57 protein-coding genes (2 of these 57 cut by a window edge) are annotated in these 55332 nt (G+C 70.6%); 31 read left to right on the forward strand and 26 right to left on the reverse strand.

Annotation, left to right across the window (positions count from 1 at the left end; genetic code table 11):
* From ACQ0O7_RS10820 to ACQ0O7_RS10835, 4 genes are all read left to right on the forward strand, one after another.
* Positions 1-130: the final stretch of an McrC family protein gene (locus tag ACQ0O7_RS10820; RefSeq protein ID WP_430781794.1), read on the forward strand. It extends 1007 nt beyond the left edge of the window; only the last 130 of its 1137 coding nucleotides appear in the window; its start codon lies beyond the left edge, outside the window; it ends in the stop codon at positions 128-130.
* A gap of 71 nt (positions 131-201) precedes the next feature.
* Positions 202-894: a hypothetical protein gene (locus ACQ0O7_RS10825; RefSeq protein WP_430781795.1), complete on the forward strand. Its 693-nt coding sequence runs from the start codon at positions 202-204 to the stop codon at positions 892-894.
* Between the two features lie 13 nt (positions 895-907).
* The gene (locus ACQ0O7_RS10830; protein ID WP_430781796.1) at positions 908-1420 is read left to right on the forward strand and encodes a sigma-70 family RNA polymerase sigma factor; all 513 of its coding nucleotides are present in this window, start codon (positions 908-910) and stop codon (positions 1418-1420) included.
* The gene (locus tag ACQ0O7_RS10835; protein ID WP_430781797.1) at positions 1413-2132 is read left to right on the forward strand and encodes a hypothetical protein; all 720 of its coding nucleotides are present in this window, start codon (positions 1413-1415) and stop codon (positions 2130-2132) included. The genes ACQ0O7_RS10830 and ACQ0O7_RS10835 overlap by 8 nt, the downstream gene beginning before the upstream one ends.
* Before the next feature lie 38 nt (positions 2133-2170).
* Here ACQ0O7_RS10835 and ACQ0O7_RS10840 read toward each other — a convergent pair whose 3' ends face one another.
* The 6 genes from ACQ0O7_RS10840 to ACQ0O7_RS10865 form a co-directional block, all read right to left on the reverse strand.
* Positions 2171-3151, reverse strand: coding sequence for a MerR family transcriptional regulator (locus ACQ0O7_RS10840; protein ID WP_430781798.1), 981 nt, complete (start codon positions 3149-3151; stop codon positions 2171-2173).
* Positions 3152-3233: 82 nt separating this feature from the next.
* Positions 3234-3956, reverse strand: a complete 723-nt coding sequence (locus ACQ0O7_RS10845; protein ID WP_430781800.1) for an SCO2525 family SAM-dependent methyltransferase — start codon at positions 3954-3956, stop codon at positions 3234-3236.
* A complete protein-coding gene (locus ACQ0O7_RS10850) occupies positions 3874-4875 on the reverse strand; it encodes a hypothetical protein (RefSeq protein WP_430781801.1) in 1002 nt (333 codons plus the stop codon). Before ACQ0O7_RS10850 ends, ACQ0O7_RS10845 begins: the two co-directional genes overlap by 83 nt.
* 66 nt (positions 4876-4941) lie before the next feature.
* On the reverse strand, positions 4942-5268 hold the full coding sequence (locus tag ACQ0O7_RS10855; protein WP_430781802.1) for an STAS domain-containing protein: 327 nt from the start codon (positions 5266-5268) through the stop codon (positions 4942-4944).
* A 380-nt stretch (positions 5269-5648) separates the two neighbouring features.
* Positions 5649-6206, reverse strand: a complete 558-nt coding sequence (locus ACQ0O7_RS10860) for a hypothetical protein (RefSeq protein ID WP_430781804.1) — start codon at positions 6204-6206, stop codon at positions 5649-5651.
* Complete coding sequence (locus ACQ0O7_RS10865) at positions 6206-6601, reverse strand: hypothetical protein (protein WP_430781927.1); 396 nt, start codon at positions 6599-6601, stop codon at positions 6206-6208. Before ACQ0O7_RS10865 ends, ACQ0O7_RS10860 begins: the two co-directional genes overlap by 1 nt.
* 49 nt (positions 6602-6650) lie before the next feature.
* On the opposite strand from ACQ0O7_RS10865, the gene ACQ0O7_RS10870 reads away from it, so the two are divergent.
* Entirely contained in the window at positions 6651-7904 is a 1254-nt protein-coding gene (locus ACQ0O7_RS10870) for a phosphotransferase (RefSeq protein ID WP_430781806.1), read from the forward strand.
* 1124 nt (positions 7905-9028) lie between these two features.
* Here the strand turns inward: ACQ0O7_RS10870 and meaB are convergent.
* From meaB to ACQ0O7_RS10890, 4 genes are all read right to left on the reverse strand, one after another.
* Complete coding sequence (gene meaB / locus ACQ0O7_RS10875) at positions 9029-10003, reverse strand: methylmalonyl Co-A mutase-associated GTPase MeaB (protein WP_430781807.1); 975 nt, start codon at positions 10001-10003, stop codon at positions 9029-9031.
* Positions 10000-12183, reverse strand: coding sequence for a methylmalonyl-CoA mutase (gene scpA, locus ACQ0O7_RS10880; protein ID WP_430781808.1), 2184 nt, complete (start codon positions 12181-12183; stop codon positions 10000-10002). The genes meaB and scpA overlap by 4 nt, the downstream gene beginning before the upstream one ends.
* A complete protein-coding gene (locus ACQ0O7_RS10885) occupies positions 12180-13997 on the reverse strand; it encodes a methylmalonyl-CoA mutase family protein (protein WP_430781810.1) in 1818 nt (605 codons plus the stop codon). Before ACQ0O7_RS10885 ends, scpA begins: the two co-directional genes overlap by 4 nt.
* Before the next feature lie 487 nt (positions 13998-14484).
* On the reverse strand, positions 14485-14622 hold the full coding sequence (locus ACQ0O7_RS10890) for a hypothetical protein (RefSeq protein ID WP_430781811.1): 138 nt from the start codon (positions 14620-14622) through the stop codon (positions 14485-14487).
* A gap of 152 nt (positions 14623-14774) precedes the next feature.
* Here ACQ0O7_RS10890 and ACQ0O7_RS10895 point away from each other — a divergent pair, with 152 nt between their 5' ends.
* Positions 14775-16106, forward strand: coding sequence for a metallophosphoesterase (locus tag ACQ0O7_RS10895; protein ID WP_430781812.1), 1332 nt, complete (start codon positions 14775-14777; stop codon positions 16104-16106).
* 1 nt (position 16107) lies between these two features.
* On the opposite strand, the gene ACQ0O7_RS10900 is transcribed toward ACQ0O7_RS10895, so the two are convergent.
* Positions 16108-16833 (reverse strand): rod shape-determining protein, encoded by a 726-nt coding sequence (locus ACQ0O7_RS10900; protein ID WP_430781814.1) that lies wholly within the window; start codon positions 16831-16833, stop codon positions 16108-16110.
* Between the two features lie 153 nt (positions 16834-16986).
* On the opposite strand from ACQ0O7_RS10900, the gene ACQ0O7_RS10905 reads away from it, so the two are divergent.
* From ACQ0O7_RS10905 to ACQ0O7_RS10915, 3 genes are all read left to right on the forward strand, one after another.
* Entirely contained in the window at positions 16987-19569 is a 2583-nt protein-coding gene (locus ACQ0O7_RS10905; protein ID WP_430781816.1) for a putative bifunctional diguanylate cyclase/phosphodiesterase, read from the forward strand.
* Between the two features lie 83 nt (positions 19570-19652).
* Complete coding sequence (locus ACQ0O7_RS10910) at positions 19653-19970, forward strand: hypothetical protein (RefSeq protein WP_430781818.1); 318 nt, start codon at positions 19653-19655, stop codon at positions 19968-19970.
* Positions 19971-20002: 32 nt separating this feature from the next.
* A complete protein-coding gene (locus ACQ0O7_RS10915; protein ID WP_430781820.1) occupies positions 20003-20362 on the forward strand; it encodes a hypothetical protein in 360 nt (119 codons plus the stop codon).
* Here the strand turns inward: ACQ0O7_RS10915 and ACQ0O7_RS10920 are convergent.
* Positions 20314-22377 (reverse strand): HelD family protein, encoded by a 2064-nt coding sequence (locus tag ACQ0O7_RS10920; RefSeq protein WP_430781822.1) that lies wholly within the window; start codon positions 22375-22377, stop codon positions 20314-20316. The two genes, ACQ0O7_RS10915 and ACQ0O7_RS10920, sit on opposite strands and share 49 nt — an antisense overlap.
* Before the next feature lie 65 nt (positions 22378-22442).
* On the opposite strand from ACQ0O7_RS10920, the gene ACQ0O7_RS10925 reads away from it, so the two are divergent.
* The 11 genes from ACQ0O7_RS10925 (at position 22443) to ACQ0O7_RS10975 (ending at position 34823) form a co-directional block, all read left to right on the forward strand.
* Complete coding sequence (locus tag ACQ0O7_RS10925) at positions 22443-23054, forward strand: TetR family transcriptional regulator (protein ID WP_430781823.1); 612 nt, start codon at positions 22443-22445, stop codon at positions 23052-23054.
* A gap of 32 nt (positions 23055-23086) precedes the next feature.
* Positions 23087-23998: a hypothetical protein gene (locus tag ACQ0O7_RS10930; protein ID WP_430781825.1), complete on the forward strand. Its 912-nt coding sequence runs from the start codon at positions 23087-23089 to the stop codon at positions 23996-23998.
* Positions 23999-24019: 21 nt separating this feature from the next.
* Positions 24020-25000 carry a LacI family DNA-binding transcriptional regulator gene (locus ACQ0O7_RS10935; protein WP_430781826.1) on the forward strand — a complete coding sequence of 327 codons (981 nt, stop codon included), beginning with the start codon at positions 24020-24022 and terminating at the stop codon, positions 24998-25000.
* A gap of 78 nt (positions 25001-25078) precedes the next feature.
* The gene (locus ACQ0O7_RS10940) at positions 25079-26350 is read left to right on the forward strand and encodes an ABC transporter substrate-binding protein (protein ID WP_430781828.1); all 1272 of its coding nucleotides are present in this window, start codon (positions 25079-25081) and stop codon (positions 26348-26350) included.
* Positions 26347-27252 carry a carbohydrate ABC transporter permease gene (locus ACQ0O7_RS10945; protein WP_430781829.1) on the forward strand — a complete coding sequence of 302 codons (906 nt, stop codon included), beginning with the start codon at positions 26347-26349 and terminating at the stop codon, positions 27250-27252. Before ACQ0O7_RS10940 ends, ACQ0O7_RS10945 begins: the two co-directional genes overlap by 4 nt.
* A complete protein-coding gene (locus ACQ0O7_RS10950) occupies positions 27249-28088 on the forward strand; it encodes a carbohydrate ABC transporter permease (protein ID WP_430781831.1) in 840 nt (279 codons plus the stop codon). Before ACQ0O7_RS10945 ends, ACQ0O7_RS10950 begins: the two co-directional genes overlap by 4 nt.
* Positions 28085-28645 carry a hypothetical protein gene (locus tag ACQ0O7_RS10955; protein ID WP_430781832.1) on the forward strand — a complete coding sequence of 187 codons (561 nt, stop codon included), beginning with the start codon at positions 28085-28087 and terminating at the stop codon, positions 28643-28645. The genes ACQ0O7_RS10950 and ACQ0O7_RS10955 overlap by 4 nt, the downstream gene beginning before the upstream one ends.
* Before the next feature lie 43 nt (positions 28646-28688).
* Positions 28689-30152 (forward strand): FG-GAP repeat domain-containing protein, encoded by a 1464-nt coding sequence (locus ACQ0O7_RS10960; RefSeq protein WP_430781833.1) that lies wholly within the window; start codon positions 28689-28691, stop codon positions 30150-30152.
* 678 nt (positions 30153-30830) lie between these two features.
* On the forward strand, positions 30831-31541 hold the full coding sequence (locus ACQ0O7_RS10965; protein ID WP_430781834.1) for a TVP38/TMEM64 family protein: 711 nt from the start codon (positions 30831-30833) through the stop codon (positions 31539-31541).
* A complete protein-coding gene (locus ACQ0O7_RS10970) occupies positions 31501-32550 on the forward strand; it encodes a tyrosine-type recombinase/integrase (protein ID WP_430781836.1) in 1050 nt (349 codons plus the stop codon). Before ACQ0O7_RS10965 ends, ACQ0O7_RS10970 begins: the two co-directional genes overlap by 41 nt.
* Positions 32547-34823 (forward strand): tyrosine-type recombinase/integrase, encoded by a 2277-nt coding sequence (locus ACQ0O7_RS10975; protein ID WP_430781837.1) that lies wholly within the window; start codon positions 32547-32549, stop codon positions 34821-34823. The genes ACQ0O7_RS10970 and ACQ0O7_RS10975 overlap by 4 nt, the downstream gene beginning before the upstream one ends.
* Before the next feature lie 66 nt (positions 34824-34889).
* On the opposite strand, the gene ACQ0O7_RS10980 is transcribed toward ACQ0O7_RS10975, so the two are convergent.
* Complete coding sequence (locus tag ACQ0O7_RS10980) at positions 34890-35618, reverse strand: hypothetical protein (protein WP_430781838.1); 729 nt, start codon at positions 35616-35618, stop codon at positions 34890-34892.
* A gap of 153 nt (positions 35619-35771) precedes the next feature.
* Positions 35772-35960, reverse strand: a complete 189-nt coding sequence (locus ACQ0O7_RS10985) for a hypothetical protein (protein WP_430781839.1) — start codon at positions 35958-35960, stop codon at positions 35772-35774.
* Between the two features lie 185 nt (positions 35961-36145).
* Between ACQ0O7_RS10985 and ACQ0O7_RS10990 the strand changes: the two genes are divergently transcribed.
* The gene (locus tag ACQ0O7_RS10990) at positions 36146-37147 is read left to right on the forward strand and encodes a hypothetical protein (RefSeq protein ID WP_430781840.1); all 1002 of its coding nucleotides are present in this window, start codon (positions 36146-36148) and stop codon (positions 37145-37147) included.
* A gap of 20 nt (positions 37148-37167) precedes the next feature.
* Here ACQ0O7_RS10990 and ACQ0O7_RS10995 read toward each other — a convergent pair whose 3' ends face one another.
* The 3 genes from ACQ0O7_RS10995 to ACQ0O7_RS11005 form a co-directional block, all read right to left on the reverse strand.
* On the reverse strand, positions 37168-37485 hold the full coding sequence (locus ACQ0O7_RS10995; RefSeq protein WP_430781841.1) for a hypothetical protein: 318 nt from the start codon (positions 37483-37485) through the stop codon (positions 37168-37170).
* Positions 37482-38255, reverse strand: a complete 774-nt coding sequence (locus ACQ0O7_RS11000; RefSeq protein WP_430781842.1) for a class I SAM-dependent methyltransferase — start codon at positions 38253-38255, stop codon at positions 37482-37484. The genes ACQ0O7_RS10995 and ACQ0O7_RS11000 overlap by 4 nt, the downstream gene beginning before the upstream one ends.
* A gap of 120 nt (positions 38256-38375) precedes the next feature.
* The gene (locus tag ACQ0O7_RS11005) at positions 38376-38798 is read right to left on the reverse strand and encodes a MarR family winged helix-turn-helix transcriptional regulator (RefSeq protein ID WP_430781843.1); all 423 of its coding nucleotides are present in this window, start codon (positions 38796-38798) and stop codon (positions 38376-38378) included.
* 100 nt (positions 38799-38898) lie between these two features.
* Here ACQ0O7_RS11005 and ACQ0O7_RS11010 point away from each other — a divergent pair, with 100 nt between their 5' ends.
* Positions 38899-40011 carry an oxidoreductase gene (locus ACQ0O7_RS11010; protein WP_430781844.1) on the forward strand — a complete coding sequence of 371 codons (1113 nt, stop codon included), beginning with the start codon at positions 38899-38901 and terminating at the stop codon, positions 40009-40011.
* A 35-nt stretch (positions 40012-40046) separates the two neighbouring features.
* Complete coding sequence (locus ACQ0O7_RS11015; RefSeq protein ID WP_430781845.1) at positions 40047-40478, forward strand: hypothetical protein; 432 nt, start codon at positions 40047-40049, stop codon at positions 40476-40478.
* A 37-nt stretch (positions 40479-40515) separates the two neighbouring features.
* Here ACQ0O7_RS11015 and ACQ0O7_RS11020 read toward each other — a convergent pair whose 3' ends face one another.
* From ACQ0O7_RS11020 to ACQ0O7_RS11030, 3 genes are all read right to left on the reverse strand, one after another.
* Positions 40516-42501: a dynamin family protein gene (locus ACQ0O7_RS11020; protein WP_430781846.1), complete on the reverse strand. Its 1986-nt coding sequence runs from the start codon at positions 42499-42501 to the stop codon at positions 40516-40518.
* Positions 42498-44123, reverse strand: a complete 1626-nt coding sequence (locus ACQ0O7_RS11025) for a dynamin family protein (RefSeq protein ID WP_430781847.1) — start codon at positions 44121-44123, stop codon at positions 42498-42500. Before ACQ0O7_RS11025 ends, ACQ0O7_RS11020 begins: the two co-directional genes overlap by 4 nt.
* Before the next feature lie 177 nt (positions 44124-44300).
* A complete protein-coding gene (locus tag ACQ0O7_RS11030; RefSeq protein ID WP_430781848.1) occupies positions 44301-44621 on the reverse strand; it encodes a hypothetical protein in 321 nt (106 codons plus the stop codon).
* Positions 44622-44795: 174 nt separating this feature from the next.
* Here ACQ0O7_RS11030 and ACQ0O7_RS11035 point away from each other — a divergent pair, with 174 nt between their 5' ends.
* Positions 44796-45611: a hypothetical protein gene (locus ACQ0O7_RS11035; protein WP_430781849.1), complete on the forward strand. Its 816-nt coding sequence runs from the start codon at positions 44796-44798 to the stop codon at positions 45609-45611.
* Positions 45612-45640: 29 nt separating this feature from the next.
* The gene (locus tag ACQ0O7_RS11040) at positions 45641-45799 is read left to right on the forward strand and encodes a hypothetical protein (protein ID WP_430781850.1); all 159 of its coding nucleotides are present in this window, start codon (positions 45641-45643) and stop codon (positions 45797-45799) included.
* 57 nt (positions 45800-45856) lie between these two features.
* On the opposite strand, the gene ACQ0O7_RS11045 is transcribed toward ACQ0O7_RS11040, so the two are convergent.
* Entirely contained in the window at positions 45857-46333 is a 477-nt protein-coding gene (locus ACQ0O7_RS11045; protein ID WP_430781851.1) for a hypothetical protein, read from the reverse strand.
* A 254-nt stretch (positions 46334-46587) separates the two neighbouring features.
* Positions 46588-48210 (reverse strand): PQQ-binding-like beta-propeller repeat protein, encoded by a 1623-nt coding sequence (locus ACQ0O7_RS11050; protein ID WP_430781852.1) that lies wholly within the window; start codon positions 48208-48210, stop codon positions 46588-46590.
* 63 nt (positions 48211-48273) lie between these two features.
* Between ACQ0O7_RS11050 and ACQ0O7_RS11055 the strand changes: the two genes are divergently transcribed.
* Positions 48274-48489 (forward strand): hypothetical protein, encoded by a 216-nt coding sequence (locus ACQ0O7_RS11055; protein ID WP_430781853.1) that lies wholly within the window; start codon positions 48274-48276, stop codon positions 48487-48489.
* Here the strand turns inward: ACQ0O7_RS11055 and ACQ0O7_RS11060 are convergent.
* Positions 48416-49240, reverse strand: coding sequence for a hypothetical protein (locus ACQ0O7_RS11060; protein WP_430781854.1), 825 nt, complete (start codon positions 49238-49240; stop codon positions 48416-48418). The two genes, ACQ0O7_RS11055 and ACQ0O7_RS11060, sit on opposite strands and share 74 nt — an antisense overlap.
* Positions 49241-49411: 171 nt before the next feature.
* On the opposite strand from ACQ0O7_RS11060, the gene ACQ0O7_RS11065 reads away from it, so the two are divergent.
* Both ACQ0O7_RS11065 and ACQ0O7_RS11070 read left to right on the forward strand, forming a co-directional pair.
* A complete protein-coding gene (locus ACQ0O7_RS11065) occupies positions 49412-50500 on the forward strand; it encodes a helix-turn-helix domain-containing protein (protein WP_430781855.1) in 1089 nt (362 codons plus the stop codon).
* Between the two features lie 2 nt (positions 50501-50502).
* Positions 50503-51672, forward strand: coding sequence for a hypothetical protein (locus tag ACQ0O7_RS11070; RefSeq protein WP_430781856.1), 1170 nt, complete (start codon positions 50503-50505; stop codon positions 51670-51672).
* Here ACQ0O7_RS11070 and ACQ0O7_RS11075 read toward each other — a convergent pair.
* Complete coding sequence (locus tag ACQ0O7_RS11075; protein ID WP_430781858.1) at positions 51647-52198, reverse strand: GNAT family N-acetyltransferase; 552 nt, start codon at positions 52196-52198, stop codon at positions 51647-51649. The two genes, ACQ0O7_RS11070 and ACQ0O7_RS11075, sit on opposite strands and share 26 nt — an antisense overlap.
* Positions 52199-52374: 176 nt before the next feature.
* Between ACQ0O7_RS11075 and ACQ0O7_RS11080 the strand changes: the two genes are divergently transcribed.
* Positions 52375-52770 carry a hypothetical protein gene (locus tag ACQ0O7_RS11080; RefSeq protein WP_430781859.1) on the forward strand — a complete coding sequence of 132 codons (396 nt, stop codon included), beginning with the start codon at positions 52375-52377 and terminating at the stop codon, positions 52768-52770.
* On the opposite strand, the gene ACQ0O7_RS11085 is transcribed toward ACQ0O7_RS11080, so the two are convergent.
* Positions 52764-53795: an FAD-dependent oxidoreductase gene (locus ACQ0O7_RS11085; protein ID WP_430781860.1), complete on the reverse strand. Its 1032-nt coding sequence runs from the start codon at positions 53793-53795 to the stop codon at positions 52764-52766. The two genes, ACQ0O7_RS11080 and ACQ0O7_RS11085, sit on opposite strands and share 7 nt — an antisense overlap.
* A gap of 64 nt (positions 53796-53859) precedes the next feature.
* On the opposite strand from ACQ0O7_RS11085, the gene ACQ0O7_RS11090 reads away from it, so the two are divergent.
* Entirely contained in the window at positions 53860-54420 is a 561-nt protein-coding gene (locus tag ACQ0O7_RS11090; RefSeq protein WP_430781861.1) for a TetR/AcrR family transcriptional regulator, read from the forward strand.
* 9 nt (positions 54421-54429) lie between these two features.
* Positions 54430-54975, forward strand: coding sequence for a GtrA family protein (locus ACQ0O7_RS11095; protein ID WP_430781863.1), 546 nt, complete (start codon positions 54430-54432; stop codon positions 54973-54975).
* On the opposite strand, the gene ACQ0O7_RS11100 is transcribed toward ACQ0O7_RS11095, so the two are convergent.
* A protein-coding gene (locus tag ACQ0O7_RS11100; RefSeq protein ID WP_430781864.1) for a hypothetical protein crosses the window boundary here: on the reverse strand, positions 54963-55332 show its 3' portion. The gene runs 110 nt beyond the window's last position; 370 of the gene's 480 nt are visible here — the last part of the coding sequence; its start codon lies beyond the right edge, outside the window; the stop codon is at positions 54963-54965. The two genes, ACQ0O7_RS11095 and ACQ0O7_RS11100, sit on opposite strands and share 13 nt — an antisense overlap.

Below are 55332 nucleotides of genomic sequence, written 5' to 3' on the forward strand. Positions count from 1 at the left end.
CTCGCGGGCGGTGCTCGTCCACCCCGGCCGGGAGCACGTCAGCACCACCACGACGGTCGGCCCGGTGACGTTCGAGAGCGTGGCCCTGCCGATCGTCGAGGCCGTTATCTTTCCGTTACATTCAAGTTGAAATCAGGTGCCCGGGTGGGGCGTGTCCCTGTTGATCGCAAGGAACACACCCCACACAGAAGGAGCACCCCCATGCGTTCTTTCGTCTACGGCGCCGTCGCGCTGCTGAGCGCCACCGCCCTCTCCGCCTGCGCGAACGGCGCGCCCGTCGCCGGTGGTGAGGCCTCGCCGGTGGCGGCGCGGCAGCCGGCCGCCACCTCCGCGGCGCCCGCCGAGACCTCGGCCGAGGCCACCACCGAGCCCACCAGGGCGGCCGCTTCCAAGACCGCCGGGTCGAAGGGCGCCACCAAGCCCGAGCCGGAGTCCACCAAGGTCGTCAAGTCCGACCTGAGCGCGCTGAAGAGCCTCGGCATCGCCGTCGAGAAGAGCGTCCTGATCGACGTGGCCGACGACGGCGAGGACCGCTGGCTGTCGATCGGCAAGAACGGTGTCGTCGACTTCACCGGCACCAAGCGCACCGACAACACGATGATGTTCCTGGCCGCGGCCCCGGTGGCGGGCAAGAACCGGGTGGTGATCAAGCCGCCGTTCTACAACGAGGACCTGGGTGGCGGCTACTGCGTCGCGGACACCAAGGGCGCTCCGCTGAAGCTGGAGGAGTGCGAGAACGACCGGCGGCAGCAGGTGTTCGAGCTGGTTCCCGCCGGGGACTCGGGACAATTCGAACTTCACGGGATGTACGGTGTGATCCGGGTCGACAACGGCAAGATCACCACGAACGGTGCGGGCCGCGTCGGACTGCAGACCATCGTCTACGCCCAGTGATTCGGAGCCACACTTGCGGGACGCCGAGGACTTCGACACCTTCTACGCGATGTCCTCGCGTCGCGTCCTCGCCCAGGTCGCCATGATGGTGGACAGCCGGGCCGAGGCCGAGGACGCGGTGGCCGAGGCGTACCTGCGGGCGTGGAACCGATGGCAGAAGATCAGTCAGTACGAGAACCCGGAGGCCTGGGTACGCCAGGTCGCCTACCGCCAGGCGGTGAGCACCTGGCGCAAGGCCGTCAACCGGATCCAGGCACACTGGCGCGACACCACCGACCAGCGCGTCGAGGCCCTCAACCCGGACCATGTCGCGATCGTCGCGGCACTGCGTGAGATCCCCGCCGACCAGCGACGGGTGATCGTCCTGCACCACATCGCCGGTCTGAGCGTGGCCGAGATCCATCAGGAGACCGGCGTCCCGGCCGGTACGGTCACCACCTGGCTGGCCCGGGGCCGCCGGGCACTGGCCGCCCACCTCACCGACAGCGACACCCTCGAAACGGGCCGGGAGCACCGCGATGTCTGACGATCGCATCCAGCAGGGCCTGGACTCGTACGCCGAGCACCTCCAGCGGACCACCGGCCTGGCGCCGTCCGCGGAGATCCGCCGCCGCGGCGACCGACGGCGGCGCAACCGGGCCACCGGAGCCGCCTTCGCCGCCGTCCTGATCGCCGCGGTCGGCGTCGGCACGGTGCTGACCCGCCAGCCCGGCACCGGCCGCCCGATCCAGCCGGCTGCGACACCCAGCCCCTCGGTGTCGCAGCCGTCGATCAGCCCGAGCCGGACCAGCTCGGTCGCCTCCGACGTGAGCCGGCTCCGGGCACGCGGCCTCGACCTGGAGACCGGAGTGCTGATCTTCGCGCCGGACGCCGCCCTGGACCGGTGGATGGCCGTCGGCGCTGACGACGTGGTCGACTTCACCGGCCGCACCAAGGACGCCTCCACCGAGATGTCCCTGATCCCGGCCGTGGTCGAGGAGGACGACCGGGTGATCATCGTGCCGGTGGCCAGGCCCGGCTGGTGCGTGACCGACACCCCCGGCGCCGGTCTGCCCCTGGCCCTGCGGCCGTGCCGCGACGGCCAGGCCGACCAGACCTGGGCGGTGACCGCGGCCGGGGACTCCGGGAATGTCAGCCTGACCGGCCCGGACGGCCCCCTCTACGTCGGCCCGGACGGCCTGGCCCTCGACGCCGGCAGCGGCTTCAGCAGCCTCCAGATCAAACGGTTCGACGGCTAGGTCATGTCCTCGCTCCCATACGATCCGCCACCCCGGATCTAGGGACGCAGGGCGATCGCCAGCCACTTGCCGAGATCACCCATGTCGGTGCCGGCGTAGGGGTCCGGGACGGCGCCGTTCACCGCGTTCACCAGTGCCAGGTAGCGGCCGTGGGTGGCCTCGTACCAGTCGTCGTGATCGGTGTCCTCGAATTCCGCGATCATCGCGAAGCCGTCCGCCATCCGCGCCCGCCGCTGCGGGCTGTCGACCGTCCCGATCGCTTCGTTGCTCTCCCGGGCCATGCGGTCGGCCAGCTCCCGGGCGTACGCCGAATCCGCCGGCAGCCCGGACCGGTACGCGTTCAGGATCATCTCCATCACTTCGTTCGGCCCGTGGATGTACTCCTGCACCGGCGTCGCCGTCATCCTCGCCACCGCGGACCCGGTGTAAGTGTCGCGAAGATAGGTGCGCACCTCACCGCGGAACGCGGCGTCCCGCAGCAGATCGGCCAGCTCGATCCAGGCGTCCAGCTGGGCGGTGGCCGGATCGTCGGGCAGCCGGGGCCGCATGGTGCCGAGCCGTTCGGCGAAGTCGGGCGGCAGATCGGTGCCGGCCTCCGCCCAGAAGTCGTCGACCAGCCGCTCCCGGTCCTCGTCGGACATGGTGACCAGGCGTTGCATCAGGGCGGCCCGGCGTACCGGCTGATCGTGGCGGTTGAGGGCCCGCAACACCGAGCGGCGGGCCCGCAGATCCCGGTCCTGTCTCTCGACCAGTTCCAGATGCTCGGCCAGCAGGTAGCGCAGGGTGGTCTCGCCGTCCAGCAGCCGCCGGACCTCGTCCAGGCCGGTGCCCAGGTCGCGGAGGGTGCGGATGAGTTCGAGCCGGGCGATCGCGGTCACGTCGTACATCCGGTGCCCGGCGCTGTTGAGACCGGACGCCGGGACGATGCCCTCGTCGGCGTAGAAGCGGATGGCGCTGACCGACAACCCGGTCCGGCGTGCCACGTCCCCGATCGGATGAAGATCCTGATGTGCTGTCATGCCGGCGACCATTCCTCCTCAAGCCGCTTGAGCCGCAAGGGTCGGCACCGCGTCACCGTCGGCCTCGATGAACAGCCCCCGGTCAACGCCGGAACCCGGTGGCCACCATCATCCCGTCGTATCCGTCGCGCAGCCCCTCGCTGTCCACCCGGACCACCCGGACCTCGCGCGCCACCGGCTCCAGCGCCGACTCCACGTCCGCCTCTTCGATCTTGCAGGCCGGGAACGCGGTGCCGCCCACCACGTACCCCAGGGATTCGCGCATGAACGCGGCGGCGAACGGCGCACCGGCCACCAGACAGCCGGCGAAGGCCCGCAGCGCGCCGACGAACTCGCTGTTCACCGTGGTCATCGATTCCGCGACGAAGAACATGGTGGCCAGGTCGTACCGGCCCGCCGGCAGGTCCAGGGCGTTGCCGTGCCGGACGCGGGCCCGGGCGCGCAACTCGGTCAAGGGCTGGGCGATGCCCGCGTGGTCCGGGTGACCCGCGACGATCTCCCGCCAGAAGTCCATCCACGAGTCCCGTGGTGCGGCCAGCTCCCGGTGCAGCCACGTCCGGTTGGAGCGGGACCGGTCGAGCAGGGTGACGCCCGACGCGTACGGCAGCATGGTCAGTGCCGGGTAGAGGTTGGTCCCGGTCCCGACGTCGATCGCGCGGGCCGAGCCGAGGGGCAGCCGGGCGTCCGCGAAGAACTCCTTGACGACGTCGATGATCTCCGCGTCATCCTGGCGGAGCGTCCCGTAGTTGTGGGCGAAATAGTCGTTCGAGTCGAAAGCGTCCCAGTCGACCGCGGAGTTGGTCACCATCCGGTCCGTCGGTGTCCTCTCGGGCACGTGATTCCTCCGTCGCGGTGGCGAGCGCCCAGACCTCGTCGAAGGCGGTCTGGCGTGTTTCGACCTTCGTGTCGAGCACATCGGTGTCCCTGCTCAGGGACACGCCGTTGATGACCCGGCGATTGTTCTGTGCGATCTTGAAATCGAACCCGATCTCTCGGTCGAAGATGATGAAGTCCTCGAGGATGTGCTGGTGAGAGTCGGGGATCGCGTCCAGCCGGATGGTCCGGACATCGACGCCGACATGGGTGTGCCGTTTCAGCAGCCTCGCCAGCCGTTTCTCGTCGGGCTCCTCGTCGTGCAGCACGAAGAGCCTGCGGACGTGGACCTTCCGCCTGATCGCATGCCGTTGGGCCTCCAGGTACCGGATGCCCAGATCGCTCTCCCAGAAATCGCCCTCGTCGACGAAACCCTGAAGCTGCTCGAACGAGGTCATGCTGGTGGCCGCGATGCTGGCGGTCGCGGTCTCGGTCAGCCCGAGCATCCACTCCGGGGCGTCGCCGGGGTGTTCGGCCCGGCCCAGTTTGAGGCCCTCGAACAGCTGGGAGAGCTTCTCGCCCTGGCGCCGGGCGAACCGGTTCTGCAGGCTGTTCCCGGATTCCAGGCGGGCGGCGGCCTCGACCAGGCGGGTCAGGCTGTGCCGGCCGAGGCTGCCCTCGGCGCCGGCCAGGTGGGCGGCGGCCTCGCTGATCCGGCCCACCTTCTCGTTGTTGCGGCGCAACTGGTCGGCCACCTCGATCAGGAACTGGACGACCAGGACCACCCCGCCGACGAAGACCGACAGGGTGATCTGCCAGATCTTCGGCTGCTCGGTGATGTTGGTGAGCAGGTAGGCCACCCCGCCGGCCAGCAGAGCGACCACTATCTTGATCAGGATCTGCACGCGCATCCCCCCGGAAGGCTCACGGACCTCTATCAGATCCGATGGGGTGAAGCATGTGCAATCAGTGGCGGCTCACCGGGGCAGGCCGAAAACCTCCGACAGGCCGGTGACCTGGATGGCCTTGCTCACCGGTGGGGACGGGTTGACCAGGGTGACGGTGACGCCGGCAGCGGCGGCGCTGTTGCGGACGCTGACCAGAGCGCCCAGCGCGTACGAGTCGATCAGGGTCACGTCCGCCACGTCGATCTGGAGCACCTGGTAGCGGGACGCGCGCGCGGCGGCCGCCAGGTTGTCACGGACCTCGTCGGCGTCGGCCAGGTCCAGTTCCCCGGATAGTGCGACACGCAGAGTGACGCCGTCGGTGCTGGTCTCATACGTGATCAATGCGCTTCCGGACATCCCCCGACGGTATCGGTGATCCGCCACCCCCGCCCGCCGTGGTCCCCGGCTGAGTGAGAATCCGGGCCTCCGGAGGCGTCACGAACTGCGCCACCCGCCGCTGAGATCAACCCCTTTGCCGGGGTACGCCCATCGGCCCCACGAAAATCGGGTCGCTCGATGGGGTCCGCGCTAGGCGGGCGAGACACCGGACCGCCCAGCGGCCGCCGGGCGGATGCGGTGGTCACCGACGCCCGTGCGGTGGTCACCGATGTCCGTGTGGTGGTCACCGACGCTCGTGCGGTGGTCACCGATGTCCGTGCCGCCGTCGTCCGCCGTCGGTTTTCGCGTGGTCACTTCCGGTCAGGATCGAGCCGGAAGTGACCACGCTGGCCGGTTGTTCAGAGGTCGGCCGGGGGCGTGAACACGTCACAGGCGCGGCTACGCTCAGCGAACCGGACGGTCAAGCCGCTGCACAGACGAAGCGCGGGCTTGGCTCCGCCCCGCAGGAACTCCGACTGGGCCCGGAACGCCGACTTCCCCGGCCGGCAGCGACTGCCGACGGTGCGCCAGGCGATACCGTCGGTAGGGCCGTTGTAGGCGATCTGCACCACCCCGCACCGCAGCAGCTGATCCACGGCCAAGGTGCCGTTGACGGCCACCGGCGGAACCGGCCGCCCGGGGATCCCCATCATCCGGTCATAGGTCCCGTAGGCCGATGTCTTGTTGGCGGCCAACGCGAACGTGTTACCGGCCCCGCGTGCCGGAGCAGCGGACGCGGCAGACACCGGGTGTGCGGCTGCCGTGTGCCCGAACGCCGCGCGCGTGGAGGGCGTCTGCGTGGAGGGTGTCTGCGTGGAGACCGTGTGCTCGGACACCGCCTGGGCCGACGCCGCGTGCCCGGGAGTTCCGGCGAGCGCGACCACCGCCCCGGCGAACACGGCGAACAGGGCCCGCATCAGCGGACCAGCAACGTGTAGCTGGCCACGATGCCGGTGCGGCACCGGTACGACACCCACACCCGCCGGGCGACCCCGTCGGCACCGACCTTGCGGCACTCCGCCTGCGCGTCCTTGACCTCGTTGAACGCGGCCGTGTAGACGGTCCGTTCGGAGCGGCTCGGGCTGGTGGCCCGTACATAGGTGATGCTCAGGTCGTCCCCGGCGAAACCGGACCGGACCGTGTACGACTTCCACACGCCGGCGTTCTCGCCGGCCTGGCCGATGACGGCGGCACGGCCGAAGTCGTAGGTGCCGAGCAGACTGGTGACGGGCCGGGGCTTGGCGGCCTGGGCGGGAACCGGGGCGAGCGCGGTCACGGTGGCGGCGGCGAGCAGAGCGGCTCGGAAGATCATACGCACGTGGGGGACAACCGTGACGGAGCGGATTCGGTAACGTCGTCCGGTGAGATATCGCTATGTCGGGCCGGCTGGATTGCGGGATCAGCCGCCACCGCCGGTCACCGGCCCGGACCCGGACGAGGCGTCCACCTATGTCATCGACCTCGACGGCCGTCTGCGGCTGGCCCCGCGCCGCAGCGAGCACGTCGCCCTGGCCGGCGGGCGGGACGTGCTGGCCGCCGGGGAGATCACCATCGTGGACGGCCGGGTGACCGAGGTGTCCAACCAGTCGACCGGCTACTGCCCCGACCCGGACTGCTGGCCGGCAGTCGCGCGGGCACTGGACCGGCTCGGGCTGGCCCACCCGGGCGGGTTCACCACAGCGATCGTTTTCCGCCGCTGCCCCGACTGCGGCGAGCGCAACATCGTCCGGGACGGCGACTTCATCTGCGCACTGTGTGACGCCGAGTTACCGCAGCGCTGGAATTTCGACCCGCTCGCACCGCTGTCGGACCGCCAGCGGGAACTACTGGACGCCTGGTTCCCCGGGGCCGAGGTCGTCCATGATCACAGTTGGGGGGTGGCGGCCACCACGGTGCTGGAGTTGGCGTACGACAATCGGCACTTGATCGTGAAAGCCGGCGGCGAGACCGATCATCACATCGCCCGCGAGCTGCACGCCCACCGGAACTGGCTGCGACCGTGGACCACCCGCAACCGCGCCCCGCGCCTCCTGCACGGCGACGACCAGGCGAAACTGCTGGCCACCACATATCTGCCGGGCTCGCTGGCGCTGGATCACGAGGCCGAGCCGTCGTTCTACCGGCAGGCCGGCGAGTTGCTGGCCCTGCTGCACGCCCAGACCGCGACGGTCGACGCCGATTTCGAACGCCGGGAGAACGAGAAGAACCTGCTCCTGCTGAACGGCCCACACCGGATCGACGCCGCCACGGTGCGGCGGCTGCGCGATCTGATCACCGGCTGGCCGACCCCGCCGGTGACCCTGGTGCCCACACACGGTGACTGGCAGCCCCGCAACTGGCTGATCCACGACGACACGGTGAGCATCATCGATTTCGGTCGAGCCGCGATGCGCCCGGCGTGGACGGACTTCAACCGCCTGACCGTCCAGGACTTCAGCACCCGCCCCGACCTGGAGGAGGCGTTCCTGCTCGGCTACGGCCCCGACCCCCGGGCCGCCGACGGCTCCTACCGAAGCCACGTCCGCGAGGCGATCGGCACCGCGTGCTGGGCCTTCGCCCACGGCCAGGAGGCGTTCGAGGCCCAGGGCCTCCGGATGCTGGCCGGCCTCCGGTAGAGCCGCGCCTTCCTCGGCCGCCGCCCCGCAATCACTCGTCTCCCAGCCAGACCTCGGTGGATTAACCACCGTTTCAGGTCTTCTCCTCGGCTGGCGGCCCGCTCGCGGTCGTTCCCCCCGTGCGAGCGTCCGCTTCCTGCCCCCAACCAGGGCGATCTTGGTGGGTTAACCACCGTTTTGAGCCTTCTTCTCAGCTGCTGACCCATTCGCGGTCAGTTTCTCGGGCGAGCGTCCGCCTTCCGGCTCCACCCCGGCCGAGCTTGGTGGATTTACCACCTTTTCGAGCCTTCTTCTCAGCTACTGGCCCGCTCGCGGTCAATTCCTCGGGCGAGCGTCCGCCTTCCGGCTCCACCCTGGCCGATCTTGGTGGATTTACCACCGTTTTCGGTGGTAAATCCACCAAGATCGCTGCTGAGTGAGTCGCCCGCGCGAGGGATTGACCGCAAGTGATCAGGCGGCCGGGAACCACGCTGTTCCCGGTGGCAAATCCTCCACGATCGACCGCGGGAGGGGTGTGGCCATGACCGGCGGCCCTCGTGACCGGCGCTGCGACACCGCGACCGCATCGGCCGCCATGGCTACCAGCCGTAACCGTCCACTAGCCGTTACCGGATCACCACGGCTTGCCGCACGGCTACCAGCCGTAACCGTCTACTCGCCGTGACCGGATCACCACGGCTTGCCGCACGGCTACCAGCCGTAACCGTCTACTCGCCGTGACCGGATCACCGCGGCCGGCCGCCATGGCTACCTTCCGTGACCGCGGTTACCGTCCGGGATCGGAGGTCTGCCGTAAACCTGGTTGCGGCGGTGGGTCACGGCATCCGGCTGTGTGTCGGCCGGCCAGCCTGGTCGATCCGTCACCATCGCATTCGGCCCGGCGGTCGCCGGACGGCCTGGGATGATGCCCGCGTCGCGTGGACCGGACAGGGCGTCCCGATCGTTGTGGGCCCGATTGGCGTACCCCCATCGTCGGTTGACGACCGCCTGCCTGGAGGTGGGCGCGGACCTGGAGGGGGGCGGACCTGAAGGGCGCGGACCTGGAGGGGGCGGACCTGGAGGGGCGGGGACCTGGAGGGGCGGGGACCTGGAGGGGTGCGGGCCGGCGGTGGGAGACGCCGCGGTCAGTGCTTGTCGAAGGCGGCCAGCAGCTGGTCGGCGGCCTGGGCCGGGGTGAGGGCGCCGTCCAGGATCTGCTGCCGCACCGCACGGCCGGTGTCACGGACCGCCTGATGGTTCTCGAAACGGGACAGGACCGCCTCGCGGGCCATCGCCCACATCCAGCCGACCTGCTGCCGGCGGCGCCGGGCCTCGACGTCGGTGCTGTCGCGATGGGCGGTCAGCTGGGTCCAGACGTCCTTGACGCCGGTGCCCTCGACGGCGCTGCACGTCAGGACCGGTGGGGTCCACGTCTCGTCGGCGCGGAGCAGGCGTAGCGCGCCGGACAGTTCGCGGGCGGCGGTGCGGGCCTCGGTGGTGTGCGGGCCGTCGGCCTTGTTGATGGCGATCACGTCGGCCAGTTCCAGGATGCCCTTCTTGATGCCCTGCAACTGGTCGCCGGTGCGGGCCAGGGCCAGCAGCAGGAACGAGTCGACCATGTCGGCCACCGCGGTCTCGGACTGGCCGACCCCGACCGTCTCCACGATCACCATGTCGTAGCCGGCCGCCTCCACCACGACGATCGCCTCGCGGGTGGCCTTGGCGACGCCGCCCAGCGTGCCGGCGGTCGGGGACGGGCGGACGAACGCGGCCGGGTCGGCGGCCAGCCGGGCCATCCGGGTCTTGTCGCCGAGGATGCTGCCGCGGGTGCGGGTGGACGACGGGTCGACGGCCAGGACCGCGACCCGGTGCCCGGCCGCGGTCAGTTCACTGCCGAACGCGTCGATGAACGTCGACTTGCCGACGCCGGGCACCCCGCTGATCCCGATCCGGTGCGACCGGCCGGAATCCGGGGTGAGCGCCACCACCAGCCGCTGGGCGAGTGCCTGATGGTCGGGCCGGGTGGATTCGACAAGGGTGATGGCCCGGGCCACCCAGGACGGCGTGCCGGCCCGGACGCCCTCGGCCATCACCTCGACGTCGATCACCGGCCGGGTCATGCCACCGGGTGCCCGAGCCGGCCGGACAGGGTGGTGAGCAGGTCGATCGCGGCATCGGCGAGGACCGTGCCGGGCGGGAAGACGGCGGCCGCCCCGGCCTCGCGCAGCGCCGCGTAGTCCTGTGGCGGGATCACCCCACCGGCGATGATCAGGATGTCCGGGCGGCCCTGCGCGGCCAGTTCGTCGCGCAGCGCGGGCACCAGCGTGAGGTGCCCGGCGGCCAGCGAGTTGACGCCGACGATGTGCACGTCGGCCTCGACCGCCTGGCGGGCCACCTCGGCCGGGGTGGCGAACAGCGGGCCCACGTCGACGTCGAAGCCGAGGTCGGCGAAGGCGGTGGCGATCACCTTCTGGCCGCGGTCGTGGCCGTCCTGGCCCATCTTGGCGACCAGGATGCGCGGCTGGCGGCCCTCCTCCTCGGCGAACGCGGCGGCCGCCTCCCGGGCCCGTTCGATGTTGGTCACCTTGCCCGCCTCCTGCCGGTAGACACCGGAGATGGTACGGATCCGGGCGGTGTGCCGGCCGAACACCTTCTCCAGGGCGTCGGAGATCTCACCCACCGTGGCTTTGGCCCGGGCCGCGCCGACCGCCAGGTCGAGCAGGTTGCCGTCCCCGGACGCGGCGGCACCGGTCAGCGCGTCCAGGGCGGACCGGCAGGCGGACTCGTCCCGTTCGGCCCGCAGGCGGCGCAGCTTCTCGACCTGGCCGGCCCGGACCGCCGCGTTGTCGATCTTCAGAACGTCGATCGGCTCGTCGGTGGCCGGACGGTACTTGTTGACCCCGATCACCGGCTGGCGGCCGGAGTCGATGCGGGCCTGGGTGCGGGCCGCCGCCTCTTCCACCCGTATCTTGGGGATGCCCTCGTCGATGGCGCGGGCCATCCCGCCGGCCGCCTCCACCTCGCTGATGTGCTCCCAGGCGCGGGCGGCCAGGTCACGGGTGAGTTTCTCGACGTAGGCGCTGCCACCCCACGGGTCGATCGCCCGGGTGGTGCCGGACTCCTGCTGGATCAGCAGCTGGGTGTTGCGGGCGATCCGGGCCGAGAAGTCGGTGGGCAGCGCCAGGGCCTCGTCGAGCGCGTTGGTGTGCAGCGACTGGGTGTGACCCTGGGTGGCGGCCATCGCCTCGATGCACGTACGCATCACGTTGTTGTAGACGTCCTGCGCGGTCAGCGACCAGCCGGACGTCTGGCAGTGCGCCCGCAGGCTCAGCGACCGGGGATCCTTCGGCCCGAACTCGCGCACCAGTTTGGCCCAGAGCAGCCGGCCGGCCCGCAGCTTGGCGACCTCCATGAAGAAGTTCATGCCGATCGCCCAGAAGAACGACAGCCGGGGTGCGAACGCGTCGACATCCAGCCCGGCGGCCTGCCCGGCCCGCAGATACTCCACCCCGTCGGCCAGGGTGTACGCCAACTCCAGATCGGCGGTCGCCCCCGCCTCCTGGATGTGGTACCCGGAGATGCTGATCGAGTTGAACCGGGGCATCCGCTGCGAGGTGAACGAGAAGATGTCCGAGATGATCCGCATCGACGGCGCCGGCGGGTAGATGTAGGTGTTGCGGACCATGAACTCCTTGAGGATGTCGTTCTGGATGGTGCCGGACAGCTGCTCCGGCTTCACCCCCTGCTCCTCGGCCGCGACGATGTAGAGCGCCAGGACCGGCAGCACCGCCCCGTTCATCGTCATCGACACGCTCATCCGGTCCAGGGGGATGCCGTCGAACAGCTGGCGCATGTCGTAGATCGAGTCGATCGCCACCCCGGCCATCCCCACGTCACCGGTGACCCGCGGGTGGTCGGAGTCGTAGCCACGGTGGGTGGGCAGGTCGAACGCCACCGACAGGCCCTTCTGCCCGGCGGCCAGGTTGCGGCGGTAGAAGGCGTTGGACTCCTCGGCGGTGGAGAACCCGGCGTACTGGCGGATCGTCCAGGGCTGGTTGACATACATCGTCGGGTAGGGGCCGCGGACGTACGGCGCGATCCCCGGATAGGTGCCCAGGAAGTCGATGCCGTCCAGGTCGGCGCCGGTGAACAGCGGCGGCACCGTGATGCCCTCCGGGGTCCGCCACAGCAGATCCCCGGCCGGGCTGCCGGTCTCGGCGAGCACCGCGGCCCGCCACGCCTCGTGGTCGGGCGCCGGAACGGAGCCGGTCAGCTTCGCGCTGGAGAAGTCGGGGATCACAGCGGCACTCCCAGGTCGGCCAGTGTGGTGGTGAGAACCGCGATGGCGTCACAGCCGGCGAACACGGTGCCGTCGACACCGGGATGGTCGCCCCGGCCGGCCAGCAGCACCCGGCCCGCACCGGCCGCGCGCAGCTCCGCGGCGAGTTCCTCGGCCCGGTCCGGGTACGCCTTGTCCGGCCCGCAGATGCACGCGACCGCCGGGCCGGGCTCGGTGGTGACCGCGATGCCCCCGGCGGCGAACAGGTTGGTGACGAAGGTGACGCGGGGCCCGTACGCGGCCGGGGAACCGACTGTCGCCAGCCGCACGGTGGGCCGGCTGCCGGTGGCGGCCAGGTGCGCGTCACCACGGTCCCGCAGCCGCTCGAACGCCTCCGCGTAGCGGTGCCGGGGCAGACCGCCGGACACCGGGGCGGCAGCCGGCGGGCGGACCGGCAGCTGCTCGGACAGGTTCGGGAATTCGCTGACCCCGGTGATCGGGCTGCGCCGGTGGTCGAGATCGGCGGACCGGGCCTGCCACACCCCGGCCAGCCGGTCGGCGACCAGCCCGCTGCCGAGCGCGGCGGCCAGACCCCCGGCCCGCTCGATGGTGGTGAACCACTCCCAGGCGGCCCGCGCCAACTGGTCGGTGTAACCCTCCACATACCAGCTGCCACCGGCCGGGTCGACGACCCGGGCCACATGGGCCTCCTCGACGAGCAGGATCTGGGTGTTGCGGGCCAGCCGCCGGGCCAGGCCGTCCGGGAGACCGAGACGATTGTCGTACGGCAGGACCGTCACCGCGTCCGCCCCACCGACGCCCGCCGCGAACGAGGCGATCGTGGTGCGCAGCAGGTTCACCCACGGATCGCGGGCGGTCATCATCGCCGCCGAGGTGACCGCGTGCTGGCGCTGCCCACCCCGGTCGGCGGCGCCGGACAGTTCGGCCACCCGCGCCCACAGCCGGCGGGCGGCCCGCAGCTTGGCGATGGTGGCGAACTGGTCCACCGTCGCGGCGAACCGGAACTCGATCTGATCCAGGGCCGCCCCGGTGCTCAGCCCGGCCTCGGTCAGCGCCCGCAGGTAGGCCACCCCGGCGGCGATCGCACCGCCCAGCTCCTCGACCTCGGAACCACCGGCGTCGTGATGCACCGTCGCGTCCACGGTGATCGCCCGCAACCCGGGCGCCTCGGCCACACACCGCCCGGCCAGCGCCGCCGCGTCACGCAGCGCCCCGGCCAGTCCGCTGTCATCGCCGGTGCGGGCCCGCCAGGCCAGCGGGTCGGCGCCGAGACCACCGGTGGCCTGGCCGGGCTCGATCCGGCGGGCGGCGAGCAGGTCGAACCAGGCCCGCGCGGCCGGGACGACGGCGTCGCCCGGGTCCAGGACCACCGCGGCCAGGTCCAGGTAGACGCCCTCCAGAGCGTCCGGCAGGGCGTCGACGGGCAGCGCGTCACCGCCGACGGCCAGCCACAGCGAGGTCGCCCCGTTCTCCAGGTCGCCGAGCACCGCCTCACGGACGTCGGCCGGGCCGGGCTCGGTGTAGCGCTGGCGGATGTCCCAGCCGCCGATCAGCCCACCGGCGGCCCGGGCGCCCCGGACGAACGGCTGCTGGCCGGGCAGCCCGGTCTCCGGCAGGTCCACCCGGTCCGGGTGGTGCAGCGCGGGCACCCGCAGACCACCGTGGGTGACCGCGGCGAGCAGGTCCTCCACCTGGTCCGGGGTGGTGTCGTCGGTGGCGCCGCCGGACTTGCGCAGCGCCGCCAGGGCCAGTCGCCGCCACTGGTCGTCAGTGGCGGCGGGAAAGTCCGCGCCGAGACGGAGTTCGATCGACACGCCACACCTCTCGCCGTCCTGAGTACACGTTCAGGGAGACTATCGCCCTCTGATCGCAATTCCCGCAGTAGTGCGCCGACTTAGGGGTCCGAACATCGATCTCCGGGGTAGGCGCCCGGTCAGCCCGGCGGCCCTCGGACCCCGGACCGGCCCCGCAGCGGGAGCCACGCCGGATCGCACCCGGCTGTGAACCGGGGCCGGTTCCGCCGCGCTGCCGGCCGTGAGCCTCGGCCCGCGGTGGCGGCCGATCACCGCGGATGAGCCGCCGGTGAGCGTCACGGTCAGCGGAAGGGCCTGTTGCAGGACGCTCAATCCGCCGTCCATCCTGGTGTCCCGGCCGGCCGGGAACGGGTCCAGGAGGATCCCGGGACCCGGATCGCCGGATGCGGGGTGATCAGGCGCTGGCGGTACTCGCTCGGGAGCACCCCGGGCGTGGCCGCCGCGCTGATCTCGGTGGCGTTCTCGCCTTTACCGAGGGGCCACAGGGTTATGTGACGGCGGTGATCGCCGCCGCGATCGCGCCCGCGGCGATGGTGCCCTGGTAGAGCTGGGCGCCCCAGCGCTGCCAGTTCGATGGTGGTGGTTCCGGGATTCCTGTCGCGTGTGCCGACCGGTAGTAGGTCATCGCCCGTCCTCACTGCGAAGTGCGCCGCTTTCGCAGACCGGAGGGGTGCCGGAGCGTGGGGAACACCACGCCGGACGGTTCTCAGCTTCCCGACAGAAAGCCGCTGGTAGGTTCCGTCTCACTCGGGACTTAGCTAAGGACTGCGCCTACCAATGATCGTTTTTGCCGTGCTGGCGGCTGTCGTCGTCGTGGTTCTGTTCGGCGCCCTCCACTGGTACCTGTGGCGCCGCCTGGTCGCGGCCACCACCGAGCCGGGCTCGCGGTGGCGGCGGGCCGGGACGGTCCTGTTCACGGTGGCGCCGGTGCTGGCGATCGGGTCGATGGCCGGCGAGGGGCTGCCGCTGCCGATGGCCGTGAAGAGTGTGCTGGTCTGGCCCGGCTACATGTGGATGGCCGTGTTCCTCTACCTGCTGATCGGTCTGCTGGCCGGCGAGGTGGTCCGGCCGCTGCTCATCCGCTGGCTGAGCCGCCGGGACGCGGCGGTGGCCCGGTCCGCGGAGCCGGTGGGGGCGGTGGCGTCCGGGCACACCGCCACGGAGCCGGTGCCGGCGGGCGCCGGTGGCGGGACCACCGACAAGCCGGTGGTCCCGGGCGACGAGGAAAAGACGGGCGACGGGGGAGAGACGGGGAAGCCGGAGCGGTTCACCCCGCCGGTGCTGCTGTCGCGGCGCCGGTTCGTGTCCCGGGTGGTCGGTGGGACGGCCGCCGCCGCGGCGATCGGGACCGTCGGGTTCGGCACCTGGGACGTGCTCAACGGCCCGTCGGTCAAACGGGTGACCGTGCCGTTGGCGAAACTGCCGCGCAGCGCTCACGGCTTCCGCATCGCGGTGGTCAGTGACGTGCACATCAGTGCCGTGCTGGGCCGTGGGTTCGCCCAGCGGGTCACCGACACCATCAACTCCACCCAGCCCGACCTGATCGCTGTCGTCGGTGACCTGGTCGACGGCACCGTCGAGGATCTGGCCGGTTCGGTGGAGCCGCTGCGGGGGCTGCGGTCCCGGCACGGCACGTTCTTCGTGACCGGCAACCACGAGTACTTCTCGGGGGTCGAGGAGTGGGTCGGCAAGGTGCGTGAGCTGGGGTGGCAGCCGCTGGAGAACGCCCGTACCGCAATGCCCGGTTTTGATCTCGCCGGGGTGAACGACGTCGCCGGCGAGGACTCCGGTGACGGGCCGGACTTCGTGGCCGCCCTCGGTGACCGGGATCCGGCGCGTGCCTCGGTGCTGCTGGCCCACCAGCCGATCGTCATCCATGACGCGGTCGAGCATGGGGTGGACCTGCAGCTGTCCGGGCACACGCACGGTGGGCAGATGTGGCCGGCGACGCTGATCGCGGAGCAGTCGAACCCGACGCTCGCCGGTCTGGAGCGTTACGGCGACACGCAGCTCTATGTGAGCCGTGGCGCGGGCGCCTGGGGCCCGCCGGTCCGGGTCGGCGCCCCGTCCGACATCACCGTCGTCCAGCTGGCCTCCGGCCAGGCCTGACCTATCGTCGGCGGCTGGGGTGACGCAGGGCGGACACCGCGGCGATGCGGGCGCCGTTGAGGGCGGCGGTGTGCGGCGACGCCGCACGATGAACCTGCAGGTGTACGGCATCGGACAGCGCGGTGGCCAGCCCGGGATGTGACGCCCCGTCGCCGACGAGCAGCAGCCCACGGTCGGCCGCCTCCTCGAAGTCGTCGCCGGGACATGTCTCGCGCAGGTCGCGGACGTGACCGGCGACCACGTCGCTGATCAGGTCGATGGTCGCACGGCTGTCGAGATCTCGGGTGCCGATGCCGGTGCGGCGGGCCTCGGTGACCCGCCCGTGGTCGAGGAGGGCGACCTCGGTCACCCGGGCGCCGATGTCGGCGATCAGCAAGGTGCCGGCGGTCGCCCCGGATCCGATGGCCGCGGCGCGCACGCTGTCGATGAAGACGATCCGGCGGGGCGCGAAGGCGGTGTCCAGAACCCGTCTCATCAGCGCCTCGTCGGCCTCGGTGGTCAGCACCGGGCGGCAGGCGACGAGCAGGTCGGCGGACGGCATCGTATTCGGATACCGGGAGACCAGGCGGGTCAGCACGGTGGCGCAGCCGTCGACGTCGGCGACCCGGCCACGCTGGACGGCGGTCTCACCGGTGGGGCCACTGACGACGCCGTGCCGGGCGGCCCAGACGCCGGCGGTGGTGCTGCCGAGGTCCACGGCGACGGCGAGTTCGGGGGAGGGGGTCACGAGATGGTCCTTTCCGGGACGCGGGAATAGAAAAAGGGCCGAAGCCGTGTGCTTCGCCCCATGGTGGTACCGACACCAACGATAGGTTGATCAACTGAGAGACGCCAGGCGAATACGCTCAGGCCCCGCGGCGCCTCGGACGATCATTGAGATGTGATCGAGGCTCTGCGGGGTAGCCGGGCGCTCTGTGCACTGGCGCTGACGACGCTCGCGGCGGTCGTTCTCGTGCTGTTCCAGCCGCCCGGATTCCGGCCGTCGGTGCTGGTCCTGGGCGTTCTCTCGGCGGTGCTGACCGGGTCGATCTGCCTGCGGACGGCGCGGCACACCGCACTCGGGGTGCCGTCGTGCCGCTTCTGGTGGCGCAACCTGTTCGCGATGGGCGCCATGACGCTCGCCACCCTGTGTGAGCTGCTGGACCCGTACGCGCCGGGGTCGGTGATCGGGGTCGCCGGTGTGACGCTGCGGGCCTTCGGTGCGATCTGCTTCGCCTGGGCGTTGCTGCGACTGTCCACGCATGCCGTCACCCGGGCCCGGAAGGTGGCGCTCTGGCTGGACATCACCACCCTCACTTCGGCCACCATGATCCTGCTCGGGCATTCCGTGCTCGACGATTTCGTGCGCCTCGGGACGAATCTGCCGCCGCAGACCGTGGTGCTGCTGATCACCAGCGCGGTGGGGGTGTTCCTGGTGGCCCGGCTCGCCCTCGGCGGCACCGGGCTGCTGCCGCCGAGGGCACTGGCCGGGACCGCCGTGGCCGCGATCATGGGCGGGATGGCGCCGCCGGTGGCCATGCTGTCGCTGGGCTGGGAGCCCGGCCGTCCGGGCAGCGAGCCGTTGCTGTTCGTACCGCTGATCGCGAACCTCGGACTGGCGTTCTCCGGCCGTTTCCATGTCCTCGACACCGGAAGCACCACGGCCGGCGAGACGCAGCGGACCTGGCGGCGGGTCCTGCCGTACGCCTCGGTCGTCGCCGTTGACGTGTTGCTCCTCGCCCACGTGCACAGCGGCGACAGCGGGCTGATGCTGGTGACCGTGGGCGCGGTGATCCTGACCGTGCTGGTGGTGGCCCGGCAGCTGGTGGCGGCCCGGGAGAACGAGGTGCTCCAGCAGCGGTTCCGGCTGCTGGTGCAGAATTCCACCGACATCATCTCGGTCTCCGACCCGGACGGCCGGGTGATCTACTGCAGCCCGGCGATCCAGCGGGTGCTGGGCATCCCGCCGGCCGCCGCGATCGGCACGATGGTCCCCGACTGGGCGCACCCGGACGACGCCGAGGGCCTGCGCGAATGCTGGGACGCCACCCTCGCCGGCGGTCCGGGGGCGTCCGGGACCTGCCGGATCCGGGTCCGCAACAGCGAGGGCGAGTTCCGCTGGATCGAGATCGCCACGTCGAACCTGCTGCACGAGCCGAGCGTCGGCGGCATCCTCACCAACAGCCGGGACGTCACCGAGACGACCATGGTGCAGGAGCGGCTCAGCCACGAGGCCACCCACGACGCGCTGACCGGTCTGGCCAACCGGGTGCTCTACACCCGGCGGGTGGAGGCGGCGGTGGCCGGTGGCGGGCCGTTCAGCATCGTGCTGGTCGACCTGGACGGTTTCAAAGCGGTCAACGACACCCTGGGGCACGCCGCCGGGGACGCTCTTCTGATCGCGGTGGCAGAGCGGATGACCGATAACGTACGGTCCACCGACACGGTCGCCCGGCTCGGCGGCGACGAGTTCGCCATCCTGTTCGACGGGCTGACCGGTGACGCTGTGGACCGGGTGCTGACCCGGATCGCCGAGGCCCTGCTGATCCCGGTGCCGGTGCGTGAGCATCTGATCTCGGTGCGGGCCAGTTTCGGGGTGGCCGACGCGTGCGGCGATGTGGACGAGCTGCTGCACCGGGCGGACATCGCGATGTACGCGGCGAAACTGCGTGGCGAGGGCGGGCACGTCCGCTACAGCGACGGCATGCGCATCCAGAACCGCAACGACCCGGCCGGACCGCTGCGCGCCGCCGTCGAGGAGGGTGAACTGGTGCTGTTCTACCAGCCGGTGGTGTCGCTCGCCGACGGCCGGCTGGCCGGGGTGGAGGCGCTGGTGCGCTGGCAGCATCCGGTGCGCGGGCTGCTCGGCCCGAACGAGTTCATCCCCCTCGCCGAGGAGTCCGGCCTGATCGTCCCGCTCGGCGCCTGGGTGATACGCGAGGCGGTCCGCCAGGCCGCCGAGTGGACCACCGCGCACGGTGACGCCGCGCCCGGCACGGTGGCGGTGAACGTGTCGGCGGCCCAGCTGCGCGAGGACGGCTTCGCCGAGACGGTGGCCACCGCCCTGTGGGAGTCGGGCCTGCCCGCGGCCCGGCTCTGCGCGGAGATCACCGAGAGCACCGCGATCGGCGGCGGCGCCACCGCCCAGAACCTGACCAGACTCCGCGAACTGGGCGTACGCCTGTCCCTGGACGACTTCGGCACCGGCTCGGCCACCCTGAGCGCCCTGGCCACCTGCCCGGTCGACCAGATCAAGCTGGACCGCTCGTTCGTCACCGGCCCGGACGCCATCCCGCAGGCGGTGATCCAGCTGGCGCACGCCCTCGGCATCGAGGCGGTCGCCGAGGGCATCGAGACCGAGGAGCAGGCGCGGTGGCTGGCCGGCCTCGGCTACCACCTGGGTCAGGGCTTCCTGTACGCCCGCCCGATGCCGGTCGCCGATCTGGCCGCCTGGCTCCCGGCCTTCACCGCGACGGCCTCCTGACCGACGGCCTCCTGACCGACGGCCTCCTCACCGCCCGGGGGACAACGATTGATGGGCCGGTCATACCGAAGTAGGGTTCTGGTATGACCAAGAAGGTGACTGTTTCGCTCCCCGACGACGTCGGGGCCGCGCTGGAAGGCCTGCCCGCCGGGCAGCGGTCCGCCCGGGTCGTGCTGGCACTCCGGCGCCTCGACGAGTCCGATCAGGTCCGGGCGCTGTTGCAGCAGTCCGGCTTTCCGCTGTTCCCGGTCGACCCGGTCGGTGCTCACCAGCGGGCCGGCGGGACCGCGGTCGGTGACGACGCCTATCAGGCCGCCGTCGCCCGGGTCGCCGAACTGACCGGCACCACCGCGGAGGAGCTCGCCACCCGGCTGGCCGACGGCAAGCAGGTGGCGGCATAACCACTCCGCTGTACGTCTTCGACACCGGGGCGTTGCTCGCCTACTCCGATGGGGTCGAGGGGATCGGGCAGATGGTCGCCGACACCTTCGACACCGGCTCGGAGATCGTCATCCCGGTGGTGTGCCTGCTGGAGGCGTACCGGATCCTGGACCACACCGAGCACCACCGGCTCGGGCCGTTACGTGCGAACCCGGTCATCCGGATCGCCGACGTGTTCGATGGGCCCGGCGACGCCCCACCGATCATCGGCGGTCTCGCCGTGACCGCGTCCCGGCTCGGTGCGGCTCACGCGATCTGGATGGCGATGTGCGGCCGGGCCGCTGTCGTCACCTCCCAGCCGGATCAGATCCGGTCGGTTCTGGGCGACTCCTGGCCGCTCGTCGAGGTGTGAGAGCCGGCGAGCGGGGCCGGCAGCGGGGCGCTGTGCACCACGTCCAGGCGGGAGACGGCCCGGGTGAGCACGACGTACAGGCGATGCGCTCCCCGGGGCTCGGCCGCGACGATCTCGGCCGGCTCGACCACCACCACGTGATCGAATTCCAGGCCCTTGGCGAGGCTCGCGGGCACCAGCGTCACCCGCGGACCGGTGTCGGTGACCGTGTCCGCCACCTCGATCCCGGCTCGGCGCAACGTCTCGGCGAGAGCGGCCAGCCGGTGGTGCGCGCTGATCACCGCGATCGAGCCGTCGTGTGACAGGGCCGCCCGGACGCGGGACACGGTCGCGGCCAGCGGATCGGGGGAGTGGCCGACGTGCAGTTCACCGTCACCGCGTACCGAGGTGGCGGCCGGCACCGCGAGGTCCAGGTGTGGCAGCAGCCGGTTGGCGAAGCCGAGGATGACCGCGGGAACCCGGAAGCCGGTGGTGAGCGCGACGACCGTGGCGCCGGGCCGGCCCAGGTGGCCCAGCTGGTCCGCCCAGGTGGAGGCGGCCCACGCGGTGGTCCCCTGGGCGAGGTCGCCCAGCACGGTCAGCGAGCCGTGCCGGCTGCGCCGGGCCAGCACCCGGCACTGCATCGGGGACAGGTCCTGCGCCTCGTCCACGACGATGTGCCCGTAGCCGCCGGGATGGTCGACGGCCCCGGCGATCTCGTCGAGAAGGACCAGGTCGGCGGCTGTCCAGCGGGCACTGCGGGCGGTGCGTGGCGGCCGGGCCCACCGCAGTGCCGCCTGCTCGTGGGTGGTCAGGATGCCGTCGGCGGCGTCGGCCAGCGCGGTGGCGTCGGTGAACAGGCGAGCCAGCAGCTCTTCCGGGCGAACCGGTGGCCAGCAGGCGTCGAGTACCGCGGTGAGTGGGCGGGCCCGGGCGATGCGGTCCAGCCATCCGCGGTTCGGTGATTCGCCGTGCCGTTCCCGCTGGCGCTGCAACAGGGCGACGAGGCGTGTCCGCAGTCGTTCCCGGCCTACGCCGTACGGCAGATCCTCGCCGCGGACGGTCCGCAGTTCGTGGGCCACGGTGTGGGCCGGCACCCGCAGACGCAACGAGCCGTCGGGCAGGACGATGCCCTCGGTGGGCTCGCGGATCAGGCCGGTCACGGCCCGGGTGATCACCGCGGCCATCCGGATGTCGTGTTTGACCGCGGCGGCCTCGTCGCTGTCGGCGGCCCGGGGTGGATCCCGGTCCAGGACGCCGTCCAGGGTGCGCTGCCGCACCTCGACCTCACCGAGAGCCGGCAGCACGGCCGAGATGAAGTGCAGGAACGCCGGGTTCGGGCCGACCACCAGGACGCCGGTGCGCTGGAGCCGGCGGCGGTGGGTGTACAGCAGATAGGCGGCCCGGTGCAGGCCGACGGCCGTCTTGCCGGTGCCCGGCCCGCCCTGGACGCACAGTGACCGGTCCAGATCGGCGCGCACCAGGTCGTCCTGCTCGGGCTGGATCGTCGCGATGATGTCCCGCATCGGGCCGACGCGGGGACGCTCGATCTCGCGGGCGAGCATCAGGCTCACCGTGCCCGATTCCGGGTCGTGGTCGAGCCGTTCGTCCTCGAATCCGGTCAGTTCGATCGGCGACCGGTTGCTCCAGCCGTATCGGCGGCGTGCCGACACGCCGTGCCGGTTCGTGGGGCCGGCCTGGTAGAACAGCGCGGACACGGGCGCACGCCAGTCGATGACCAGGGGCTCACCCCGCTCGTCGACGACTCTGCGCCGGCCGATGTGGTACCGCTGCCCACGGTGGGCGCCGGGCTCGTCGTCGAAGGTCAGGCGCCCGAAGTAGGGCGCTCCGCCGGGTTCCTCGGACAGTTCCTTGGCGTAGCTCTTGAGCATGGTGCCGAGGCTTTCGGCGGTGTAGCGGTCGCCGGCGACGGTCTCGCCGGTGGCGACACGCATGCGCGCGTGGTCGGCCATCCAGGCCAGAGCGTTGCGGGTACGGGTGAGGAAGGCCAGCTCCTGCGCGTACTCAGTGGTCATGAACCCAACTGTAACCGAGTCACATAATTTACCCAGTAACAAAATTGACAGGGTAAAGTCGGGCTATGGGTCTGCGGGAGCGCAAGAGACAGCACACGTTCGACGCGGTGTCCGCCCTGGCGATCGACATGTTCCTGGAGCGCGGCTTCGACGACGTCTCGGTCAACGACATCGCCGCCGCCGCCGAGATCTCCAAACCGACCCTCTTCCGCTATTTCCGGTCCAAGGAGGACCTGGCCCTGCACCGGATCGCCGACCACGCCGGGGAGCCCGCGCGGGTGGTCGCCACCCGCGACGCCGGGCTGTCCCCGTTGGACGCGCTGCACCGGCACTTCCTGGACGGTCTGGCCCGCCGCGATCCGGTGACCGGGCTCAACGACGACCCGCGGGTCCTGGCCTATCACGACCTGGTGTTCTCCACGCCGGCGCTCGCGGCGCGGGTCGAGGAGTTCCGGGTCCGTGACGAGCGGAGCCTCGCCGAGGCGCTGTCGCCCGAGGCTCCGGGCGCGCTGCCGGCCCGGCTGGCGTCCGCCCAGATCCTCGCGGTGCAGCGGGTCCTCGCCCGCGCGAACTGGCAGCGGCTGCGCGAGGGCGAGCCGGCGGCCACCCTGCATTCCGAGGCGGTCGCGGCGGCGGATCAGGCGTTCGGGCAACTGCGCGGCGGTGTCGGTTTCTGAACGAAGCGGGCTTGTATCGATACAATGCGGCGGTGTCGCTGATTCCGAGCCCGCTCTTCCGTGACCCGGTCCACGACGGCGCCGCTGATCCGGTCCTTGTCTATCACCGGGGCGAGCGTGCCTGGTGGATGGTCTACACCAACCGGCGGGCCAACGTGCCCGGCCTGCCGCACTTCAGCTGGGTGCACGGGACCGATCTCGGGGTGGCCTCGTCCACCGACGGCGGGACCACCTGGCTCTACCGTGGGGTGCTGACCGGGCTGGACACCGAGTGGGGGCGGCACACCTACTGGGCTCCGGAGATCATCGATGACGGGGAGACGTACCACATGTATGTGTCGGTGGTCCGTGGCGTGCCGGAGCGGTGGCCCGGCCACGAGCGGCACATCCGGCACTACACCAGCACCGACCTGCTGCGGTGGACGTTCCGGTCGACGCTGGAGCTGTCGTCGGCGTTCGTCATCGACGCCTGTGTGCTGGCGCGGCCTGGTGGCGGCTGGCGGATGTGGTACAAGGACGAGGCCGACGACTGTCACACCTGGGCGGCCGACAGCGACGACCTGTTCGACTGGCGGGTGCACGGGCCGGCGGTGACCGGCCGGCCGCACGAGGGGCCGAACGTGTTCGCCCTCGGTGGCACGTACTGGATGATCGTCGACGAGTGGCGGGGGCAGCGGGTGCTGCGTTCGGACGACCTGGAGTGCTGGGAGCCGCGGGGGCTGCTGCTGGACGGCGCCCCGGCCGGGCAGCACGCCGACGTGGTGGTGCGCGGTGACGACGCGCTGATCTTCTACTTCACCCATCCGGGCGGGCACGCGGGCATGGCGGGGGAGTCGTACGACGCCCGCCGCTCGTCGATCGACGTGGCCCGGCTGACGGTGGCCGGTGGCACCCTGCGCTGCGACCGTGGCGAGCCGCTGCACGGCCCGTTGCTGGCGGGCTGAGCGGTGGCGACGATCGCCGATGTGGCACGGGCCGCCGGGGTGTCCCCGATGACGGTCTCCAACGTGATCAACGGGCATCCGCATGTGCGGGAGGCCACCCGGGCGCGGGTGCTGGCCGCGATGGCCGATCTGGACTACCGGGTGAACGTGGCGGCCCGCAATCTGCGCCGGGGCCGGACCGGGGTGATCGGGCTGGCCGTGCCGGAGATCCACCGGCCGTACTTCGCCCAGTTCGCGTCGGCTGTCATCGACGCGGCACAGCGCCGTGACCTGCGGGTGAGTGTGGAGCAGACCGGTGCGACCCGGGAGAGCGAGCTGGCCGTGCTGGGGCTGTCGCGCAACCGGGAGTACGACGGGCTGATCCTGAGCACGGTCGGGATGGGGGCGGCCGACGCGGAGCGGCTGCGGGTGCCGTACCCGGTGGTGATCCTCGGTGAGCGGATCTTCAACGGTCCGGTCGGGCACGTCGCGATGCCGAACGTGGACGGGGCCCGCGCGGCGGTGCGGCATCTGGCCGACCGGGGCTGTCGCCGGATCGCGATGCTGACCGGTGCGGAGACGGCTGAGGTCAACGTGTCGCAGCTGCGCCTGACCGGCTATCGCCTGGCTCTGGAGAGCGCCGGTCTGCCGTACGACCCGGCTCTGGTGCAGCGGATGGACGCGATGTCGATGGAGGCGGCGGCCGGGCGGGTGCGGGCGATGGTCGCCGGTGGCCTGGATTTCGACGGGCTGTTCTGCCTGACCGACACGGCCGCGATCGGGGCGCTGCGCGGGCTGGCCGACGCGGGTGTGCGGGTGCCGTCGCAGGTCAAGGTGATCGGCTTCGACAATATCGACGAGGGTCGTTTTCTGGTACCGTCGCTGTCCACCGTCGATCCCGATCATGCCGCGATGGCCGAGCGGGCGGTCGCGCTGCTGTCCCGGCGCATCGACGGTGATGGTGGCCCGGAGGAGTTCGTCAGTGGCTTCTCGGTGATCGCGCGGGAGTCCACCGCGCACTGATTGTGTCGTGCGCCACTCTCATGTAACGATACAAACCCTTCGGGAAAGCGCTTGCCTTTAACCTTGGGGAGTTACGTGATGGTCAATAGACGCCAACTGCTCATCCTCGGCGCGCTGGGCGCGGCCGCACCCGCGCTGAGCGCCTGCGGTGGGGGAGACGACAGCTCCGGCACGGTGACGCTCAACTTCGCGTTCTGGGGCAACGACGACCGGGCCGGCAAGTACCAGCAGGCCGTCGACCTGTTCCAGCAGCAGAACGCCGGGATCAAGGTGCAGACCTCGTTCGCCGCGTGGGACGTCTACTGGCAGCAGCGCTCCACCGAGGCGGCCAGCTCCAGCCTGCCCGACGTGCTCCAGATGGACCTCGCCTACCTCGCCAAATACGCCCGCACCCGCCAGCTGCGCGCCCTCGACGACCAGTTCGGCGACGGCCTGAACGTCACCGGCATCGACCCGAACATCCTGCCCGCCGGCAAGTACGAGGACGGCACGTACGGCATCCCCACCGGCACCAACGCGTTCACCCTCAACTACAACGCGGCGATGCTGACGGAGCTCGGCATCGACGAGCCGAAGGCGCCGATGACCTGGGCGCAGTACCAGCAGTTCATCAAGGACGTCTCGGCCAAGGGCGCCGGCCGGCCGGAGAAGGTCTACGGCTCCGGCGACTACACCAGCGTCTTCTGGATCTACCTGCACTACCTGCGGCAGTCCGGCAAGGAGCCGTTCACCGGCAACAAGCTGAACTTCACCGAGGCCGACCTGACCGCCTGGTGGGAGTCGACCGCCGCGATGCGCCCCACCGAGCTGCTGCCGGCCAAGGTCACCACCGAGCTCAAACCGGTGTCGCCGTTCGCCAAGAGCCGTACCGCCAGCGAGTTCTCCTGGGACAACCAGATCGCCGGATACATCGGCGACTCCGGTGGCAAGGGCGAGTTCAAGCAGCTCCCGCTGCCCTCCGACTCCGGCACCAGCGGGCTGTTCTTCAAGGCCGCGATGCTGCTGTCGGTCGCCCAGAACAGCGAGCACCCCGCGCAGGCGGTCAAGCTCGTCGACTTCCTCACCAACAACCCCGAGGTCGGCAGGATCTTCGGTACGTCACGCGGCGTCCCCGTCGTCCCGGCGCAGCGCGACGCGATCCAGGCGACCGGGACGGACGCGAACGTGCTTGCGTACGAGGACAGCGTGCGGTCGTCCGTCGGAGCCTCCCAGGGCGCACTACCCGAGGGATTCGGCACCATCGAGACCGAGTTCCTGACCATCTCCGAGGAGATCAACTACGGTCGGGCCACCCCGGCCGAGGCCGCGAAACGCTGGTTCGCCAGCGCCGCCGACGCGCTGGAACAGTGACCGTGCCGGTGACCGAACGCCGGCGGCGGGAGACCACCGCCGGCTACACCTTCCTGTCGCCCTGGCTGCTCGGGCTCGTCCTGCTCACCGCCGGGCCGATGATCGCCTCGCTGTACCTGTCGTTCACCTCGTACGACCTGTTCAGCGACCCCGAGTGGATCGGCCTGGAGAACTACACCAAACTGTTCGCCGACGAGCGGTTCCGGCACTCGGTGACCGTCACCCTCGGCTACGTGCTGCTGGCCACCCCGCTCAAACTGGCCGCCGCCCTGGCCGTCGCGGTGCTGCTCAACGGCCGCCGCCGGGGCCAGGGCTTCTACCGGTCGGCGTTCTACGCCCCGTCGCTGATCGGCGCCAGCGTCTCCATCGCGATCGTCTGGAAGGCCCTGTTCAGCAGCGACGGCGCGGTCGACCGGATCGGCGAGTTCGTCGGCTGGCACTCCGGCGGCTGGGTCGGCAACCCGTCGCTGTCGATGCCGATGCTGGTGCTGCTGTCGGTGTGGCAGTTCGGCGCCCCGATGGTGATCTTCCTGGCCGGGCTGAAGCAGGTGCCCGCCGAGATCACCGAGGCGGCCCTGGTCGACGGGGCGAGCCGGGCCCGCCGGTTCTGGAGCATCACCTTGCCGATGATCTCGCCGGTGCTGTTCTTCAATCTGATCCTGGAGACGATCCACGCCTTCCAGATCTTCAATTCGGCGTACGTCATCTCCGGCGGCAACGGCTCCCCGGCCGGCTCCACCCTGTTCTACACGCTCTACCTCTACATGCGCGGCTTCGCCGACCTGCGGATGGGGTACGCGTCCGCGATGGCCTGGCTGCTCGCCCTCGCCGTGGCGGTACTGACCCTGATCATGTTCCGTACGTCGAAGTCGTGGGTCCACTACGGAGGCGACCAATCGTGAGAACCTCACGCGCCGGCAGCATCGGCTTCCACCTCGGCGCCCTGGCCGTACTGGTGATCGTCCTGTACCCCGGGGTCTGGACCATCGCCTCGTCGTTCAAGGAACGCAGCCAGATCATCGGCACCGCCAACCCGTTCCCGGACGTGCCGACGCTGGACAACTTCCGGACCGCGCTGTCCGGCATCGCCGGGATCAGCTTCTGGCAGTTCTTCGGCAACTCGCTGCTGCTCGCGGTCCTGTCGGTGCTCACCATCGTCATTTCCAGTGCGATCAGCGCGTACGCCTTCGCCCGGCTCCGCTTCCCCGGCCGCGACCTGTGGTTCGCCCTGATGATCGGCACGATGCTGGTGCCCGCGCACGTGATGCTGATCCCGCAGTACATCGTGTTCCAGAAAGCCGGCCTGGTGAACACGTTCGTGCCGCTGCTGATCGGCAAACTGCTCGCCACCGACGCGTTCTTCGTCTTCCTGATGGTCCAGTTCATCCGCAGCATGCCCCGCGAACTCGACGAGGCCGCCCAGGTCGACGGCGCCGGCCACGCCCGGATCTTCGGCTCGATCATCCTGCCGCTGCTGCGCCCGGCCATCGCCACCAGCTCGATCTTCGCGTTCATCTGGAGCTGGAACGACTTCCTCGGCCCACTGCTCTATCTGAAGAAACCGGACATGTACACGCTGCCGCTGGCTCTGCGCCTCTACATCGACCAGACCACCACCTCCGACTACGGGGCGCAGATCGCGATGGCGGTGCTGGCCCTCGTACCGGTGCTGCTGATGTTCTTCGTCTTCCAGCGGTATCTCGTCGAGGGCGTCGCCACGCAGGGGCTCAAGGGATGAACGCCCGGTTCGCGCTGTTCGGCGAAGTGCTGATCACCGGGGTGGCGGTGGCGTCGGCATCGCTCGGGCTGGTCACCGCGCTGCCCGCGGCCATCGCCGGAGCCGGGCACCTGCGCCGCCACATCGACGGGGTCGGCGGCGGGGTGGGAGCGGTGGCCGCCGACTTCCGCGCCGCCCTGCGCGGGCTGCCGGCGGCGAGCGTGGCGGTACCCGTACTCACCGGGCTGCTGACCTGGAATCTGACCGCCGGCCGCCAGGCCGGAACCGGCGCCGTCCTCGCCTGCCTGATCGTCGCCGCCCTCGGCGCCGTCGCCGTGGTGCGCCTGGCCGGCACCTGGACCCCGGACGCCCCGCCCGGCTCGATCGACGCCGTCCGGACCGCGGTACGCCACACCGTCACCGACCCGGCCGGCAGCGCCCTGCTGGCCGGTGCGCTGCTCGGCGCCGCCGTCATCGGCTGGATGCTCGCGCCGATGGCGCTAATCACACCCGGTCTGGTGCTGCTGGCCTCGCTAGGGGTCGACCGCCGCCTCTATCTTGGACGCCCGAAGGTGTGAAAGATTAGTGCGGCGATTGACCGACGATGGGGGTTCGTTGAGGATGCCGGCCGACTCCGCTCCGCGATTCGTGCTCACCGCGGCCCTCGCCGCCGGCATGATCGGCCTGCCCGCGTCACCCGCGTTCGCCGCGCCCCGGTCCGCCCCGTGCTACACCGGCGAGGTGTCGTCCGCCGACCGGGCCACCGCCCAGCAGCTCAAATCACGGATGACCGGCAAACGCCTGGGCGCCGCCGTCAACGGCAGCCACCTGTCCTGCGCCCGGGTCATCGTCGACACCGTGCAGGCCCGCGGCCTGCCCCAGCGGGCCGCGGTCATCGCGATCGCCACCGCCATCGCCGAGAGCACCCTGCACAACTACACCCAGGCCGTCGACCACGACAGTCTCGGCCTGTTCCAGCAGCGGCCCTCCCAGGGCTGGGGGCGCCCCGCCCAGCTGACCGACCCGGTGTTCGCGACCAACGCGTTCCTCAACGCCATGCTGCGCAAATACCCCGGCGACCGGTGGATGACCGGCGACATCGGGGCGATCTGCCAGAAAGTGCAGGTGTCGGCCTACCCGTTGGCCTACACGCCTGAGGTCGACGACGCGGCGCTGATCGTCAACGCGCTGTGGCCACAGCCGGCCGGCACCACCACGGCACCGCCCCCGGCCGCCGAGGAGGAGACGCCCACCGGGCCGTACCAGAAGGCGCTGCACGCCGGCGGCGCCGAGCTGGGCGCGATGCCGGGCCGGCACGAAGTCCTCACCGCCGACTGGAACGGCGACGGCAAGACCGACCTGCTCGCCGTCAAGGGCACCGGCACCGCCACCGGCAAGACCGAAGTCCACATCATGGACGGCGCGTCCAAGTTCTCCCGCCTGTCCCTGTCGGTGGCGACCGCGCTCGGACCCACCGACGAGACCTATGAGTACGCGATGGGCTCCCACGGCGACGACAAGAGACCCGACCTGTTCGTGGTGCGGAAATCCGGCACCGCCAGCGGAAAGACCGAGCTGCGGGTGCTCGACGGCACCTCCTCGTTCCGGCAGGTCGCCGCCGAGACGATCACCGGCCTGCCGGCCACCGACCAGCGGCACCGGTTCGCGGTCATCGACGGCAACCTGGTCGTGGTGCAGACCGAGGGCACCAAGTCCGGCAAGGTCGAGCTGCAGATCGTGGACAAGGCCTCCGGCTACCAGAAGGTGAGCGCGGTGATCGTCACCAAGGCGCCGGCCGGCCCCGACCGCGACATCACCGTCACCGACTGGAACGCCGACGGCAAACCCGACCTGGTCCTGCTGCACAAGTCGACCACCGCCACCGGCAAGACCGGAGTCCAGGTGCTGGACGGCGCGTCCCAGTTCCAGAAGACCCTGGCCGAGGCGGACACCGCTCCCGGCGTCTCCACCCACCTGGCCGTGGCCGTTCTGGACTGGAACGACGACAAACGCCCCGACATCATGATGCTCCAGACCACCGGAACCGCCAGCGGCCGCACCGAACTGGTGATCCTCGGCGGCTGACCCCGAGCCCGGCCGGTTCGCGATTCCCCAGGACCGGGCGCGCACGTCGCCCGGTTCGTGTGCGGGCGTCTGGCGACCCGGCCCGGTGGCGCACGCACGTCGGCTGGGGAGCCCGTGCCGGCCCATGGCGCCGTCGCGGGCACCCGATCCGCCAGCGTGTGCGCTGGTGGGATGCATGGGACCCGCGGGCTGTCGGCGTGTGCGCTGGTCGGGGTGCATTCCACACCCGTGCCGGCGTGCATCCCACACCCGCGCCGGGATCTATGCCATTCCCACGCCGGGGGCACCCCGCACCCGTGCCGGGGTGCATGCCATTCCCGCGCCGGGGGGCACCCCACACCCGCGCCGGGGTGCATGCCATATGCATGCCGGGGCGCACGCTATACCCGCGCCGGGATGTGGGCTGGCCGGGTGCATGTCGTCAGGGGCCACCGCATTCGGCCCGGCGGTCGCCGGACGGTCCGCCGGTGACGCGGACCTCGCGCGGACCGGACAGGACGACCCGATCGGTGTGGACCCTTACGGCGTACCCACAAGGGTTTGGGAAACGACGACCGCCCGGCGGCCGGCGCGGACCTGGAGAGACGCGGACCGGGGCCGGAGCGAGTCGGACCAGGCAGATCGGTTCGCGGAAGCCGCGTTGTATCTCCACGGGCCCGGCTCTGGTTCACTGTGCGGGTGTTTTCGCGCAATGCCACCGCCCGGCTGGTTCTGTTGATCGTTCTGGTGCTGGCGTGTGCCGTCACGGTTGCCGTGGCCGGGGTGCCCGAGCCGGAGCGGCTTGCCGCCGGTGTTGTCGAGCTGGGGGTGTTCGGGCCGGTCGCGGTGGTCGGTGGGACCACGCTGCTGCTCGCGGCTCTGGTGCCGCGTTCGGTGCTGGCGGCCGGTGCGGGGCTGGTGTTCGGGCCGCTGGCCGGTGGCGGATATGTGCTGGCCGGGGCGGCTCTGGCGGCCCTGCTCGCGTTCGGCGCCGGGCGGGTGCTGGGCCGGGAGTTCGTGGCCGCCCGGGGGCGGCTGGCCGGGCTGGACGCGTGGCTGGCCCGGCGCGGCGTGCTCAGTGTGGCGTTGATGCGGATTCTGCCGATCGCCCCGTTCGGCCTGGTCAGCTACGGGTTCGGGACGACCGCGATTCGGGTGCGCCACTATCTGATCGGTACCGCGATCGGCGCCGCACCGAGCACGCTGGTCTACGCCACGCTCGGGGACAGCGCGCTGAGTCCGGGCAGCCCGGGTTTCGCGCTGTCGATCGGGGCGGCGGTGCTGCTGGCGGCCGGGGGAGCGGTGGCCACCGCGATCCTGCGCCGTCCTACGCCTTATGCGGAATTGGTTTGCCCTAATTTATCCGTTTATGACGAAGATCCAGTGGGCGAACTACCCACTTCTCGCTGACCACGAGCCCGGCCGCCGCTGGCTGCAGTTCACCGCGAACATCGGCCGCGCTCCCAACACGATCGATGCCTACGGCCGGGCAGCCGAGGACCACCTGCGCTTCTGCCGTCGCGAGGGCTTCGACCCGTTGACCGCGAAGGCGGACGTAGTCGCCGGATGGATCGGTGACCTGCGAGCACGCCCGCATCCGCGCTCAGTCAAGGTGGTGCATCTCGACTCCGGCGCTGGGCTGGCCAACGCCACGATTCAGCAGCGCGTGGTCGCGGTGCGCTCGTTCTACGCGTTCATGGTCGAGGACGGCCTTCGCGAGCTCAACCCGGTGCGCCGCGGCCAGTCCGGCCGCGGCGGCCGGCGGCCCAAGCGTGGGCTGGTACGGCGGGTCGAGAAGGCGCCGTGGATCCCGCACGAGCAGGCGTGGGCGGCCATCATCGGCGCGGTTGCGCAGGAAGGCCTGCGCAATCGGCTCATGGTCGCGCTGGCCTACGACGGTGCGCTGCGCCGTGAGGAGCTGGTCGCGCTCGAGGTGGACGACTTCGACCCGGCTTACTCCCTGATCCATCTACGGGCGGAGACCACCAAGAGCAAGCGAGCACGGGAGGTCGCTTACGGCGCGGCCACCGCCCAGCTGTTCGGCGCCTATTTGCGACACCGGCGCGAGCGCTTCGGCCGGGTCGGCGGCGCGTTGCTGCGCAGCGAATCACCGCGCAATCACGGCGCCGCGCTGAGCCGCTGGAGCTGGTCGAAGATCGTGGAAGGCATCGCCGCCCGCTCCAGGGTGCCACGGCTGTCCACGCACACGTTCCGGCATCTGCGCCTGACCGACCTGGCCCGAGCCGAGTGGGCGCTCGACCAGATCGCGCAGTACGCCGGACATCGCGACCTCGATACCACGCTGAAGTACATCCACCTCAGCGGCCGAGAGCTGGCCGAGCGGTTACACCGCAGCATGAACGCGATCCACGCTCAGCGGGAAGCACTGCTGGCCTCGCTCACGGCGGTGGCCGGATGAGCGCCTTGATCGCCACCGAGTTGGTTCCGGCGCCGACCGTCGGCAACGAGCCGGACCGGTTCGACTTCGAGATCACCCCGCAGCAGTGGAGCACGCTGGCGGCGTTCGATACCCGCGACTCGTGCAAGCTCAAGCAGCACGAGCGGTTGGTGCTGCGCAACATCGTCGAGCCCATCGACGCCGTCACGGCGTCGTGGCCGGCGAACCATCAGAATGCGCCGCGGAACCTGCTGCTGCGGTTGATGAGTCGCCAGCAAACGCCGTTCTGGCGGTGGGACGAGGCGACCTGGACGACGCTGTGTTCCCACGGCGGTGAAGTCCCGGTAACCCAACGGTTCCCCATCATCGCGCTGGCGAAGCTGCTCTGCGACCAGCCCCGGCTGCACATCCGAGCCGGTGTGATCCAATTGCACCGGCTTGCCGACCTGATGTTCGGCGCCGAGCCGGTCCGGGCGGCGGTCGACGAGACGATCAGCGTGCTATCCGCCTGGGGCGCTTACCGCGACGCGCAGAGCTGGACGATCAGCAACGCCGTTCTCGACGTCATCCTCACCGTCGGCAGCGCCTCTCTGCGCGACGTCACCTACGAGCACCTCGTGAACATGACCGCCGAGTACCGGCCGGGCATGTCTCGCCGCCAGGGAATCTTCAAGCTCTCCCGGGTCCTGGCCCATCTGGGCGTCATCCCGCAGCCTCTGACCAACAACCACCACCGGCAAGGCATCCGTCCGTCAACCCTGGCCAGTGTTCCCGACGAATGGCTCGACTGGGCGCAACGCTGGCGGACGCTCGCGACGCAAGAACCCGCCACCGTCCGGGTCATGTTCTCGATCATCCTAGTCGCCGGACGGTGGGCCGCGGAGAAGCACCCGGACCGGATCTCGCCGGACCTGTGGACGCGGGACATGGCCGCCGAGTACGTCGCCGACACGATGACCGCGGTGGTCGGGCAGTGGGCCGGCCACAACACGAACAAGACGAACTTCGGTAAGAAGCTCGGCGCCTCCGGTATGGCCAACCGGCTCGACTCGCTGCGCGGCTTCTTCTGCGACCTGATCGAGTGGGAATGGATCACACCGCGGTTCGACCCGCGCCGGGTGCTGTCCTCGCCGGTGTCGGTGCGCGCCGCGCTCGGCCCCAACCCTCGCATCATCGACGACGCGGCCTGGGCCAAGCTCATGGCCGCCGGACTCACGCTCAACGTCGAGGACCTCACCGAATACGGAACGCCCTCGGCACGCGAGGCCGGCAACGGCCAGACCTACTACCCGATCGAGATGATCCGGGCACTGGTCGGGGTCTGGCTGTTCGGTGCCCTGCGCATCGACGAGATCCGCCGGCTGGAAGCCGACTGCGTCATCTGGGACACCGGCCGGGACGCCGACTCCGGCGCCGAGTTCCAGGTCTGCCTGCTACGGGTTCCGGCGAACAAGACCAGCAGAGCGTTCAATAAGCCCGTCGACCCCCTCGTCGGGCAGTTGATCGAAGCCTGGAAGCTCGTCCGGCCACCACAGCCGCTGATCCCGGACCGCAAGACCGGGCAGCCCAAGGAGCACCTGTTCTGCCACCGCGGGCTCCTGATCGGCAAGGCACACCTCAACGACTACGTCATCCCGGCGCTCTGCCGCAAAGCCGGCATTCCCGAGTCCGACTCCCGGGGCGCGCTCACCAGCCATCGCGCCCGCGCCACGATCGCCACCCAGCTGCTCAACGCCCGCGAACCACTGACCCTGGTCGACCTCCAGCAGTGGCTCGGACACAAGCACGCGGCCAGCACCAGGCACTATGCCCAGATCCTGCAACGCACCCTGGCGGCCGCTTACAAGAAGGCCGACTACTTCACCCGCAACCTGCGCACCATCCAAGTCCTGGTCGACCGCGACAGCATCACCTCCGGCGCCGCCGCGACCGGAACTCCGTGGAAGTACTACGACCTCGGCGACGGCTACTGCTCCTACGACTTCTTCGCCAAGTGCCCACACCGGCTGTCCTGCGCCCGGTGCCCCTTCTACCTGCCCAAGCAAACCAGCGCCGGGCAGGTCATCTCGGTTCGTGACGGCATCGACCGAATGCTCGAAACCGTCGACCTCACCGATGACGAGCGCGCCGCGCTCGAAGGCGACCGCGAAGCCCTCGAAGCCCTCGCCCAACGCCTCGCCGACACACCGACGCCTGCCGGACCGACACCCCGGGCCCTCGGCACGGCCGACGCCTTCATCCCGCTGACGCAGCTGCTCGACAGCCTGCCCAGCACACCGCCGCAGAAGAGATAGGACACATTTGCTGCCCACCCCTCATCAGCATTCACCATCGGTCGGCCCACCCTCCCGGCCGGAAGCTCAGTCGTCGAACTCCTCGTCTTCGTCGTCGTCCGCGACCATCAACCACTCGCCGGACAGCCGATCCCGCACCGCCTGCACCGCCTCCGGCGTCCGGCCATAGACCCACAGCCACGTCTCGCCGTCATTTCGCAGCAGCACATCGGGACCGGCGAACCAGCGGACTCCCGGCCCATCCATCCCTGCCCAGAAGGGGAAAACCGGCAGCGGCAGGCGCTCGAACGCGGCGCTCACCAGGGCATTAGTGGTGTCGTCCAACTCCCGGTTGTCGACGTCGCGCTCGTCGGCAGAGAACATCGCCTCCGACATCACCATCTCGACAAGCGCTACCGAAAGTCGATCCGAGTAGGGCACCCAGCCGTCTCCGACGTTCACCACGACCGGCGGATCGTCCTGACCGATCGACCGGGCAGGAACACCCCACGATGCGCAGCCCTGCGCCTCCACCCGAAACACCAGGACACCAGCAGGGTCAACGTCAAGACTCTGTGGCGATATCAAGCTGTCCTGAGCGGCGGTCAGGTCCCATCGGCGACCGAACAGCAGATAAGCCTCACGCAGTGCGGCCGGCAACGCGAAACCGATCCGGTCCTCGCCCACCTGCACCAGGGCCGGGTCAACACCATCGCCCTCGACGACTGGACGGCCATACGCCGCGGTCAGCGTTCGAACGAACTCCCACCCTCGGTGGCGGTCACCGGCGGTCAGTTCGTCGAGACCCTCGAGCATGTCGATCACGATACAGACGCCCACCGCACTCACCCAGAAGAGTCGTTCTTCGAGGAGCAGGCAGGCCAATTCCACCTAACTTGCCGGTTTCAGCAGCGGAGCCGCCAGCTCCCCGGGCGCGTTGATCATGCGGTCGTGGCCGGCGGTCAGCTTTTAAGCCACGTCCGCCGGATCGGTGATCCCGAACGATTCGATCGGCGGGATCCGCCACGGCTTCGCCCCGGCCGCCGCCCGGTCGATCAGGACCCGGGTGACCGGCATGACGTCGGCGATCCGGCCGGGCACCCGCTCGGCGACGGCGGAGATCACCATGCCGGCGTAGCTGTGCCCGACGAGGACCACGTCGATCAGGTCTTCGGCGCGGATGAGCGCGACGACGTCGTCGACGTGGGAGCTCAGGGTGATCGAGGGGCCGGCCGGGTGACGTTTGCCGCCGTACCCGGTGAGGCACGGATCGAGGCGGCTCGTATCGACTACGACCGAACGGCTGATGGGATTGCCTTGACCGGCCCTCCAATACTCTAGGGATGGATATGAATACGGGGGGTTACTACACGCAAGAACCTGCCCGGCCCCGGTTCGGTACGGGTGCCCGGATCGGCGTCGCCGCCGGCGCTGTGGTCCTGCTCGGCGGCTTCTGCCTGGTGCCGGCCCTGTTGAAGGACAGCGACGCGGCCACCACCAGGAGTGGGCTGGCCGCCACCACCCAGCCCACGCTGGAGAGCACGCCGACCGTACCGCCGCTGGATCCGAAGGCCGTCCAGTTCGCCCTCGACGAGGCGAACGGCAAACTGTCCGCCGGGGTCGCCGCGCTGCGCAAGGCCACCACACCGCGGGCGGTGTCCAGTGCCGCCGACGAGCTGGCCGACACGGTCCGCTCCCAGACGTCCACCCTGTCCGGCCTGACCGTGCCGCCGGAGGCCGCGTCCGCGCACAACGACCTGGTCTCCGCGCTCGCCGCGCTGGAGGACGAGCTGTCCACGGTGGCGAGTTCGGCCGACAGCCGGGACATCTGCACCGGTGGGGCGGCCAGCGCCGCGCTGAGCCGGGCCGGTGCCGCCGCCGACGTCCGGTCCGCGGCCTCCGCGCTGGGCGGCGACTACGAGTTCGGCTCGTTCCTGCCGGCGGTGACCAAGGATCAGAAGCGGCGTAAGGCCAACGGCACCTACCTGCGGCGGGTGACCGGCGGCAGCGGCCAGTTGAAGACCGACAACGGCAACCCCTCGGACACCGTGATCAAGCTGGTCAAGGTGGGTGCGAAGAAGCCGTCCGTGGTGGTCTACGTGCGGGGCAAGAAGAAGGTCACCACCGGCCGGATCAGAGACGGCAACTACCAGATCTTCATGTCGTCCGGCACCGACTGGGACGGCAAACGGTTCACCCGCGACTGCGGATTCAGCAGATTCGACTCGAACTTCAAGTTCACCACCACCTCCCGGCAGTACACGATCTGGTCGATCAGCCTGAAGGTCCGCCTCGGCGGCAACGCGCCGTCAACCGACGTCGACCCCGACGCGTTCCCCGACTGACCGGCGCCGGTGCGGCGGGGTCAGCTCCAGGTGAAGCCGGTGCGCCACTCGGAGCCGCCGGTCAGATAGGACCGGAACGCCTCGCGGACCCGCTCCAGGGTCAGCACACCGTCGGCGCGGTGGTGGTGGCCGTCCTCGCGGTACTCCAGCACCCACGGGTCGCCGGTGGCGTCCGGGGTCCAGACGTTGCCGGCCTGGAGGTAGTCGTCGGGAGCGCCGCTGAGCACGGCGAACTTGCCGAACGCGTCAGCGGCGAGCACCTCGTCGAGCCGCGCCGGGTCGATCGCCGGGATCGTGCCCAGCGCCTCGGTGGTCAGCCCCATCGGTCCGGTGATCATGGGTGGTGAGCGTACGCCAGCACGTGGGCCCAGGTCTGGGCGAACCACAGGTCGCCGTCACGCAGCAGGGGCCGCATCCCGGTCGGTTCGCCGCCGGCCAGTTCGGCGCGCAGTTCGGCGGCGATCCGGTCGGCCACCTCGTCCGGGGTGCGGGACTGGTCCAGCCAGGTGCTCAGCGGCCGGACCACCTCGAACACCTCGGCCGCCACCAACTCCGCGCCGGACGCGATCAGGACCCGCTCGATCTCCATGACGGTGCGCATGGTGCCGTGCGACGGGTCGCGCAGGCGTTCGATCCGGTCCGGGTCGCCGCGCAGGCCGGGAGTGCGCACCAGGTCGGCGACCACCACCCGGCCGCCGGGACGGCACACCCGGACCATCTCGGTCAGGATCGCGTCCGGCTCGGTCGCCTGGTGGATCGAGAACCGGGTCACCACCAGGGAGAACGAACCGTCCAGAAAGGGCATGCGGCCGGCGTCGCCCTCCTGGAAGACGACGGTGGGCAGGCCTTCCGCGTCGGCTGACGCCTTGCCGATGGCCAGCATCTCCGGGGTCATGTCCAGGGCGGTCACCTGCCGGACCCGGCCGGCGAGGGCCCGGGCGACCAGCCCGGTGCCGCATGCCACGTCCAGGCACACGTCGCCGGCGACCGGGGCGGCGAAATCGACCAGGCGGTCCAGGTGGCGGGTGAGCGCGTCGTTGAGCCGCCCGTCCTCGAACGTCTCGGCCTGCCGGGCGAACTCCCGCCTAATCAGATCGCGGTGCGTCATCGAAACCATCCTTCACGGGTCGTGGCGCGTTGTCGCATCCGTCACCGGTTCGAGGAGTGACTCCTGAGGTCAGCCTAAACGACTTCGGCATTTACCGGGTTCGATAGAAAAGCTGATTTGTCAGCCGCGCAGGACCTGAACCAGGTCGGCGAACTCGGCGTCGGCGGCGAGTTCGCCGAGGGCCTCGTGCAGGGCGGCCTCATTGGTCGGGCGGGCCGCGGTGAGGGTGCGGCGCCCGTCCGGGGTGACCTCGGTGTAGATGCCGCGCCGGTCGGTGGGGCAGATGTAGCGCGACAGCAGGCCGCGTTCCTCGAGGCGGGCGACGAGCCGGGTGGTCGCCGACTGGCTGAGCGCGACCGCGGCGGCGACCTGTTTCATCTGCATGTGGCCGCCGTCGCCGTAGTGCTGGTGGCTGAGCACTTCGAGCAGGGAGAACTCGCGGACGCTGATGCCGTGGGCGGGCTGGAGGGCGCGCTCGATGTGCGAGCTGATCCGGTCGTGCAGGACCTGTAGCGCGCACCAGCGCTGGGCCAGGGCTGTCATGGCGTACATCATAGCTGTTTGCAAAATACGGCGTCTGCAACTAACTTTGCTTGCGTTCGGCAATACAAGGCGTACGCAAGTATTTAGGAGCCGGGTCGTCATGCCTCAGCTGTTCACGCCCCTCACCCTGCCCGCGCCGCGAGGCCCGGGGCTCACCCTGCGCAACCGGGCGATCATCGCGCCGATGTGCCAGTACGTGATCGACGCCGAGGACGGGGTGCCCACCGACTGGCACCTGCAGCACCTGGGCTCGTTCGCGGCCGGCGGCTTCGGCCTGATCACCGTCGAGGCCACCGGCGTCGAGGCGCGCGGCCGGATCAGCCCGCGCGACGTCGGGCTGTACGACGACGAGCAGCAGCGCGCCCATCAGCGGGTGGTCGCCTTCCTGCACTCCCAGGGCGCGGCCGCCGCGGTGCAGCTCGCCCACGCCGGCGGCAAGGCGTCCACCCACCCCTGGCTGCCCGGCGCCTCGGCCGGCACGGTCCCGGTCACCGAGGGCGGCTGGACCACGGTCAGCGCGGTCGATGGCCCGGTGCTGCCCGGACTGGACGCCGCGAAGGGCCTGAGCGTGGCCGAGATCGCCGAGGTGGTCGCCGCGTTCGCCGACGCGGCCCGCCGGGCGGACGCCGCCGGGTACGACACCATCCAGCTGCACGCCGCGCACGGCTACCTGATGCACCAGTTCCTGTCACCGCTGACCAACACCCGCGCCGACGAGTACGGCGGCGACGAGGAGGGCCGCACCCGGCTGGTCCGCGAAGTGGCCGCCGCGGTCCGCGCGGTCTGGCCGGCGCACAAGCCGCTCGGCATCCGGATCAGCGCCACCGACTGGCTGGACGGCGCCTGGGACGTGGCCGCCTCCGCCCGGCTGATCCGCCGGCTCGCCGACGAGCACGGCGTGACCTGGGTGGACGTCTCGTCCGGCGGTCTCGGCGGTGGCGCGGCGATCCCGGTCAGCCCCGGCTACCAGGTGCCGCTGGCCGCCGACCTGGTCCGCGAGTTGGCCGGCACGCCGGTGGTGGTCAGCGCGGTCGGCCTGATCGACGACCCGGTGCAGGCGGAGACCATCCTGGCCACCGGTCAGGCACACGCGGTGTCGATCGGCCGGGCCGCACTGCGCGACCCGCACTGGGCCGCGTCCGCCGCGTCCCGTCTCGGCGTCCCGGCCACCGACCTGCCGCACGCTCCGCAGCTCTGGCGCGCGGGCTGGTGACCTGACGGTAATCAAGATCGAATACTGTTCGCACGATGAGTGACATCCTCGTCGTGGCGGCCTGGCTGGGTCCGAACAAGATGTTCAACCCGTCCCAGGGCAAGTCGTACGTGTTCGGCATCTTCACCGTCACCCCACAGCGCCTGACGTTCGCCGCGTCGGACGGCACCCTCCCCATCGACGTGGCCCGTAGCGAGGCCACCGTCGAGTGGCCGTTCTGGCTGATGGGCGGCGCCTGCCGGCTGACCACCCCGGCGACCACCGGCATCCTCTCCTTCGGACGCCCGTTCCCGAACGCGCCCCTGCCCGAGCAGGAGTCCGTGGACCGGGCGCTGGCCACCCTGGAGGGCGTGCACCAGCAGCCGATGGAGACCCTGCGAGCGGCGATCGTCATCCCCGAGGAGGAGATGACCGACGCCAAGATGGGCCGCGTGGTCGGCGCCCAGGTCAAGGCGACCCTGTCCTGACCGGTGACCGGCCGGGACGTCCTCCCGGCCGGTCCACTCAGGCGCCGGAGCCGATGATGGCGTGGGTGATCCCGCTGACGGCTTTGTCGATGTCATTGAGTGACCGTTCCCATCGGGCGAGCCGCTGCTGGACCTCGAGCAGGCCGTCCTTGTTGGTCCGGGCCTGCCCGACGGCGTCCTTGGCCTCCTTGAGCATTTCGGAGAAGCGACTCTCCAGCTCGGTGCTCATCGCGTCGGTGCGGCCGCGCAACTCGACGGCCAACTCGCGGGCATACTTCTCGGCGAGGCTGCGCGCGTCCCGGCTCAGCTCCTCGGCGAAGCTCTCCGCGGTCATGGCCCGCGCTCTGCGGCGGCCGATCTGCCGGACGATGAGCGGTATGGCGATGGCCGCGACGACCAGGGGAGCGGCGACCGTGGCCAGTGCGGCGGCCGAGGTGGTCCCGACCAGCGCAGCGGTGCCGTACGCGGCCCCGCCACCGCCCAGCATCAGCCCGCTGACCACCCCGGTGGTCGAGATCGTGGTGGAGTTCGGATCCGGCCGCAGTGCCGCGTAGGTGGTCAGGCCGGCCAGCCAACCGCGCAGGGTCTCCTCGTCCACCGTGTGCGCGCTGCCGGTCAGGGCCCGTTCCAGTTCCGCCATGTGGCCGGTGAACTGTTTGATGAGTGGCAGCAGATCCTGCTGGAGGATGTCCTCACGTTCCTCCATCAGGCCACCGATCCCGTCGGCGGCGATCGAGAACTCCTGCATCGCCTGGCTGAGCTGAACCTGCAGATGTGTGCTCAGATGCTCGGCGGTCGCGACCCGGCCCCGCAGAAGCGGCGCGCGGGGCGCCTGCTTCGCCCAGCTCGGCACCTCGGCCACCTTCTGCCGGAGGAACGCCTCGGTCCGCTGCTGGACAAGCGATTCGGTACGTTCCAGCCAGGTCAGCAGACTGGCCCCGATCCGCCCGATGGTCTTCTGGATCTCGGTGCCCCGCTCCGACTCGTTCTCGAGAGCCGTCCACAGCTCCTCGGAACTACGGCTGAGCATCTCCCGTCTGCGCCGGATCGACTCGCGGAGCAGCAGGACCTCCTGACGGATCACCTCGGCCGGCCGCTGGATCTTGATCATGGTCCGGCTCCGGTGCAGGAACTCGCGGACCGACGCCTCCAGCTCCAGCACACCGGACCCGCGAAGCTTGTCCTCGTCCGATTCCTGAGTGCGGGCCTCCAGAGCGTCCAGGGCGCTGGTGAAGAAGATCCGTGGATCACCCGTCGGTGAGTCGGCCTTGGCGATCGCCCGGCAGCGCAGTTCGACCGAGGCCCGGTCCGCGGGCCGGCGAAGCTCGTCGAACTGGTTGACCACGTAGAAGATGTCCTGATGACCGTAGGTCCGTAGCATCTTCAGGTAGTGGTCGCGGTCGTGTTGTTTGAACGCCGCTTTCGCCATGGTCACGTAGATCACCGCGTCGACCTTCGGCAGATAGCTGAGTGTCACCGACTCCCGGACCAGGTCCTCGTTCATTCCGGCGCTGTCGATGAGCTGGACGTAGTCACGCAGGATGTCGACCGGGCCCTGCACCACACCCGAGGTGTACGGGCTGTCGGTAGGGGAGTCCTCGTCCTCGAACCGGAGGGCGACCGCCTCCTGGAACTCCTCCAGCGACACGATCTCGGTGATGCCGTGCCCACGCTCAGGATCGAATCTGGTCAGCTCGGCCGACCAGCTGTCGGCCCAGCGGACCTCGGTGGTGAAAGCGGTGGTCGGGTTGGCGCGCATGGGTAGAACGTCGTGCCCGAGCAACGCGTTTATCAGGGTGCTCTTACCGCTGCTGAAATCGCCGAAGACCATGATCCGGAAAGCGCTGTCCAGCATGCTCTCCCGGGCGGCGTCGAGCCGCTGGGCCGCGGTCAGCCGGTCCGCGTCGGCCGGTTCGTCCAGTTCGGCGAGTTGGGCGATCGTCTTCACCTCGGCGTAGAGGTCGACGATCCGGGCACGGTGCGCGGCCCAGTCCTGGGTCACGAACGAGCGGTTACGTGTCATTCCGAAGCCTCTCGGTCCAGCAACTTCTCGATGTGGTCGATGTCGAACAACAGGCCTTCCCAGAGCGACCGGTCACTGTCCTCGGCCCAGGCCCGGTCCCTGGCCTCCCACCAGCTCTCCTGCCGGCGCTGTGCCGCGCCGGCAAGGCCGGTGAACAGCACACCGACCCGACGGCCGGCCGCCGCGGAGTAGACGTCGCGCCACCGTTCCAGCCCGGCCCGTACCTCGGTGGCGAGGGCCGCCCGCTGACGGTCCAGCAGATGTCTGCGCAGCGGCACCGAGATCAACCCGCCGATCAGACCGGTGAACTCGGACGCGGGCGACTTGGGTAGTTCCGCCTCCAGTCCGAGTGAAGCGAGCGCCTCACCGGTCTCGGCGATCAGTTCCGCGGTGACCTCGACGAACGTCGCCGATCGCAGAGGCCCGGGCGGGAGTGGCCGGGGAGCCATCGGCCCGAGGGACACCGGAAGGTCGAGGCGATCATCGGGCCGGGCTGACGCGGAGAACCGTACGTCGGCCTCCCCAGCCGCGTTGAACAGCGCGTCCGCGACGATCCGTTCCATGGCGGCCTCGTGCCGGTCGAGAGCGTCGGCGACGGTTTCGGCCAGCTCGTCGGCCCACAGGCTGCCTGGTTCCGCGCTGGTGCGGAGCTGTCGCAGACAGGTCCGGACGACCTCGGCACAGCATTCACGGGTCCGCCGGGTGATCACGGTGCGGAGTCTGTTCGCCTGATCGTCCAGTTCGAGCCGGAGCTCCAACCACAGCGCCTGGTTCGCCGTCCGTTCGGCGGCCAGCCGCTCCCGCATGCCACCGCGCCGGCGGGCACCGGCCGTGGCGGCGGCGATGCCACTGTCCGCGATCGCCCGCATGTCCTGGCAGGCGGTGATCAGTGCCTCCCGCCGGGCACGCCGGCGATAGCCGTCCGTGTGGTGCTCCCGGGCTATCCGGGTGAGCCGTTCCTTGAGCCGTAACCGCCGCCGCAGACTGACCGGGTCGTCCCGGTCCGGTCCCGGCGCGGGCAGCACCTCGATCGCCGGGTCCACGCGGCGGGCTACCAGTGCCGCGCGGCGCAGCACCTCGTCGTCGTCGGGTCCGTCGAGCATGGTGACCACGATCAGTGGGAGTCGTGCCCGGCCGGGCGCCGCGAGCCGGCGAAGCAACCTCTGGTCGGGCAGGGTGAGACCACCGACCCCGGGCGTCACCAGAATGGTCAGGTCGCTGGAGCGGACCGCTGTGGAGACCAGGGCCTCCCGCTCGGCGCTGCCCACCTCAGGGGCGCCGAGCCCCGGGGTGTCGACCAGTTCGATGTGTTCGCGGGACAACCACGGGCTGCCGGAGGGTACCGGCACGGCCGGGAAGACGGGATGGAACGTGTCACCGGGGTGGACGACGGTCAGCTCGGTGGTGGTCGGCACCGGGCCGACCGCCAGCAGACTCTCCCCCAGCAGTGAGTTGATCAGGGTGGACTTGCCGGCGGAGAAGTCGCCGACGAGGACCACGCGGCAGGTCTCCCGAGCCGTCCGGTCCCGAGCCGCGTGCAGCATGTCCATCACGCCGGTGAGTCCGCAGCGGCGGGCCGACTCGAGAAGATAGGCGAGTTCGGCTGATGACGTGTCGGGCAATCCCGCTCCCGGTACCTGACGGTTCGGTAAGAGTCGAGGCCCGACGGTAGCCCCGATGGAAGGCGGAACGGCACAGACCTAAGTGGCTTCCGGATCGCCCGAACGGGCGGCCGTTCCTCGGTACCCGGACGGTTTCCCGGCCGCGCGTCCACGCGGCCGGGAACCCGTCCGGCCAGGTCACCAGCCGCGTAGATGCCGGACGGTCTTGGGCTCCGGCGGGGCGCGCAGCCGGGCGGTGCCGGGGTCGGCGGACCAGTCGGTGCCGGCCGGGCGAATCACCCGTTCGAGGGTGCCGGCGGCGGCCCGTTCCAGGTCGGAGGCGAGGGCCGGTCGGGTGGACCCGGACAGCGTATTCGCGGTGGACGGCGAGGCGGTGGTCATGGTGCCGCTGCCCTCGACGACGTCACCGCCGGCACCGAGTCGGTGATCGAAGTCACAACAACATGTCTCGGTGATGATGCTCAGCTGGCTGCCAGAGTCCAGGGACCGCTCTTTCACCAGGACTTTCCTCCATCCCGCAAGATCAAAAGCGATTGCCCGGTACGGGTGGAGCACAGCCCTCGTGCCGGATTCGCCCCCGTTGGGGTGGCATCCCGAGAACAGGGCGCTGACAAGGGAAGATGTCGCACCGCGCCGGTACGATGCACCGACAGTCCGATCACTGGAGTGTCGATGTCATACCCGCCGTCCTATCCGCCACCGGGCGAACCGCTGCCGCCACCGGTCGACCCGTATGACACGCCGCAGCACACGCTTCCGCTCTACGGCGCGCCCCCGCCCGCCTACACCCCGCCGACCGTTTTCGCCCAGCCCGGATATCCGGCGCCGCCACCCCCGCCGCCGCCGCGCAACAACTCCCGCACCGTGGTGATCACCCTGCTCGCGGCGGCCATCGCGGCCGTCGTGCTGATCGGCGGTGGCGTGGTCCTCTCCCTGGTGGACACCCGCACCTCGGCCGACGACCGGCGACAGACCGGCCAGGGCGGCACCCCGGGTCCCAGCCCCAGCGCCACCCCGTCGCCGTCCGCGACCACCGACGTCTACATCCGTGAGCCGCTTCGCCTCAACGGCTACGCCAAGATCGAGGCCGAGGAGCTGGCCGGCCTCACCGCCGACCTGGAGAAGGAGCTGCGAGGCTATCCGGGCGCGGACAACGCGTTCGGCGCCGTCTACGGCGACCTGAAGAACAAGAAGCTGATCGCCGCGCTCGCCGCCGAGGTCGACATCGACGACCCGCAGGGCATGCTCGACCGGGTGTTCCAGTCGTTCAGCGGCGAGAACAAGCTCACCGGTGTCACCCCGGCCAGCACCGGCTCCCTCGGCGGCGTCGCGCAGTGCGGCGGCACCCGCATCGGCGAGGAGGACGTGGCACTCTGCGGCTGGGCCGACGAGGGCAGCGTGGGCATGTTCCTGTTCTTCTACCAGACCCCGGTCGACGTGAAAGGCGACTTCCCCGACATGCGCGCCCAGATCGAGTCCCGGCGCTGACGGCGTTTCCGCTGCCGTACCGGCGATTGATGTCCGCTGTCGTTGATGTCGAGACGGTCTCGTCGGCCTACCGGGAGATGTCGCTGGTCGCCGAGGCGCGCTCGTCGGCCTACCGGGAGACGTCGCTCGTCGGCCTGCTAGTCGGCACCATCCGCGGCTTCGGTCGTGTGATCCGGAAGGAGTACTGAAACCGCCGTCCCCCCGCCGCGTCGAGAACTGCGAGAGGACGGCTGTCTCCGGTGGGATCACCCCTCTGGCGGCAACTTGTCGATGGCCGCGGTGAGAGCCGGATCGAACCGGACCGACAGGAGCCGCTTCTCGAACGGCAGGTGCACGTCGTAAGTGGTGCCGTCGGCGTGCCGGGCGTGCACGGCGACCGGGCTGTCGATGCTGGGCTGGAACGGGAACCGGAACGCCGCCCAGCCGTTGCCGCAGACCAGCGCCGCACAGCGATGGTCGCCGATCCGGGCGCGGACCTCGGCGGGCAGCACGCCGGCGGAGTGGATGCCGTCGGCGTACGGGTCCGAATGCAACCTCCGGCGCCCCAGCCGGTCCACCCGCAGCCGCCCGTCGCCGTCGACGAACACCCAGAACCGCGGCACACCCCGGATCGGCCGCCACCCCCGCCGCACCGTCGTGACGGTCACTCGCAGTACCTGCGCGAAGTCCCGCCGCGCCGCCACCGACGGATCCCCGCCCAGCACACCGCCGATCTCGTCCATGCCGGCATCCTGCCTGACGCGGCGCCGAGACCGTGTGGCCACTTCCGGCTCGAATCGAGCCGGAAAGTGGCACACGGGTTGGCGGTGACCGTCGCGTTCGCCGGTGGTGGCGGGGCGGGCGGGTTGGCGGTGACCGTCGCATTCGCCCGGAGGCCGCCGGGCGGTCCGGTGGGCCGCCCGGCTTGCGGGGACGATGCGGGGCGGCCCGATTCGGTGGAGCCGACGGGCGTACCACCGCGGGGTTTTCGGGGTGTTCAGAGGCCGAAGGCGAGGAGGACGAAACCGTTGTCGCTCGGGTAGTACGGCCAGTAACCGGACTGTATGTAGACCATGCCGTCGGCGATCACCGCGCCGCCGCTGCCGGAGACCGCGCTTCCGGTTCCGGTCAGGCCGTTCACGCCCTGGAAGTCACGCAGGGTGTCGAACTGCCACAGCACCGCGCCGGTACGCGCCGAGTAGGCCCGGAACTTGCCGTCGTTGCTGCCCTCGAACACCACACCGGGACTGCTGCTGACCGCGGGGGCGTGCGCGGGCTGGCACACCTCGGGGAACGCGGCGGCCCCGCCGGTGGTGCACCCGTCGGCCGGGTTCGGGGTCTGCCACAGCACCGTGCCGTCGGCCGGGTTCACCGCGAACAGGGTGCCGGGGTCGGCGAAGTAGGTCGCCACGTACAGCCGCTTGCCGTCGTAGCTGCTGCCCCACTGGATGCCGGAGACCCCGCCGCTGGGCAGGGGCACCCCGAGCTGCCGCCGCCACTGGACCTTGCCGGTGCGGGCGTCGAACACGTGGTAGACGCCGCTCTTCTGGCCGACCCCGACGAGGGTACGGCCGGCGACGGTGAAGATGTTCGGGGTGGCGCCGATGTCGTAGTCGAGGTTGGTGCCGTCCTTCAGCCCCGGGCAGTAGCCCTCCGCGTCCGGCTCGTTGCACAGGCTGCGCCACGTGTCGGCCCGGGTTACCTGATTCTTCCAGCGGACCTTGCCGGTACGGGCGTCCAGCGCCAGCAGCGAGTCGAAGTCCCCGGCGCTGCCGGTGTAGTTCTGCCCGGTGCCCACGTACAGCGTGTTCGTCCGCGGGTCGATCACCGGGGAACTCCACACCCCGGCGCCGGACGGCTCCCAGCGGGCCGCACCACTCGGCCACGTGCCCACCCGGACCGGCTCGGGCACCGTCCAGTAGCGCCACACCTGCGCGCCGGTGTCGGCGTCGAGGGCGTCGATGTGCCCGCGGAACGTGCAGCACTGGTAGTCGGCGCCGCCGGTGTTCTCCCCACTGGACGCCCCGATGTAGATCTTCCCGTCGTGGTAGAGCGGCGAACTGGTGTGCATGCCGGCCGGGTGCGTCTCGGTGTCCCGGGACCATTTCAGGGCGCCGGTGCGCTGGTCGAGGGCGTAGACGTAGCCCTGGCTGTCGCCGAAGTAGACCTTGCCCCGGGCCACCGCGGGCCCGTCCTGGACCACGCCGCCCGGTGTCACCGGGAACGTCCAGCGGGTGGCGCCGCTCTTGGCGTCCAGCGCGTAGAACATGCCGTCCGGCCCGCCGAAGTAGATGACGCCGTCGACCACCGCGGGCTGGCTCTTGGCCGGGGCGTCGGTCTTCGGGTAGGCGAACGCCCACTTGAGTTTCAGCCGGCCGGCGTTGGCCGCGGTGATCCGGTGCTCGGCCGCGTTGTGCCGGGATCCGTAGGTGTCGCCCTGCCAGGTCGGCCAGTCGCCGTCGCGCCCACCGGCCGGGGCCGGCCCGGCCGCACCGGCGACGATCAGGAGCAGGACACTGATGAGTACGGTCGATCGGAACGGGATGCGGGACATCATCACTCCCCGTGTGGTGGCTTTCGGGTCACTGTAGAAGGTGACGTCCATCGATGTCTTGATCATCGGCCGGGGAGATGGGCCGTTCGGGGGTGCCGTCCGGGCCGTGGGCGAACTAGGTTTCCAGTCATGGCGGTCCGAACTCACCTGTTGCTCGCGGTCGCGGTGATCGCGCCGCTGGTGGTGGCCGCCGCGGTGCTGGCGGGCTGGCTCGCCGGGCCGGACCGGGCGCTGGCGGTGATCCTGTGGGTGGCTGTCGTCGGTGGTGTGGTCAGCGGTTCTCTGGTCGTGGTGGGTCTTCGCCGCCGGTCTGGTCAGGCTTTCCGGGCCGCCTCGCGCGGGTGAGCAGCAGCCCGATGCCGGTGCCGCCGAGAGTGGAGCCGACCGCGACGGCCAGCACCATCGTGGTGTCGCGGGCGGACATGTCCGGGAAGGCGTGCCGGACCAGAACGAAGAGCCCCACATAGAAGCCGCCGATGATCATCGCGACGATCAGTGAGACCGCGATCCGGAAGGTCCTGATCTTCTCCTGGAACCAGATCAGCTGCCGGTAGCGGTCGAGGGTGTCCCGGTCTCGGGTCGCGTAGACGATCATCTTCTCGTCGTGGTCGCGCTGGTCGGCGGGCGGTCTGTCCACCCGGATCAGGGCCGGGTCGGCGCGGTCGGCGGTCAGGGCGGCGTCGACGGCCGGCCGCAGGCGTTCGACGAGGCCGTGCGGCTGGGCCGCCGGCCATCCGGGGCACTCCAGGAACAGGACCTCACGGATCACGGCCCGCACCCGTCTTTCCCGGAACGGAGTCAGGGCGTGCCGTCCCCGGCAGTCCTCGACGATCGCCGGGATGACCTGCTCGCTGAGGTGGATGACCTGGTCGATCAGGCCGGCCCCGGCTCGGCGGGTGCCCGCGGTCAGGATCTCGTCCGGGCCGAGGAGCAGGAAGGCGCGCTGCTGTTCGGACAGCCACCGGTCGGGCAGGACGACCGCGCCCAGCATGAGACCGCGCGCGGCATCCCGGCCGGTCTTGGTGGGCAGGGCCCGAAGCCGCTGCTCGATCAGCCACCCCTTGGTCTCTTGTGGCTGTGGCGTGTCCGTGACCATCCGAGCCGTCCTCGGTGTCTCAGCGCGCTACAATCGGTCGCCGGTAGATTCAACTTGAATCAACTTGTTTCATCTTTCTTGAAGTTGACTAGAGTTGACTCGACTACAGTCGAATCTACTCTGCTCACTCGGGGTGAACAAGGCCCTACCGGGGCTCGGAAGGTGGCAGTCGTGGCTACACCCGGAGCGATCCAACTGGCCCAGCGCCTGCGCGCTCTGCGTGAACAGGCCGGGCTCAAACAGAGTGAGCTGGCGCTGATCTTCACCGAGGACGGCCGGCCGGTCAGCTCGGCCGCGGTGTCCTCCTGGGAGCGCCCCAAGGAGCCGGTGATGCTCCCGGAGAACCGGGCGGAGCCGTACGCCCGGCTGTTCACCCTGGCCGGCGCCCCACGGCGGATGGTGCCGCGGGACCGGCTCACCCCGGAGCAGGACACCCGGCGCCGGGAGATCCTCGACGGGCTGCGCGACCTGATGGATGAGGCCCGTGGTGGCCCGGCCCCGGCCGATGTGGCCCGTGCCGCGCAGTACCGGTCGTGGTTCTTCGCCGACGGCGGCCCCGTCGTGATCGTGATCCCGGACGCCGGGGAGAGCGCGGTCGGCCCGCTCGCCGCCGAGACCCATCCGAACTTCACGGCCCTGCACCGCTATGCCGATCTCGACGCGCTGTTCGAGCTGCACGGGCACATCCGGGCGGAGAACGACCCGTCGCTCCCGGTGACCTTCAAACCGGCGTCCATGGTGGTGGCCGACGATCTCTCCAGTCATCTCGTCCTGATCGGCGGCATCGGGTGGAACCCGGTCACCCGCCGCCTGCTGCGGCTGCTGGAGAGGCTGCCGGTGCGCCAGTTCGAGAGCGAGACCCTGAAATCCGGCGATCTCTTCGCGGTCGGTCACGGCGCTGAGGAGCGGGTGTTCGAGCCGGTCTGGTCGCAGACCGACGGGGAGGCGCACCGGGAGCTGGAGGAGGACGTCGGCCTGCTGGCCCGGGTGATCAATCCGTTCAACTCCAGCCGCACCCTGACCCTGTGCAACGGCATCCACAGCCGCGGTGTGCTGGGCGCGGTCCGGGCACTGACCGACGCGCAGGTGCGGGAGGCCAACGAGGCGTTCCTGGCCCGGCGGTTCCCCAAGGGGGAGTTCGGGATGCTGGTCCGGGTGCCGGTCTTCCACGGGCAGGCCCTGTCGCCGGATTTCCTGATCCCGGAGAACATCCTGTTCGCCTGGCCCGACGCCCCGGCACAGCGGCGCGAGCGCGGCTGACCATGCGGACGTCAGCTCAGCGCACCGACCACGACCGGCTCCTGCGCCGGGTCGAATGGCGCCCGGACGAGACCCCGGCCGGCGGGCCGATCGAGGCGATCATCGTGCCCGCCTCGCGCCGGGCACACCACCTGCGCGGTGTCGTCGAACTGGCCGCGGACCACCGGGCCGTCCTGGTGGTGCTCGCGTCGCAGCGCTGTGATCTGGGGGAGACCGCCGAGCTGGTGGCCCGGACACCCGGGGCCCGGGCGGTCCTCGCCGAGGTGCGCACCGCCGGCGCCGGAGGACTGCGCGGGCTGGCCACCTCTTCCGAGCGGTTCCGGATGCTGAGCGGTGACCGGATCAGTGACCTGAGCTTGAAGCGCAACACCGGGCTCCTGCTGGCGCTCCACCGCGGCTGGCACAAGATCATGTTTCTGGACGACGACATCATCCGCCTCGGCCGGGATCATCTGGCCCGGATCGCCCACCACCTGGACACCAACCGGTACGCGGGCCTGCGCTCCACCGCCTTCCCGGACAACTCGGTGGTGTGCCACGCCAACCGGGCGATCGGCCGCCCGCAGGGCATCTTCGTCAGCGGCGCGGCCCTCGGCGTCCACACCGCCGATGACGGCTCTGAGCTGCAAATATTCCCCGATATCTATAATGAGGACTGGTTCGCGCTCGCCGGCGAGGCCGGCCGTACCGGGGTGGCGCACGCCGGCGACGTCGGGCAGCTGGAGTACAACCCGTTCGAGGACCCGTCCCGGGCGGCCCGCGAGGAGTTCGGCGACCTGCTCGCCGAGGGCCTCTACGCGCTCTTCAACGACGGTGACGGGCTGTCGCGGGCCACCGAGGCCTACTGGCAGCGGTTCATCCGGGACCGCCGCGGCCTCATCCTGGGCATCATGCGGGAGCTGGAGAAGGACGAGACCTCCGAGCGGCGGCAGGCGGTGAAATCGTTGTTCGAGGCGCTCATCCGGCTCGACGGCATCACACCCGCCGACTGCACCGCCTTCCTGCGGGCCTGGCGCGAGGACCAGCGCCGGTTCACGCGGCTGGCGGAGCGGGCCCGGGCCGGCCGGTGCGACTATCCGGAGGCCTTCGCGGCTCTCGGTGTCACCCGGTGGCGCGAGGTGAGTTTCGGGTACGCGCCGGCCCTGGTCACCAGCGCGAGCGGTCGCCACTGAACCGCAGCTGCTCCTCCACCCGATCCTGGCCGTCCAGCGGCTGGGTGACCTTCGTCGGCACGAAACCCAGCGACTCGTACAGGCTGAACGCGGCGGCATTCGGCATGATCACCCAGACGTAGACGGCACCCCGGCGGGCCGGGCGCTTGCCCTCGATCAGGCGGCGGACCAGGGTGGACGCGACACCCTGCCGCCGAAACCCGGGGTCGGTCCACACCGATTCGACGTACGCGTCGACCCCGTCCATCGACAACCGGGCCAATCCGGCGGTACGGGTCCCGGCCTCGGCCACCGCCCACAGCCCGGTCCGCCACGACTCCCGCCAGCGGTCCTCGGTCCACGACGACTCGGGTGGGCGCCAGGGCAGAAAGGCGCCGGGGGAGTCCCGGAGCGCGGCCTGCCGGGCGTCCCGGGCCAGACGCCACTCGTCCGGGGCCAGCAGCCGGGCCCGAACCGGGTGGTGTCCGTCGTCATCCGGTTCCGGGTTGCCCATCCGCACACTCTCCCAGCAGTCGGCCACACTCACCATTCTCAATGTGACGGACGGGTGCCACGCCGATGTCCGGCGCCGGGTGGACCGGCGTAAACCGAGGCGGTAGAAACGGTCAACTCGCGGATGGACGACGGGGCACAAGCGATTCACTAGCCTCGATTTCTCCAGGCCCGGCGGATGTCCGGGCGTTTCATCGAGGAGGATTCGAGATGCGCGAGCGTGTGCGGGCGACGATGGTCGTCGTGATGTCAGGGGTTCTGCTGGCGGCCTTTCCGGCCGCCGCTCAGGCGGCCCAGGACAACCCGGTCAACGGCACGACCAACGGGGACATGTCGTGGACCACCTACACCCGGGTCCGGCATGACGTGGACGGCACCAGCATCATCTTCAAGCCCACTCTGCTGCCGCCCGGCGGGATGTGCATGGCGCTGCGGAACAACAACTCCGGCGCCGCGTTCGGGCACGGGCCGTGCTGGAGCGCCGGCGATTACAGTGCCAAGGCCGTAGCCTCCGGCGTCCCCGCCAACACCGAGTTCCGGGTGATGGCGCGGCAACGCGCGAGTTCGTGGGGGACCAGCCAGTGGTCCGGGATCCTGCGTTACTGAGGCGGCCCGGCCAGCATGGCCAGGCGCAGCACCCCGTCGCGCACCGGCAGGGCATGCCGGACGTGACTCATCCGGGCTGCCAGGCCGGCCACCCGGGCCAGGCGCTGGGTGGCCGGGCGGCGGCGGTGATCGTACGCGATCAGGGCCTGTGATGTTGATCTTGTCTGGCGCAGGCAGGCCGCCAGGGTGACCGCGTCGATGATCGCCTCGCAGGCGCCGCGGCCCAGGTCCGGGGTCATCGCGTGGGCGGCGTCGCCGATCAGGGCGACCTCGCCGCGCACGTAGGACGGCAGCGGGGGCGTCACATGGATGTCGTGGCGCAGGATCGACTGCTCGTCCAGGGCGTCCAGCACCGGCCGGACCGGGTCCGCCCACCCGCGGAACATCGCGCGCAGGGCGGCGGCCTCCCGGCCGGGCTGGAAGCGGCCCTCGGGGAGGGCGGCCGAGGCGAACCAGTTGGTGCGGCCGTCCTCCTGCGGGGTGACGCCGAACTTCACACCCCGGCCCCAGGTCTCCACGAACGCGCCGGCCGGCATGCCGTCGATGGTGCCGCGCCAGGCCGTGCTGCCCGAGTATCGGGCCCGGAACCGGCTGCCGAACAGCCTCTCCCGGCTGCGGCTGAACACGCCGTCGGCCACCACCACCAGGTCGGCGCCGGTGGTGGACGGATCGTCGACCGGGCTGCCGAACCGGACGTCGGCGCCGGCCGCCCGGTGCAGGACGGTGAGCAGCGCCGGGCGGGACACCAGGTGGACGCCGTCGCTGCTGACCGTGGTGATGCGGGAGCCGTCGGGGCGGCGGAACTCGCCCCGCTCCTGCGGAAGGCCGGCCGCCCGGACCTCGGTGCCGAGACCGATGTCGTCCAGGGCCTTCAGAGCGGCCGGCCACATGCCCAGGGCGGTGCCGGTGGTGGGCAGGGCGTGGTCCCGCTCGTGCACGGTCACCGCCCAGCCGTCCCGGCTCAGTGCCGCCGCCACGGCCAGTCCACCGATGCCGGCGCCGATGATCAACGCGTGTCGTTCCATGCTTCGACCGTACAACAGATGTTGTTTTTGAACTATAGGTGTTGTGGCTGGATAGAGTGATCGGGTGCCATCCCGTCAAGAAGTCCTGCTCGACGTCGCCATCGAGATCCTCGGCAGCCAGGGGGTGCGCGCGCTCACCCACCGTGCCGTCGACACCGCCGCCGCACTGCCCGCCGGATCCACCGCGAACTACTACAAAACTCGCGAATCGCTGCTCGCGGCGATCGTCGCCCGCTTCGCCGACCGGGACCGCGCCACCTGGCAGACCATCGCCTCGTTCGTCCGGCCGGCCAGCCCCGCCGAACTCGCCACGGCACTCGTCGCGTACGTCCGCCGAGCCCTCGGGCCGGAACGCACCGTGACCGTCGCCCGCTACACCCTGTTCCTGGAGGCGGCGGTCCGCCCTGAACTGCGCGAACCTCTGGCCCGCTCCGCCCAGCAGCTCCGCGAGTGGGCGACCGCATGGGTACGTGACGTCGGGTCCACCGACCCCGGCGCCGACTGTGTCGCCATCCTCGACTATCTGGACGGTCTCCTGCTGCACCAGATCACGTTTCCCGGCGTGCTGGACGATGTGGAGGCCGCCGTCGAACGCGATGTTCGAAGGCTCTGCGGTGGGGTATAGGGTCTGCCGATGCGGATTCGGAAACTGGTGCGCAAGCACCACGAAGCGGCCAAGTTCCTGGTGGTCGGTGGGATCTGCTTCGTCGCCACCACGGCCGTCAACTACGCCCTCAAACTGACCGTCCTCGGCGACAAACCGGTGACCGCCCTGGCCATCGCGACGATCGTCAGCACGGTGCTGTCCTACATCCTCAACCGGGAATGGTCCTTCCGCACCCGGGGAGGCCGCGAACAGCATCATGAGGCCGCCCTGTTCTTCTCGGTCAGCGCGGTCGGCGTCGCTCTCAACTCGGTGCCGCTCGCCATCTCCCGCTACGTCTTCCATTTGCAGGTGCCGGAGGTGAGCCGATCGGTCCAGGAGACCGCCGACTTCATCAGCGGCATCATCATCGGCACCCTGATCGCCATGGTGTTCCGGCTGTGGGCGTTCAAGACGTTCGTGTTCCCCGAGGCCGACGCCCGCGTCCGCCCACCCCGCCGCACCGGCGCCCGCGGCCCCCGCAGCACGGTGACCCGCCACGAGCCGGAGACCGAACTCAGCCGTCAGATCCCCTGATAGCCGGGATCCTCGCCGTCGGCCGGGCTCAGGCAGGCACTGGTCAGGTGGACGGCGACACGGTCCGAATCCGGGATGGGAATCAGCTTCACGACGATACCGGTGGCCGGGTCGCGTGCGGTGAGACCGGTCCCCTCGAACCCACTGCGCACCCACCATTGGCGGATTTTGTCGACCGCCCCGGGCTGGTCGAGATACCCGTTGCCGCGATAGAGCCATGGCGCCTTTCGCGGGGTGGTCATCTTCGACTGTTCGCACGGCTCCGGCCCGTCTCGGCGTAGCAGCAACTCGTTGCCGGCGGCCCGCTGCAAGCCGTCAGCGGCCGCCTCGACCTCGGCGCGCACCTCGGCCAGCGGG

The sequence above is a fragment of the Actinoplanes sp. G11-F43 genome (genome assembly GCF_050589265.1).
Classification (GTDB): Bacteria; Actinomycetota; Actinomycetes; order Mycobacteriales; family Micromonosporaceae; genus Actinoplanes.

Coding starts and splice junctions, on each gene's coding strand:
- ACQ0O7_RS11060 (WP_430781854.1), bottom strand. CDS start 49,240: ATGGTCACGGACACGCCACAGCCACAAGAGACCAAGGGGTGGCTGATC.
- ACQ0O7_RS10865 (WP_430781927.1), bottom strand. CDS start 6,601: ATGATCTTCCGAGCCGCTCTGCTCGCCGCCGCCACCGTGACCGCGCTC.
- ACQ0O7_RS11035 (WP_430781849.1), top strand. CDS start 44,796: ATGTCATACCCGCCGTCCTATCCGCCACCGGGCGAACCGCTGCCGCCA.
- ACQ0O7_RS11020 (WP_430781846.1), bottom strand. CDS start 42,501: ATGACACGTAACCGCTCGTTCGTGACCCAGGACTGGGCCGCGCACCGT.
- ACQ0O7_RS10970 (WP_430781836.1), top strand. CDS start 31,501: ATGACGAAGATCCAGTGGGCGAACTACCCACTTCTCGCTGACCACGAG.
- ACQ0O7_RS11000 (WP_430781842.1), bottom strand. CDS start 38,255: ATGACGCACCGCGATCTGATTAGGCGGGAGTTCGCCCGGCAGGCCGAG.
- ACQ0O7_RS10835 (WP_430781797.1), top strand. CDS start 1,413: ATGTCTGACGATCGCATCCAGCAGGGCCTGGACTCGTACGCCGAGCAC.
- ACQ0O7_RS11040 (WP_430781850.1), top strand. CDS start 45,641: ATGTCCGCTGTCGTTGATGTCGAGACGGTCTCGTCGGCCTACCGGGAG.
- ACQ0O7_RS10840 (WP_430781798.1), bottom strand. CDS start 3,151: ATGACAGCACATCAGGATCTTCATCCGATCGGGGACGTGGCACGCCGG.
- ACQ0O7_RS10895 (WP_430781812.1), top strand. CDS start 14,775: ATGATCGTTTTTGCCGTGCTGGCGGCTGTCGTCGTCGTGGTTCTGTTC.
- meaB (WP_430781807.1), bottom strand. CDS start 10,003: ATGACCCGGCCGGTGATCGACGTCGAGGTGATGGCCGAGGGCGTCCGG.
- ACQ0O7_RS10855 (WP_430781802.1), bottom strand. CDS start 5,268: ATGTCCGGAAGCGCATTGATCACGTATGAGACCAGCACCGACGGCGTC.
- ACQ0O7_RS11005 (WP_430781843.1), bottom strand. CDS start 38,798: ATGACAGCCCTGGCCCAGCGCTGGTGCGCGCTACAGGTCCTGCACGAC.
- ACQ0O7_RS10960 (WP_430781833.1), top strand. CDS start 28,689: ATGCCGGCCGACTCCGCTCCGCGATTCGTGCTCACCGCGGCCCTCGCC.
- ACQ0O7_RS11015 (WP_430781845.1), top strand. CDS start 40,047: ATGAGTGACATCCTCGTCGTGGCGGCCTGGCTGGGTCCGAACAAGATG.
- ACQ0O7_RS10920 (WP_430781822.1), bottom strand. CDS start 22,377: ATGACCACTGAGTACGCGCAGGAGCTGGCCTTCCTCACCCGTACCCGC.
- ACQ0O7_RS10975 (WP_430781837.1), top strand. CDS start 32,547: ATGAGCGCCTTGATCGCCACCGAGTTGGTTCCGGCGCCGACCGTCGGC.
- ACQ0O7_RS11085 (WP_430781860.1), bottom strand. CDS start 53,795: ATGGAACGACACGCGTTGATCATCGGCGCCGGCATCGGTGGACTGGCC.
- ACQ0O7_RS11055 (WP_430781853.1), top strand. CDS start 48,274: ATGGCGGTCCGAACTCACCTGTTGCTCGCGGTCGCGGTGATCGCGCCG.
- ACQ0O7_RS10995 (WP_430781841.1), bottom strand. CDS start 37,485: ATGATCACCGGACCGATGGGGCTGACCACCGAGGCGCTGGGCACGATC.
- ACQ0O7_RS10850 (WP_430781801.1), bottom strand. CDS start 4,875: ATGCGCGTGCAGATCCTGATCAAGATAGTGGTCGCTCTGCTGGCCGGC.
- ACQ0O7_RS10925 (WP_430781823.1), top strand. CDS start 22,443: ATGGGTCTGCGGGAGCGCAAGAGACAGCACACGTTCGACGCGGTGTCC.
- ACQ0O7_RS10980 (WP_430781838.1), bottom strand. CDS start 35,618: ATGCTCGAGGGTCTCGACGAACTGACCGCCGGTGACCGCCACCGAGGG.
- ACQ0O7_RS10940 (WP_430781828.1), top strand. CDS start 25,079: ATGGTCAATAGACGCCAACTGCTCATCCTCGGCGCGCTGGGCGCGGCC.
- ACQ0O7_RS11010 (WP_430781844.1), top strand. CDS start 38,899: ATGCCTCAGCTGTTCACGCCCCTCACCCTGCCCGCGCCGCGAGGCCCG.
- ACQ0O7_RS11070 (WP_430781856.1), top strand. CDS start 50,503: ATGCGGACGTCAGCTCAGCGCACCGACCACGACCGGCTCCTGCGCCGG.
- ACQ0O7_RS11045 (WP_430781851.1), bottom strand. CDS start 46,333: ATGGACGAGATCGGCGGTGTGCTGGGCGGGGATCCGTCGGTGGCGGCG.
- ACQ0O7_RS10990 (WP_430781840.1), top strand. CDS start 36,146: ATGGATATGAATACGGGGGGTTACTACACGCAAGAACCTGCCCGGCCC.
- ACQ0O7_RS11095 (WP_430781863.1), top strand. CDS start 54,430: ATGCGGATTCGGAAACTGGTGCGCAAGCACCACGAAGCGGCCAAGTTC.
- ACQ0O7_RS10860 (WP_430781804.1), bottom strand. CDS start 6,206: ATGCGGGCCCTGTTCGCCGTGTTCGCCGGGGCGGTGGTCGCGCTCGCC.
- ACQ0O7_RS10955 (WP_430781832.1), top strand. CDS start 28,085: ATGAACGCCCGGTTCGCGCTGTTCGGCGAAGTGCTGATCACCGGGGTG.
- ACQ0O7_RS10890 (WP_430781811.1), bottom strand. CDS start 14,622: ATGACCTACTACCGGTCGGCACACGCGACAGGAATCCCGGAACCACCA.
- ACQ0O7_RS11050 (WP_430781852.1), bottom strand. CDS start 48,210: ATGATCAAGACATCGATGGACGTCACCTTCTACAGTGACCCGAAAGCC.
- ACQ0O7_RS11080 (WP_430781859.1), top strand. CDS start 52,375: ATGCGCGAGCGTGTGCGGGCGACGATGGTCGTCGTGATGTCAGGGGTT.
- ACQ0O7_RS10910 (WP_430781818.1), top strand. CDS start 19,653: ATGACCAAGAAGGTGACTGTTTCGCTCCCCGACGACGTCGGGGCCGCG.
- ACQ0O7_RS10825 (WP_430781795.1), top strand. CDS start 202: ATGCGTTCTTTCGTCTACGGCGCCGTCGCGCTGCTGAGCGCCACCGCC.